This window comes from Polaromonas sp. P1_F8 (genome assembly GCF_056405635.1).
In genome coordinates this window covers 57,171-112,589 of record NZ_JBFUBS010000007.1, presented here as the reverse complement: position 1 = coordinate 112,589, position 55,419 = coordinate 57,171, and the positions used below count along the sequence as shown (strand labels likewise).

Here is a 55,419-nt window from a genome sequence, read left to right as displayed (position 1 = left end):
CGGGAGCTTTTCAGGGGCTTTGTACCGGGGCCGCCTGTACCGGGGGCGCGCCACTAAACTTGAGGCCATGCAAACACCCAGCTCAGCACGCGCAGCAAAGCCTTCGAAGGGTTCCGGAAAGCCCGCCCCCGCGGCGCAAGTCATTGAAGAGCTTCGCCCCGGCCAGTCCATCGAGCTGCTCAAGGAACTGCACATCCTCACGCGTGAAGGCAAGCTCAACCAGGACACGCGGCGCAAGCTCAAGCAGGTCTACCACCTGTACCAGTTCATTGAGCCCCTGCTCAATGAGGTGGCGGCGGAGAAGGCGAACTTCACCCTGGCCGACCACGGCGCCGGAAAGTCCTACCTGGGCTTCATCCTGTATGACCTGTTTTTTAATGTCGCGCACCGCAGTGAAAAAACGGCGGGCCATGTGTACGGCATCGAAACGCGTGCCGAACTTGTTGAAAAGTCACGCGTGCTGGCCCAGCGGCTGGATTTTGCGCGCATGTCGTTCCTGAATCTGTCGGTGCAGGAGGCCACTACTTCGGCCGAACTCCCCCTAACCGTGGATATCGTCACGGCCCTGCATGCCTGCGACACAGCCACCGATGACGCCATTGCGTTCGGGCTGGCAAAAAACGCGCGCCACATGGTGCTGGTGCCGTGCTGCCAGGCCGAGGTGGCCGGCGTGTTGAAGAAAAGCCGGGCCTTGTCACTCTCCCGCACGCCGCTGGCTGAACTCTGGCGGCACCCGTTGCACACGCGCGAATTCGGCAGCCAGATCACCAATGTGCTGCGCTGCCTGCAGCTCGAAGCCAACGGCTACCAGGTCACGGTGACCGAGCTGGTGGGCTGGGAGCATTCGATGAAGAACGAGCTCATTCTTGCCAGCCGGCCCGCGCAGCCGCAGGCTGGCAAAACCCGTGCCGCCCAGACGCGTTTGCGCGAGGTGCTTGAAGAGCTGGGTCTGGGTGAACTGACGGCCCGCTTTGCGGTGCAGGCCGAGCCGGCCTAGAAGCCTAAAGCAGGGCCGGGGCTTCGCTGCGGCGTTCTGCCGCCAGCACCCGGATGGTGGCGATCAGCTGGTGCTGTGCCTCGGTGGGCGCCATGTCGGCGCGCAGCGTCAGCCCCACCAGCTCTTCGGTGCCCGCCATGCTGACGGGCAAGCGCACCAGCGTGCCGCTGTCCAGGTCCGGCCGCACAGCCCCCAATGGCGAAAGCCACACCGCATCGCTTTGCCGCGTGTAGCCGCGCGCGATGGACACCGACAGCGTTTCGACCAGCCGCAACGGAGGCGGCAAGCCGCGTGTGAGGAAAAAGCTGTCGGCGGTGTGGCGTATGGCCGTGCCCTGCGTGGGCAGGATCGTGGTGAAGGCCTGCAAGCCGGCCAGCGGATCGGCCTTGTGCGTCGCCTGCAGCAAGGGGTGGGCAGGGCGCACTGCCAGCACAAGGGGGTCTGCATACAGGTGTTCAAACGTCAGGCCCAGCATGTGCGCTGGTTCGGCAAAACGCCCGATCACCAGATCCAGTTCGCGTTGCCGCAAGCTGGCCAGCAGGGCGGGGTTGGCGCCCGTCTGGATACGCAGGCTGGTTTGCGCCCCTGGCCCCGCTTGGGCCTCCTGCCGCGCCAGCAGCAAGGGCATCAGCCACGGTGCAACGGTGGGCAGGACGCCGATGGCGATCACCGCGCTACCTTGCCGCCGCGTCTGCGCGACGCTCGCAACGGCTTCGCGCAGCGCGCTCACGCTGGCGCCGGCATGCCGCATAAAGGCCTCGCCCTCGCGCGTGGGCACGGCGCCCTTGCGCCCGCGCTCAAACAGCCGCACCGCCAGCAGGCCCTCAAGTTCTTTCAGGGTTTTGGACACCGCCGGCTGCGTGATGGCCAGCACGTCGGCCGCCTTTTGCAGGCTGCCGTGCTGCGCCACCGCCAGAAAGCACTGCAGGTGCCGGTATTTGATGCGTTCATCGACCATGCTCCAATTTGACCATTTGGTTATGGATAAGTCGAGAAAATGTCAATATACATAACCATTTGCGCCGATTAAAGTCAGCTCAGCACGAAAAACCCGAAAAGAGCCTGCTAAAAAGGCGCCAACCCCTTTCGACCCCTGGAGACATCGATGAAACCTGACCTGAACAACAGCTTTCTGGCCCCGCGCGACTGGACCAGCCACTCGCCCCACATCTACCCCGGCTACAAGTCCACCCTGCTGCGCGGCCCCAAGCAGCCGCTGGTGCCCATCAAGCAGGCCCTGGCGCAACTCAATGCGCCCGTCTATGGCGCCGGGCAGTTCGGCCCGCTGGACAGCGACCTGACCAAAAACGCCGTGATGAATGGCGACCCGCTGGGTGAACGCATCATCGTCACCGGCCGTGTGCTGGACGAAGATGGCCGCCCCGTGCGCAATACGCTGGTGGAAGTCTGGCAGGCCAACGCGGCCGGCCGCTACGTACACAAGGTCGACCAGCACGACGCGCCGCTGGACCCGAACTTCCTGGGTGCCGGTCGCTGCATGACGGACAACGAAGGCCGCTACAGCTTCAAGACCATCAAGCCCGGTGCCTACCCTTGGGGCAACCACCCCAACGCGTGGCGGCCGCAGCATATTCACTTCTCGTTGTTCGGCGACTACTTCGCCAGCCGCCTGGTCACGCAGATGTATTTCCCCGGCGACCCGCTGCTGGGCTACGACCCCATGTACATGGGCGCGCCCGAAAGCGTGCGGGAACTGATGGTTTCGAAATTCAGCCTCGACGTGACCCAGCCCGACTATGCGCTGGGTTATGTGTTCGACATCGTGCTGCGCGGCCCCAAAGCCACGCGTTTTGAATAAGCGCAGGAAGACAACACCATGAGCCAGCTCAAACAAACCCCTTCCCAGACCGTCGGCCCCTTCTTTGCCTACGGCCTCACACCCACGCAATACGGCTACGACCTTAAAAGCCTGTTCACGCCTGTGCTCGCCCAACCTGCTGCGAAAGGCGAACACATTCGCATCACCGGCCAGGTGTTTGATGGCGCCGGCAATGCCGTGATGGACGCCATGGTCGAGATCGCCCAGCCCGACGGCAGCGGCCTGCCCATCTCGTCGGTGGCAGATGCCGAAGCGCGCGGCTTCACCGGTTTTGGCCGCTGCGGAACCGGCACCCTGCCGCAGAGCCGTTACGAGTTCTTCACCGTCAAACCCGGTGCTGTGGCGGGGCAAGCACCATTCATCAACGTCTGCGTCACCATGCGCGGCCTGCTGGTGCATACCTTCACGCGCATCTACTTTGATGATGAAGCGGAGGCGAACGGCAAAGACGCGGTGCTGGCCAGCGTGCCGGCCGAGCGGCGCAACACGCTGATTGCCCGGCGCGACATGACGGGCGCCGGGGCGGTCTACCGATTCGACATCCGCATGCAGGACAGCGCGGCCGGCAAGGAGACGGTGTTCTTCGACCTGTGAAGCGTGGACCGGGGTTGTGCGGGCGGCCTTGGTTGCTATTAATTAGATAGCTGGTTGCGCCCGTCCTTATTGGCCTAAAGTCTTTTTTCTTGTAAGAATTGCCCGGCAGGCTACAGCCGTGCGGCCATGGCGGCAATGCCGCCATGAAGGTTGTTACGCACGCCGGTGTACAGGCGCGGCCCGCCCGCGCTATAAAACAGGCCATCACCATCAAGAGGCCTGCCATGACCATTCATCTGGACCACTTCATCGTATCGGCGCGAGACAAGGTGGCTTCGGCCAGATTTTTGGCGGAGCTGCTTGGCGTGCCGTGGGCTGAAACCACGATAGGGCCTTTTTCAGCCGTCTATATCAATGACGGCCTGACGCTGGACTTTATCGACACCGAAGAAGACTTTCCCGTCGAGCATTTCTGCTTTCGCGTGAGCGAGCAGGAGTTCGATGCGATCCTGGGGCGCATCCAGGCGGCCGGAATCCAATACCGCAGCTCGGTTCGCGGCCCCATGGATATGCAGGTCAGCACGTACCTTGGCGGCAAGGGCATCTACTGGAACGAGCCCGAAGGGCACCAGTGGGAGATGCTCACGGTAAGTTATGCGCGGCAATGAGGTCCACCCCCGTCCAGGCTCACTTCGTGTAGCCTGTTCCCCCCTCAAGGGGGCGGCGCCTGGGGCCGGCGAAGCCGGACCCTCGGCCCCCGCTGGTAGTGCCCAAAGAATTCTTTAACCCAGCATGAGCCGTGGGACTGGCTTCGCCAGACCGCAGGCGGGTGGCCCCCTCGGGGGGCAGCGACCCACACGAAGTGGGGGAGCGTGGGGGCTCAATCCTCGCCGTAGTCGTGGTCCGGGTGATTGACGGTGCCTAGCTTCCAGTAGCCGCGGCCCACGATGAGGCTGCGGTCCACACCCAGCTCTTCAATCAACAGTTGCCGGATGCGGCGCATGGCTGCGGCTTCGCAGGCCAGGTAAATGCGCGTGCCGGGTGTGGGTGCGCCGGCTTTGCGCAATGCGGCTTCCAGTGCCTGGCCGGCCTTTGTGTTGTCGGTGCCGCGTGCGGTCCAGTGCGCGTCCACTTTGGCGGCGCTGTGCAGCGCGCGTTCTTCCGCCGCGTCCACCACTTCGACCAGCACGCGCGCCTGCGCCGTGGCGGGTAGGGCGGCCAGAATGGTTTCAAACGCGGGCAAGGCACTGTCGTCACCGATCAGGAAATGCGCAGGCGCATCCAGCTGAACTTTGTAGCCAGGGCCGGGGCCCATCAAATACAGCACCTGGCCCGGCTGCGCCTGCGCGGCCCAGGTAGATGCAGGGCCGTCGCCGTGCAGCACAAAATCCACATCGACCTCGTGCACATCGTTGCGCACTGCCAGCGGCGTGTAAGTGCGCATGGACTTCGGCCGTGGCCCATCGGGCAGTGGGCGCTCAGGCTCGGTCTGGCCCGGCTCCGGGAAAATCAGCTTCATGTAGCAGGCAGGGTCGTTGATTTCAAAGCCTTCAAGCTCCATACCCTGCAAGGTGATGCGGCGCATCAGCGGGCTGAGCGTTTCAACACGCGTGACTTGCACGCGGCGCGGCGGCCGGCGTTTGCGCGGTGCGGCATCGGGAGTGGAGGCTGGCGAAGATGGCGTTGTGGACATGGTGTCTTTCAGGGTGGCACATCGCGTGCCGCCAGGTTGAATCGTTCTAATTGAGAATAATTATCATCTGATTGCAATGGGCTGGTGGTTTGCAGGGGCAAGGGGCGCAACGCCGGCATGAGGGGCGATGTCCTACCCGTCAGCGCCGACCCTCTGCAGTAAAGTAAGTCCTAGCGGCGCCTGTTCTACGGCTTTCGTTCTCCCGTTCTCACTCTCCCATCCTTTATCTTCAGCGCTTATGACCACCTTCGGAACCCCCCTTTCCCCGCACGCCACCAAAGTCATGCTGCTCGGCTCCGGCGAGCTGGGTAAGGAAGTACTGATTGCCCTGCAGCGCCTGGGCGTTGAAACCATCGCCACCGACCGCTATGACAACGCGCCGGGCCAGCAGGTGGCCCACCATGCGCGCACCATCACCATGAGCGACCCGGCGCAGCTCAAGGCGCTGATTGAAAAAGAAAAGCCCGACCTGGTGGTGCCGGAGATCGAAGCGATTGCCACACCCATGCTCGAAGAGCTCGAAGCGGCCGGTGTGGTGCGCGTGATCCCGACGGCGCGCGCCGCGCGCCTGACCATGGACCGCGAAGGCATACGCCGCCTGGCCGCCGAAACCCTGAGCCTGCCGACCAGCCCCTACAAGTTTTGTGATTCGCTGGAAGAGCTGCAGTCCGCCATCGACGGAACCACGGGCTACCCCTGTGTCGTCAAGCCGGTGATGAGCTCGTCGGGCAAGGGCCAAAGCAAGATATCCGGCCCCGAAGACGTCAAAAAAGCCTGGGACTACGCGATGGCCGGCGGCCGTGTGAGCCACGGCCGGGTGATCGTCGAAGGGTTTATTGATTTTGATTACGAGATCACGCAGCTCACCGTGCGTGCCATGGGCGCCGACGGAACCATTGAAACGCATTTCTGCGAGCCCATCGGCCACATCCAGGTCAGCGGCGACTACGTGGAAAGCTGGCAGCCGCATCCCATGCGCCCCAACGCGCTGAAAAAATGCCGCGACATCTGCAAGGCCGTCACGGATAACCTGGGGCTGGGCTTTGACGGCAACCCTTCGGGGCTGGGCCTTTTTGGGGTTGAACTGTTTGTGAAGGGCGAGGACGTCTGGTTCAGCGAAGTCAGCCCGCGCCCGCACGACACCGGCATGGTGACGATGTGCACCCAGTGGCAAAACGAATTTGAGCTGCATGCACGCGCCATCCTGGGCCTGCCCGTCAACACCGCGCTCAAGAGCCCGGGCGCCAGTGCCGTGATTTATGGCGGTGTCGATGCGAAGGGCATTGTGTTCGACGGCGTGGCCGACGCGCTGCGTGTGCCCAACAGCGACATCCGGCTGTTCGGCAAGCCCGAGAGTTTTGTCAAACGCCGCATGGGCGTGGCGCTGGCTTTTGATGCCGACGTGGAGGTGGCGCGCCGCAACGCCAAGCTGGCTGCGTCCCGGGTCAAACCCCGGGTGCCGAAAGCTTGATGCATGTTGAAAGCAAAGGAGCGGCAGCATGAACTTCGCTGAACTCATCTCCTGGGCGGACGACTCTTCGCTGCACGTCTTGCTGGCAGCCGGCATCAGCATCGTTCTGGCGCTGGTGGCGCACACCATAGGCGCTGTCGTTGTCCTGCGGCTGACGCGTTCCATGCCTGTGATGGCCCGGGTCGCCGAGCAATGCCGCTCTCCGGTGCAGGTGCTGCTGCCCCTGATCGCCCTGCAGATCGTCTGGCACAGCGCGCCGGATACCTTTCCACTGATCAACGGAGTGCGCCATGCCAATGGCCTGCTGCTGCTCGCCGCCCTGACGTGGGCGGGCATGCGCGCGGCGCGCGGGGCCGCGCTGGGTGTGATCGGCTTGCACCCGGTCGATGTGGAGGACAATCTCAATGCACGCCGCATCCATACGCAGACCCGCATGCTGGCGCGCACCGCCATGTTCATCGTGTTGCTGACGGGGCTGGCCTTGATGCTGATGACCTTTCCCGGCGCCCGCCAGTTCGGGGCCAGCCTGCTGGCTTCGGCGGGTGTGGCGGGGCTGGTGATCGGTATCGCGGCGCGGCCTGTGTTCAGCAACCTGATTGCCGGGCTGCAGCTGGCGCTGGCGCAGCCCATCCGCCTGGACGACGTGCTGATCGTGCAGGGCGAATGGGGCCGGGTGGAGGAGATCACCGGCACGTATGTGGTGCTGAAAATCTGGGACGAGCGGCGCCTGATCGTTCCGTTGCAGTGGTTCATTGAAAACCCTTTCCAGAACTGGACGCGCACCGGCGCCCAGATCATCGGCACCGTGTTTCTCTGGGTTGACTATCGCATGCCCCTGGCCCCGCTGCGCGACGCGGCGCGGCGCGCTTGCGAGGAGGCGCCCGAGTGGGACAAGCGGCTGTGCCTGCTGCAGGTGGTGGAATCAGGCGAGCGCAGCATGCAGCTGCGGGTGCTGGTGACCTCCGCCAACTCCAGCCTGAACTGGGACTTGCGCTGCAAGGTGCGCGAGGCGCTGGTGGACGTCATGCAGCGCGAATACCCGCAGCATTTGCCGCTGGTGCGCACGGAGTCAGCCGAGCCGCGGGAGCAGGCGGAGCTGCCGGCTGCCGGCCCTCCTGCCGATCAGGCCGGCGAGCTCAGGCGGCCTTGAGCCGGGTGGGCTGCCCGCCCTCGCCCACGCAGCGCATGAAAGCATGGCTGTCGATCAGCGGAAAGCTTTTGGCGTCCGGCAACTGGTAGTGCCACCATTCGTTGGGGTGGTGCACAAAGCCTGCTTCCAGCATGACCGTGAGCAGCCGCATGCGGTTGACCTGGACGGCCACAGGGTGTGCCGTGTGAAAGTGATGGGACCCGTGCGTCATGGTGTCGACCGGTGTGCCCATGTCCAGCTCCTGCCCGTCGGGCGCCAGCAGCGTGACATCAAGCGCTACGCCCCGCGTGTGGTTGGAGCCTTTGGCCGGATCGGCGATGTAGGCGGGGTTGGGCGCCACGGCCCAAAGTGCCTCCTGCGCTTCCTGCGGCCTGAAGGCATCAAAAATCTTGAGCTGAAAGCCCATGTCTTTCGCGGCCGCGATGGCTTTGCGCAAGCCGGCGTCTGCCTGCGGATGCAGGAAGCACAGCGGGCTGTCATAAATCACCTGGCCGGTGAAGTTGTTGGTGCCTGCGTAGATCAGGTCGATCGCAACGCCATGGCTGGCTTCTGTGACAGGGACAAGCGGTGAAAGATTTTCCATGGGCAGGTATGTTTACAAAAAATAAGGCTGCAAGCCAATAGGGACGAGCGCAAGCAGCTACCAAAAGTATAGCAATCGGCGGACCTACTGGAACGCGACTTCCGAAAAGCTGCGCAGCTTGCGGCTGTGCAGCTGCGTGATGCCTTCGGCGCGCAGCAGCTCGATGGCGCGTATGCCGATGCGCAGGTGCTGGTCGACGCGCTCGCGGTAGAAATGGTTGGCCATGCCGGGCAGCTTGATCTCGCCGTGCAGCGGCTTGTCGCTCACGCACAGCAGGGTGCCGTAGGGCACGCGAAAGCGAAAGCCGTTGGCGGCAATCGTCGCGCTTTCCATGTCCAGCGCCACGGCGCGGCTCTGGCTGAAGCGGCGCTGCGGTTGGTTGCCGGGCAGCAGCTCCCAGTTGCGGTTGTCGGTGGAAGCCACGGTGCCGGTGCGCATGATGCGCTTGAGGTCGGGGCCGACGGCGTGGGTCACATCGGCCACGGCTTTTTCCAGTGCGACCTGGATTTCAGCCAGCGCCGGGATCGGCACCCACAGCGGCAGCTCTTCGTCCAGCACATGGTCTTCGCGCACATAGCCGTGGGCCAGCACATAGTCGCCCAGCTGCTGGCTGTTGCGCAGGCCGGCGCAGTGGCCCAGCATGATCCAGGCGTGCGGACGCAGCACGGCGATGTGGTCGGTGATGTTCTTGGCGTTGGCCGGGCCCACGCCGATGTTGACCATGGTGATGCCGGTGCGATCGGCGCGCAGCAGGTGGTAGCCCGGCATTTGCGGCAGGCGGGGCGGCTGCACGCCAAGCTCGTCGCCGGCCTCGGCGGGCAGGCCGGCGCGCCGGGTCACCACGTTGCCGGGCTCGATGAAGGCGGTGTACTCGCTGTCCGGGTCGGCCATGGCTTCATGGCCCAGGCGCACGAACTCGTCGATGTAGAACTGGTAGTTGGTGAACAGCACGAAGTTCTGGAACCAGTGCGGCGAGGTGCCGGTGTAGTGGCGCAGGCGCTGCAGAGAATAGTCGACACGCGCCGCGGTGAACAGCGACAGCGGCTGCGGCTCGCCGGGCAGGGGTTCGTAGGTGCCGTTGGCGATGCCGTCGTCCATGGCGGCCAGGTCGGGCAGGTCGAACACGTCGCGCATCAGCATGCGGCGGGCTGCATCCATATTGCCTTCAATATGGTCGTTTTCCGCAAACGAGAAATGGATGGGGATGGGCTGCGTGCTGGTGCCTATTTCCAGCTCCACATCATGGTTCTGCATCAGCAGCCGGAACTGTTCGAGGTAATAGTTGCCGTAGAGGTCGGGCCGGGTCAGCGTGGTTTCAAAGCGGCCGGGCCCGGCCACAAAACCAAAGCTCAGCTGCGAGATGTCGGGCGTCTCCAGGATGGCGCGGGCCACGGTGTCGGTATGGATGCGCACGAAAGGGTAGCAGGCGCGCACATGGCCGGGCAGGGTTTCGCCGGCCACGTAGCGCTGCATTGCATCGCGCAGGTGGGAAATCTGCTGGCCATAAATGGCGCGAACCTGCGCCAGTGCGGCGGCCGGGTCGCTGTAGCGGGTCGGGGCTATGAAAGGCGGCAGATAGGGCATGAAAAAAGCCTTGTTTTTATGGTGAAGTTACAGCAGGTGGTTTTCGGCAAAGCGTAGCACCGCAGCGCATGCACATCATTGTGCGGCAAGTGCCGCGGCACACCCTAGAATGCCCTGATGAAACACCACAACCCTTCGGGGCACCTGCGCGAACTGGCGGCAGTCTTGCTCGGTGCCCTGTGCCTGCAGGTGGCCCAGGCGCAGGCCCCGGCACCAGGCCGCGCTCCACAGGCGCCGGCCACCGCACCAGCCCAGATATCGCGCGACGCCCAGCGTGCCTATGAAACCACGCGCGACAAACTGGTGCAGATCCGCACCCTGCTGCGTAACTCCAACACCCAGGCCAGTGTGGGCTCGGGTTTTTTTGTCTCGGCCAACGGGCTCATCATCACCAACTTCCATGTGGCCAGCCAGCTGGCGCTGGAGCCCGAGCGCTATCGCGGCGTCTACGTGCCGGTGGACGGCAAGGAGGCCGAGGTTGAATTGCTCGCCTTTGACGTGCGCAACGACCTGGCGCTGCTGCGCGTGAAAACGCCGGCTACAGGAATGCCGCAGCTGGCTTTTCGCGGCGCGGACAGGCCGCTGGCACGCGGCGAACGCATTTATTCATTGGGCAATCCACTGGATATCGGGTTTGCCGTAACCGAGGGCACCTACAACGGCCTCGTGCAGCGCAGCTTTTACCCACGCATCTTTTTCGGCGGCGCGCTCAACCCCGGCATGAGCGGCGGCCCGGCTTTGGACGATGCCGGCCAGGTGGTCGGTATCAACGTATCCAAGCGGCTGGACGGCGACCTGCTGAGTTTTCTGATCCCCGCCGAATTCGCCCAGGCCTTGTTGGCCAAGGCCGCTTCGGCCAAGCCCATCACCAAACCGGCACATGCCGAGGTGGCGCGCCAGCTGGGCGAGCACCAGGCCCTGCTGACGCAAAAGTTCACCGCGGTGCCGCTCACCGCGCAAAAACATGGCGGCTACAGCGTGCCCGTGCCCGAAGATTCCCTGGCCCGCTGCTGGGGCCGCGGACGCGAGCCCGACTTCAAGGCCTTTGACCTGGAGCGCACCGACTGCCAGATTGACAGCCACGTGTTCGCGGGCGATTTCAACACCGGCTACATCCGCCTGCGCTACGAAGCCTACAACGCGCCCAAGCTGGGCCCCTTGCGTTTTGCCGTCATGTACTCGCAAAGTTTCGGCAATGAGTACTTCTCTACCCGGGGTTCACGCAAGGCCACGGCGGCCGAGTGCTCCGAACGCTTCGTCGAAACGGGCGGCATGCCCATGCGCGCCGTGGTGTGCATGAGTGCTTACCGCAAGCTGCCGGGCCTCTACGATGTGTCGGTGCTGACCATGTCCGTCAACCAGTCCACACGCGGTGTGCAAGGGCGCATGGATGCGCAGGGCGTAAGTTTTGACAACGGCCTCAAGCTGGTGGCGCATTACCTGGGCGGTTTTAAATGGGAGGCCGCACCATGAGCGCCGGCAATCTTGCCCTGCTGCAGGCCACCGACCGCAACGGTGCACTGGTGGGCCGCCTTGACGTGCGGCACTGGCCCGTTACCGTGGGCCGCGCACTCACCGCCGACCTGGTATTGGATGACGGCCATGTGGCCGCTGAACACCTGCGCATAGACCGCACGCCGGAAGGCGAAGTGATGGTGCAGGTGCTGGACACGGTCAATGGTGTCGCGCTGAACCGGACGCTGCATGGCCAGGGCACGCAGTTCAGCTGGCCTGCCGGCGAGGCCCTGACCCTGGGCCGGCTGAAGCTGGGGCTGCGCCTGGCGGAAGCGCCGGTAGCCGCTGAAGAGCGGCTACCGCACTTTCCGTGGCGCACGACCGGCTGGACCCTGCTGGCATTGGCCGCCATGCTGGCCCTGGTGGTGGGGCAGTCGTGGCTGACCCTGACCGAGCCTTCCCAGCTGGCGCGGCAGTTGCCCGGCCTGATGGCGGCGGTGGCCATGGCGATCACCGTGTGGGCGGGGCTGTGGGCCCTGGCCACCAAGCTGTTTACCGGCCACCTCCAGTTTTGGCGCCATGTCCGTATTGCCTGCACCAGTTCGGTGGCGATACAGCTGGTTGCCACGCTGGCCGGCCTGCTGGCTTTCATGTTCTCGCTGGAAAGCCTGGCGCGCTTTGAAGTGCCGCTGCTGTTGCTGGGGGCGGCTGCGGCCGTCTATGTGCACCTGACGGTCATCGTCCCGCAGCGCCGCCGTGGACTGGCGGGGCTGGTGGCCGGCGTGACCGTGCTGGGCATCGTTGCCATGCTGGGCACCAACTGGCTGCAGAACAAGCGGCTGTCCAACAAGCTCTACATGTCCACCCTCTACCCGCCGTCCCTGCGCATGGCGCCGGCTGTGCCCCTGACGCAGTTCCTCGGAGAGGCCGGCACCATCCGTCAGCGCCTCGACGAACGCCTGAAAGACCGTGAGCCGGATTCAGACACGCCCGAAGACCCGGACGCGGATTAATATTTCCTGAAATCAGTCCTTGACCGGTTCGCGCATCGTCACGAATTCCTCGGCGACGGTTGGGTGGATGCCGATGGTGCCGTCAAAAATTGCCTTGGTCGCACCGGCTTTCATGGCCACGGCAAAGCCCTGCACGATTTCGCCGGCGTCCGGCCCCACCATGTGCAGGCCGACCACGCGGTCGGTGGCGTCTTCGACCAGCAGCTTCATGAGCGTGCGTTCGGTGCTGCCGCTCAGCGTGTGCTTGAGCGCCTTGAAGTCCGCGCGGAACACCGTGACCTTGCCGAACTTCGTGCGCGCATCGGCCTCTGAATAGCCAACCGTGCCGATGTTGGGATGGGTGAAGACGGCCGTCGGCACAAACTCATAACTCATGTTGCGCGGCTTTTTGCCGGCGGCAGGGCCAAAGAGCTGGTCCACCACCACCATGGCTTCGCCCAGCGCTACCGGTGTCAGCTGCATGCGCGCCGTCACGTCGCCCAGCGCATAGATGGACGGCACCGAGGTCTGGTAGTGCGCATTGACCTGGATCGCACCTGCAGCGTTGACGGCCACGCCGGCAGCTTCAAGGCCGATGCCATTCGCATTGGGAATCCGGCCCGTGGCGTAGAGCACGGTGTCCACCTCCAGGCCGCCGCCGTCCTTGAGCGTTACCTGCAGGCCTGTGGCGGTTTTGGCGATAGCCGCGATCTCTGCGCCCAGCTGCAGGGTGATGCCGGTCTTGCTCATCTCGGCGGCAATGAAGCGCCGCACATCATCGTCAAAACCGGTCAGCAGCATGTCGCGACGATGCACCTGGGTGACTTGTGAGCCAAGCCCATTGAAGATCGAGGCAAATTCGCAGGCAATATAGCCGCCGCCCACCACCAGCAGGCGCTTCGGGAAGGGGTTGAGGTCAAACATGTGGTCCGAGGTCACCACATGTTCGCGTCCCGGCACGGCAGGCACTGTGGCGGTACCGCCTGTGGAGACCAGGATGCTTTTGGCCGTGAACTTTTTGTCGTCGACCTCGACGGTGTGCTCGTCAAGCAGCCGTGCCCAGCCGGTGATGATCTGCACGCCAGCGCTTTCAAGCAGCTGCACATAAATGCCGTTGAGCCGCGAAATCTCGCGGGCACGGTTGGCCTTGAGCGTGTCCCAGTCAAACACCGGCGCCTCGCCGGTCCAGCCGAAGCCGCGCGACTCTTCAAAGCTGTCGCCGTAGTGGGCCGCATAGCTGTAGAGCTTTTTGGGAATGCAGCCCACGTTCACGCAGGTGCCGCCCATCGCAGCGAATTCGGCCAGTCCCACACGGGCGCCGCGCTGGGCCGACATGCGCGCGGCGCGCACACCGCCGCTGCCGCCGCCGATCACAAAAAGGTCAAAATCAAAAGTCTGCATGCGCTGTGTTCCTTCTTCCTTGTATCCGTTGTATCCGGCGTTTTCAGGACTGGAATTCCCGGAGTTCGTTTTTCATCCATTCAATGAACACCCGGGTGCGCATGGGCAGCAACCGGGCGTGCGGATAGACCACATTGATGGGCCGGGGTGGCGGCTCAAAATCCTCCAGCACGATACGCAATTGTTTTGCCTGCAAAAACGGCGCCACCTGGTAAGAGAAGAAAGACCCAAAGCCCGCCCCCGCTGCACAGGCCGCCACGGCCGGTGCGATCTGGTTGAACTCCAGATTACCACTGACCGCCAGTCGCAGCTGCCGGCCCTGGACATTGAACGGCCCCCACGTGGGGGCATGGCCGGTCACACGCACGCAGTTGGCGCTGAGCAGTTCTCGCGGGTGTTTCGGCACACCGTGGCGCCGCAGCCAGGCCGGGCTGGCCACCACCAGGCGCCGGATGTGCCCAATGTTTTGCGCCACCAGGCTGGAGTCTTCGGGCTCGCCGATGCGAATGCCGACGTCGATGCCTTCTTCGAGCAAATTCACCACGCGGTCCAGCAGCACCATGGAGCAGCGCATCTTGTCATGGTGCTGCACAAAGCGCGTGACGGCAGGCGCCACGTGCATCTGCCCGAACAGCATGGGCGCGGTAATGGTCAGGTGGCCGGCAGGTTCCGCCGCATCGGCCGTCAGCGCCGCTTCTGCGTCCGCGAGCGTGGCCAGCACCTGCCGGCAGCTTTCCAGGTGGCGCCGGCCTTCCTCGGTGAGCGAGATGCGGCGTGTCGTACGGTTGAAAAGGCGCACACCCAGTTGCGCCTCGAAGCCGGCCAGCGTACGCACCATCGCCGGCAACGAGGATTCCATGACCTGGGCCGCGGCCGTAAGGCTGCCTTGTTCGGCAATGTGAATAAAGGCCTGCATGGCCCGGAGTTTGTCCATGGCGACATGCTACGCCGGTTGCGGGGATTAATCCACTAAGTGGATTAGTTAAATACCTTGAGAGCCATTTATTCTAAATAACGGCTCAAACAGAATCCACTCCCGAGAGCAAGATTTTTTAACCTGCCGAAAGCCCCGCCATGAGCACACCCGCCGCCAAAGCCCAGCCCGCACAACCCATACGCCTGTACCGCGTCGCCATCTCCGGCCATTCGCACCGGGTGGAACTGTTTCTCTCGCTGCTGGGCCTGCCCTTCGAGCGCATCGAGATCGACCTGGCCACCAAAGGGCACAAGACGCCGGCCTTCCTGGCCATGAACGCCTTCGGCCAGGTGCCTGTGATCCAGGACGGCGACGTCACGCTGGCCGATTCCAACGCCATCCTGGTCTACCTCAACGCACGCTACGCGCCGGATGCCGAGCAATGGCTGCCGCGCGGCCCGCTGGCCGCTGCGGCGGTGCAGCGCTGGTTGTCGGTCGCTGCGGGGCAGCTCGCCTCCGGCCCGGCTGCCGCGCGCGTCATCCAGCTGTTCAAGCGGCCGGAAAGCCCGGAAGCCATTGAGCGTGCGCATGCCCTGTTCGCGGTGATGGAGCAGCAACTGGGCCAGTCGGCTTTTCTCGCGGGCAGCACCCCCACACTGGCCGACATCGCCAACTACAGTTATTCGGCCCATGCGCCCGAGGGCAAGGTCTCGCTGGATGCCTACCCGCGCATACGCGCCTGGCTGGCCCGCATCGAGGCCTTGCCGCGCTTTGTGCCCATGGTCAGGACGCCGATAGGGCTGGCCGCATGAGCACCGCCACTTTCCACGAAGGCGAGCGCGCCGCGCAAGCGCGCGTGGGCACGGCCGTGCGCGCGCGCATGGCGGAAATCGGCCCGCGCGTGATCCGCGACTTCATGCCCGACCAGCACCGCGAGTTTTTTGAGCAGTTGCCTTTTGTGGTCGCCGGCACGGTGGACGCGAGCGGCCAGCCCTGGGCCTCGGTGCTGGCCCAGCCGCCGGGGTTTATCCACTCGCCCGATGCGCATCACCTGGTGCTGCGCGCCCAGCCGCTCGCAGGTGATCCCCTGCAAGGCACGCTGGCAGATGGCGCCGCGATAGGCCTGCTGGGCATAGAGCCGCACACGCGCAGGCGCAACCGCATGAACGGCATCGTTCGCGGCGTGAGTGCCTCGGGCTTCGCGGTGGAGCTGAGCCAGAGTTTCGGCAACTGCCCCAAATACATCCAGGCACGCGAGCCGGTGTACGCGGAGCGCTCCACGTCTTCAGCCGGGCCGGTGGTGCACGCGTCGGCGCAACTGAACGAAGCGGCCCGCCGCATGATCGAGCAGGCCGACACCCTGTTCATCGCTACCGCCTATGCGGGCAACGGTGAGCAAGCCGGCCGCGCCGGCGGCGTGGACGTGTCGCACCGCGGTGGCAAGCCCGGCTTTGTGCGCGTGGACGCCGACGGCACCCTGACCGTGCCGGACTTCGTCGGCAACTACTTCTTCAACACCCTGGGTAACCTGGTGGTCAACTCGCGCGCCGGCCTGCTGTTCATCGACTTCGACACCGGCGATCTGCTGTACCTGGCCGTCACGGCCGACATCATCTGGGACGGGCCCGAGGTGCAGTCCTTCGCCGGTGCGCAGCGCCTGATGCGTTTCAAGGTGCAGTCCATGCGGTTGGTGGAATCTTCCTTGCCCTTGCGCTGGGGCGAGGCGGAACTCTCCCCGGTGCTGGAAGCTACCGGCGCCTGGGCTTAGCCTATCGCTTCCAGCGCGAGTTCGCGCTCCAGCCAGGCGCGAAACTTCTGCACGGCGGGCCGCTCTGCGCCGTGGGCTGAAGTCACGATGCGGTAGCCCAAACCCGCGACCGTCTCGCCGGGCAAGACGACCGTGAGCTGGCCGCTGCGCAGTAGCGGCAGCACCAGCGGCGTGCGCCCTATTGCAATGCCGGCGCCTTGCACGGCGGCGGTCAGCACATGTTCGTACTGCGAAAAATACAGGCACGGCTGTTGCGCCGATTGTTTCAAGCCCAGGCGCCCGTACCAGTCCGGCCACGACATCCAGGGGAAACGTGTGGCCGGGTCGTAATAAACCAGTAGCGGCGTAGTCAGGATATCGGCGGCGGCATGGATGCGCGCCGCGACGACAGGCGCCGCCACCAGCAGGGCCTGCTCCTGCAGCAGGGGCGGCGGGCCCTCGTCGCCCTGCAGCACTGGGTAAAGCCGCACGGCCAGGTCCATGCCTTCGCGCTCCAGGTTGACACGCGTTTCTGTGGCGTCGACGCGTACATCGATGGCAGGCTCCAGTAACTGGAATTTGGCAAGCTTGGGAGCCAGCCACAGTGCGGAGAAGGAGGGCGTGGTGGTGACTGACACCGACACCCTGTCCACCGCCAGCAGACGGTCCACGGCCGAGGCCAGCTGCGCCAGTGCGGCGCGGGCCGCCTCATAAAGTTCGCGGCCTTGCGGCGTCAGGCTCAGGCCCTTGCCGCCACGCAGGAACAGCGCTGTGCCCAGCGCATCTTCCAGGCTTTTGACCTGTTTGCTCACGGCCGACTGCGTGATGCACAGCTCTTCGGCGGCAGCGGTGAAGCTCAGGTGCCGCGCGGCGGATTCGAAGCCGCGGATGGCATCCAGCGACATGGCGCGCATTGCGCTGGTGGAAGGGCTGTTCAGCATGGCATGAATGATTGGAATACCCCGTATGACAAACCATCCGGCCGCGCGGACCGGTTCCAAAGAAGAATCAAACCACACTTTCCAAGGAGTCCGCCATGCATGCCCTGCAAATCCTACAAACTCCACAGACCCCGCTGAAGCTCGGGTCCATCCCCAAACCCTTGCGCTTGCCGCGCGGCCAGGTTTTGGCCTGCACTGGGGGTTGCCTCTGGATCACCAGCGATGCGCTGGCTGGACGCCGGGACAGCGACGTGGTGCTGGAGAACGGCCAGTCCTTTGTCACGCCGCAAGCCGCGACTTATTTTGTGGGCGCCCCGCGCGGTTGCGGTGTGTTGTCATTCGTATCCCCCGACGCTATTGCCCGAAAACCTGAGGAGACCCCATGCTGATAGAAACTGAGCGCCGCGGGCAACACGTGATACTGACCCTGAACCGGCCCGAGAAACTGAACGCACTGAACTACGCCCTGATCGATGAGCTCATGGACAGGTTGAACGCCCTGGAGCGCGACGACAGCGTGCGCTGCCTGGTGTTGACGGGGCAGGGCGATAAAGCCTTCAGTGCGGGCGCCGACATTGCGGGCTTCGCAGCCGACATCGCCGCCTCGCCCGAGGCAGCGTGGCGCAACTTCGTGATGCGTGGTCAGGCCATGACCAGGCGCATCGAAAACTACCCCAAGCCCATCATCGCGGCCGTCAACGGCATAGCCTTCGGCGGAGGCTGCGAAACCATGGAAGCCTGCAGTCTGGCCATCGCGGCGGAACACGCCAGCTTTGCCAAGCCCGAAATCCGGCTGGGCTTTCCGCCGCCCTTTGGCGGCACGCAGCGCCTGCCCCGCCACATAGGCCGCAAGCACGCCAACGAAATGATCCTGACCGGCGACGCCATCAGTGCCGAGGAAGCCCTGCTGATAGGCCTCATCAATCATGTGGTGCCGGCCCATGACCTGCTTCCGGCGTGCCTGCGAATGGCCGACCTCATCGCCGAAAACTCCGCCGTGGCGGTGACGGCCTCCTTGCGTGCGGTGACGCGGGGCCTGAATGTTTCCATCGACGAAGGCCTGGCGATCGAGGCCGCGCAGTTCATGATCGCGGCGGCCTCGCAGGATGCACGGGAGGGAACGGCAGCGTTTGTGGAGAAGCGGCAGCCTGTATTCCTTCATCGATGAGACTGCATTTTTTTGCGGGCTGCACAGGACAACGCATCACATCAGGTGCGCCCGGGTGACATTTCGCGTCGTTTGCGACGCGGATCACGGATGCCAGGTTGCCCGCAGCGCCGTGGAAGGCATGGCGCCGAGCGCTTGCCCGAGCTGCTTCGCCGCCAGAACCGTGTCGGGTGCATAACGCGCGAGTACCGCATCCGTTAGTCGTTCTACCGGACCCGCCGTGCTGACAGAGCCCAGCACGGCGCCATGGCGTCCGCGCACGGCCGCGGAGACGCTCGCGATTTTCGAGTTCCGCTCGCCGCGGGTGATGTGGAAACCGCATCGGCGGATGCGCTCATTGAGATCACCCGGTTCGCCCAGGGCGGCCAGAATCACCCGGCCGGCGGATCCGCGGTCCAGGGGGAAAACCTCGCCGGAGCGAATTTGGCTCTGAACACCTGCCGTTCCCTCGCAACGCATCAGGCAGCTGCGCAGGTTGCCTTCGAAGACGAAGAACGAGGCGCTTTCTCCCGTGGCCGTACCAAGCTGGCGCAGGATGGGTTCGATGGCGGAGTCGAGGTCGAACTGCGCCTGGTAGCGGGAGCCCATCCAGCCTACTGCGGGGCCGAGCCGCCACGCACCGTCTTCGCGCCTGACGAGGAATCGGGCTGCAGCGAGCGTGCGCGCAAGCCGCAGCACAGTGGGTTTGTGCATGCTGGTACGGCGTGCGAGCTCCGCCAGCGGGAGAAAGAGCTCGTCACCTTCGAAGGCAGTGAGGATAGCCAGCGCACGCGCCACGGCCGTGACGTTCTCGTCGCCTGGACGCGTCGAGGTTCCCTCCGGCCCGTCCGCGAGAAGCCGCTTCGGCGTGGCATGCGTCGGCTTGGACCTGGACTCTTGCGGCATGGCCGGATTGTATTCAAGCCCGCGCACCGTTACGTCAGGCGTAACGCATTGCCCATCCTGTATCTTTGTTCGGATCATGCGCTCCTTGATCCAGGAGACACGTTCCATGACAAACATGCACGCCAGGCGTCGCAGCTTCCTTGCTTCGGCGGCTGTAATCGCCGCGTTCGGCGCCCGGGCGCAGGGCGCCTCTTCGGTTTCGACCCGGATGGTGATTCCATTCGCCGCCGGTGGCGCGACGGACGTCCTTGGCCGCGATCTGGCCCAGGCCATGAGCGCCGCCCTGGGACAGCCTTTCATCATCGAGAACGCCGGCGGCGGCGCCGGCGTGCCTGCCATGCAGAAGGTGACAGGCTCGAAGGCCGATGGCCATACGCTGCTCTTCGCCGCCTCCGGCAACATCACGGCACAACCCCTGCTGCAGAAGCCGCGCGTGGACATTCTGGCCCAGCTCACGCCGGTGGGGATGATCGCCACGGCACCACACGTGCTGGTGGTGACGGCGAAGATGCCGTTCAAGACGATCGCGGAGCTGGTTGCGTATGCCAGGGCACATCCGGGCCAACTGAACTTCGGCTCTGCGGGCATCGGGGGATTGGCTCACCTCGGCACGGAACTGTTCGCGCGCGCCGCGCAGATCGACATCAAGCACGTGCCGTACCGCGGGGCTTCGGCTGCGACCACGGACCTTGTCTCCGGCCAGATCCATGCGATGTTCGGAACCATGCCTTCGTTCACCGGCATGGCCCAGAACGGCTCGCTGCGCGTCGTCGGCCTCACCGCTCCCAGCGCCGCAGCACCTCTGAAGGGGATCCCCTTGATTTCGAACACCGTTCGCGGCTTTGGTTACAAGAGCTGGAATGCCATCTTCGCGCCCAATGGAACGCCGGAACCCGTCGTCGCGCGCCTCTACGCGGCGATGAAGAAAGCGTCGCTCGACCCTGGGGTGGCCAGGCGTTTCGAAGAACAGGGGGTCGACATCGAGCTTGCGGATGCGGCCGAGCTCACCGACATGATCCGCAAGGAAACCGGGCTTTGGGACAAGGTGATCCGCGAAGCAAACATCCAGGTGAACTGATCTCCGTATGTCGCAACTCGCCTCTTCCGGGGCCGTGCCGAGGGTGACGCGCCTGTCGCCGGGAGCACGTCCCGCCACGCCGCCGGGCTTGCGGAAATTCCTGTCGTTGCAGGATTTCGAGACAGGCGCCCGGCGCCACCTGCCGCGCCCGCTCTTTGAATACATCGCCGGCGGAGCGGAAGACTCGGCCTCGCTGCACGATAACCGCGCAGCGTTCTCGGAGTTCGGTTTCGTCACGCGAGTACTGCGCAACGTGTCCGGCCGCAGCCAGGCGGTCGACCTTCTGGGGAGGCGCTACGCATCACCGTTCGGTATCGCGCCTATGGGCATCAGTGCGCTCAGCGCGTATCGCGGCGACCTCGTGCAGGCCCGCGCAGCGGCGGCCGAGGGCGTGCCGATGATCATGAGCGGCTCCTCACTCATCCCGCTGGAAGAGGTGATGGCCGCGGCCCCGGAGACCTGGTTCCAGGCTTACCTGCCGGGCGAGACCGCCAAGATCGAGGCGTTGATCGACCGCGTCGACCGTGCGGGCGTCGAGACGCTCGTGCTGACGGTGGACACTGCCGTGCTCGCCAACCGCGAGAACAACATCCGTGCAGGCTTTTCCACGCCCCTGCGACCGGGCTTTCGCCTGGCGTGGGAGGGGCTCACTCATCCCCGCTGGACGATCGGGACCTTCCTGCGGACGATGATGGCGCACGGCATGCCGCACTTCGAGAACTCGTATGCGACCCGTGGCGCTCCGATCCTCTCGTCGCAGGTGGCACGTGACTTCGGCGCCAAGGACCACCTGGACTGGGAGCACCTGGCCCTCATCCGCCGCAAGTGGAAGCGCACCCTGGTGGTAAAGGGCATCATGAACCACGAGGACGCACGCAAGGTGCGGGACATGGGCGCCGACGGCCTGATCGTGTCGAACCACGGCGGCCGCCAGCTCGATGGCACGGTCTCGCCGCTGCGCGTGCTGCCCGAGGTCGTCCGGGCGGTTGGCGCCGACTTCCCGGTCATGATGGACAGCGGCATACGGCGCGGGACGGACGTCCTGAAGGCGCTCGCACTCGGCGCCAGGTTCGTGTTTGTGGGCCGCCCGTTCAACTATGCGGCCGCCGTCGCCGGCGAAGAGGGCGTGCGCCATGCAATCCGCATCCTGGCCGACGAAGTCCAGCGTGATCTGGGCCTGCTCGGTCTGACCTCCATTTCGGAAGTGCACGGCGCACAGTTGCGCGACCTGGCACTCGCGAGGGGTGGTGGCCATGGGCTGCAAATGTAGCCAGGTTCAGGCCGCTGAAGGCCCGGCACCGATAATGGGGGATGAGCTCCTCTCCTTCCCCTTCTTCCCCTTCTTCCGCCGGCAATACCGACTTCGCCAGCCTGCCCCTGAATGCCGCCGTGCTGGCCAACCTGCAGCAGCTCGGCTACCTCAGCATGACGCCCATCCAGGCCGCCAGCCTGCCGGTGGCGCTGCTGGGCAAAGACCTGATCGCCCAGGCCAAAACCGGCAGCGGCAAGACCGCCGCCTTTGCAATACCTCTGCTGGCCAATCTCAATGCACGGCGCTTTGCCATACAGGCCATGGTGTTGTGCCCCACGCGAGAGTTGGCCGACCAGGTCGCCACGGAAATCCGCCGCCTGGCGCGGGCCGAGGAAAACACCAAGGTGGTGGTGCTGTGCGGCGGCGTGCCGCTGCGCAATCAGACCGCCAGCCTGGAAAATGGCGCGCACATTGTGGTGGGCACGCCCGGCCGCATCATGGACCACCTGGCGCGCGGCAATTTGACCCTGGAGGCGCTGAACACCCTGGTGCTCGATGAAGCCGACCGCATGCTGGACATGGGATTCTTCGAAGACATCGTCACCGTCGCCAAACAGTGCCCCAAAGAGCGGCAGACCCTGCTGTTCTCGGCGACCTATCCCGAAGGCATTGCGAAGCTGAGCCAGCAGTTCATGAAGACGCCGCAAACCATCACGGTCCAGGCGCAGCATGAAAAAACCAAGATCCAGCAGCGCTGGTACCAGGTGCCCGACAGCGACCATGACGAAGCCCGCCTGGGCGCCGTTGCGCAGGTACTGCGGCATTTCCGCCCGGCCAGCACGCTGGCGTTCTGCAACACCAAGTCGCAGTGCCGTGCACTGGTGGCCTATTTGAAAGAGCAGGGTTTTAGCGCGCTGGCGCTGTTTGGCGAGCTGGAGCAGCGCGAGCGCGACCAGGTGCTGGTGCAATTTGCCAACCGCAGTTGCTCGGTGCTGGTGGCCACCGATGTGGCCGCCCGCGGCCTGGACATTGCGCAACTCGCGATGGTCATCAACGTCGACGTGACGCCGGATGCCGAGGTGCACATCCACCGCATCGGCCGGACCGGCCGCGCTGATGAAGAGGGTTGGGCCATCAGCCTGGCCAGCATGGACGAGATGGGTTATGTCGGGAAAATCGAGGTGCTGCAAAAGGCGGAGTCCGAGTGGCACAAACTGACCGAGCTGACACCCGCCAGCAATGAGCCCTTGCTGCCGCCCATGGTGACGCTGCAGATCGTCGGCGGTCGCAAGGAAAAAATCCGCGCCGGCGACGTGCTGGGCGCGCTGACCGGCGAGGCCGGCTTCACGCGCGAGCAGGTCGGCAAGATCAACGTGAATGAGTTCTCCACCTATGTGGCGGTGAACCGCGAGATTGCCGCCGAAGCCCTGCACAAGCTGTCCACCGGGCGGGTCAAGGGCAAAAGCGTGAAAGTGCGGCTGCTGGATGACGAGTCTGAGGGCCGCTGACCCGGATTTGCAAGAAAAATCGGCCTCCAGGCCATATCTGACGGGCGCAAGCAGCTATTGAATTAATAGCAAAGGAAGGGTTGGGCCCTGCCGGCAGTCCTGACGTGTAGGCGCCCATGCCACCCGCAAGCCGGACGCCGCGTGTTCATCGCGGACGCCAAAGCCGCAAACCGCCGCAAATCGCCGGTATCCGCCTCGAAGAGGTCCACAATGACTGGTACACCAGATCAGCGCGCTTTTGCGCAGGTGCCCGCCTGCGGCGAGCGCTACGCTGAGAGGCTCCCTTCATTGATTGACGATTGCGCGGCGGCAGGCTTGCTCCAGGCCTGCCCCTTGCGCAACGGCAAGGAAAGAATCCATGGTCAGGCTCCAGTTTTCCGTCGAACTCAACTACGACGTCGCGCCTCCGGGCGGCGACTTCATCTTCAACGTCCACGCGGCGCACACGCAGCAGCAGATCGTGCAGGCCGAAAACCTGCAGGTCAGCCAGCCGGTGCCCTTCACCATCGACACCGACCCGGCGAGCCGGAACCGCTACCTGCGCCTGCAGGCCCAGCCCGGCCCACTGAGCGTGCGCTATGAAGCCACCGTAGACATTTACCACTACACAGCGGCGCCCGGTGAGCTGGGCGAGGTGCCGGTCTGCCAGCTTCCCGGTGCCGTGCTGCCCTACATCTACCCGAGCCGCTACTGCCAGTCAGACCGGCTGCAGAAGCTGGCCTCCAACGAGTTCGGTCATTTGCAGCAAGGCTACAGTCGGGCAGAAGCCATCTGCCAGTGGGTGCAGCAGCGCGTGAGTTTCGAGTCCAACAGCTCGCATGGCAGCACCTCGGCGATCGACACGGTGGTGGAGCGCGTCGGTGTGTGCCGCGACTTCGCGCATTTGATGATCGCGCTGTGCCGCGCCCTCAACCTGCCGGCGCGCTTTGCCACCGGAATTGACTACGGCGCCGACCCCGCGCTCGGCCCCACCGACTTCCATGCCTATGTCGAGGTCTACCTGGGCCATCGGTGGTACCTGTTTGATCCGTCAGGCACCGCCATTCCCATGGGTTTTGTGCGGTTTGCCACCGGCCGCGATGCGGCTGATGCCGCTTTTGCCATGCTGTTCGGCAGCGTCACGTCCAGCGCGCCCATCATCCACATCCAGGCTGTGCCCGATGGCTATGGGCAACTGGTCGTGCCGCAGCGCGTAAACCATGCGCTCTCGACTGACGGCCTCTGAGGGCCGACGCAAAGTTGCCTGTTACCGGCCGGCAATGGCCGCGCGGTTCGACGCGAGGACGTTGTTCTTCTCCAGCCGTCCGCCGGCCTGGACCGCGGCGATCCAGGCGTCGGTGGAGCCAGTAGCGGCAAAGCGCGAGTGAAACACCACGCTGAACACGCGGTGGATTTCTTCGGCGCTGGCATGGCCGGCCTCGTTGGCATACGGCAGTGCGCCACTCGCATCCTGCAAAAACTCCACATGCAAGCCGCGGTGCGTGGCCTCAAAAATCGTGGAAGCGTCGCAGTTGTGTGTCATGTAGCCGATTACCGTGAGGGTGTCGATGCCGTTTTTATCCAGCCATCCGCCGAAGTCGGTGCCGGTGTAGACGCTGGGCCAGGCTTTCTCGATGTAGTGGTCGCGCGGGCGGCTGGCCACGGTCTCATGCAGTTCCCACAAGGGCGAGCCTTTGGCGAACAGCGGCGACGCGGCCGATTCGCTGTGCTGCACCACCACCACCGGAATGCCCGCAGCGCGGGCTGCGTCCATGGCGCGGCCGATGTTGGGCAGCGTTTTTTCCACCGGCGGGTATTCGATGAGCAGGCCGCCGCCGCTGAAGTATTCCTTTTGCACGTCGATGACGACGAGGGCGCGGCGTGGTACTGCGGGCTTTGAGTTCTGGATGGCCATGTGTTTGCTCCTGCGGGTTGTTGCTGAATCAAGTGATCAACGGATGCTGATGGTGTGATTGTTGGGCGCAACACGTTTTCCGGAAAGTGGCCCAATTGACAATATTCGATAGAATCGGGCCATGTCGAAAAAAGCACTTCCACAGATGCCGGCCGCCGGCAAGTCACGCATCAAGTCACGCACCGCAAGCCAGCTCAGCACGGTCGCCGTGGTGGCGTTTGACGGCATCAGCCCATTTCATCTTTCCGTGCCGTGCATGGTGTTTGGCAATGATTTTTCAGGGCCCGATCTGCCGCGCTTCAGGCTGCTGGTGTGCGCCGAAACGCCGGGCAGCCTGCGCACGACTGCCGGCTTCACCATTGCGGTAGAGCACAGCTTGAGCGCGCTGGCCAAGGCGCAAACCGTGGTGGTGCCGTCGTGGCGGGACCCGATGGAGCGGCCGTCCGAAGCCCTGCTCAAGGCTTTGCGGGCGGCGCACAAGCGCGGCGCGCGCATTGTCGGGCTGTGCCTGGGGGCTTTTGTGTTGGCCGAGGCCGGCCTGCTGGACGGCCGGCCCGCCGCCACGCACTGGGCGCTGGCGCCGGCTTTTGCCGCGCGTTATCCGCAGGTCAGGCTGCAGCCCGATGTGCTGTATGTTGATGATGGTGACGTGCTGACCTCAGCGGGTACAGCCGCCGGCATTGACTGCTGCCTGCATTTGCTGCGCCGGGACTTCGGCGCCGAAGCTGCCAACCGGGTGGCGCGCCGCATGGTGGTGGCGCCGCAGCGGCAGGGCGGGCAAGCGCAATACGTGGAGCAACCCCTGCCGGCCACCGGCTCCGACCACCGGCTGTCGGCCATTCTGGCGTGGGTGCAGGAAAACCTGCGACAGCCCCACAGCCTCGATACGCTGGCAGCACGTGCCCTGATGAGCCGGCGCACCTTCACCCGGCATTTCCGGCACATCACCGGCACCACCGTGGGCCAATGGCTGGCCAGCCAGCGCCTGGCGCTGGCGCAGCGGCAACTCGAATCAACCGGCCGCTCGATGGAGCAGATTGCCCAGGACGCAGGATTCGGCTCGGCGGTCTCCCTGCGGCAGCACTTTGCGGCGACGCTTGGAACCTCGCCGTCGATGTACCGGCGCGAGTTCCGTGGCAACTGATTTTGGGGAAATGGGGCTGTTAGCCAATGGTGACGAGCGCAGGCAGCTATTAAAACAATAGCGGCTGAAGGGCTTTAAAAGCAGTCGGACGGGACGGCCGCCCGGCCCTGCCGGTCAGGGTTTTGCCGCGGCAGCCTTGGCCGCGGCGCGGCGGCGTTCGAGGAAGGCCTGCAATTCACCGATCACACCCTTGCGGAAGGCCAGCACGCACAGCACAAAGATCGCGCCGATGATGACGGTGACCCAGGAGCCGACCTTGTCGGCCAGCAGGTTCTGCAGCGCGATCACGATGCCCGAGCCCATGACCGGGCCGAAGAAAGTGCCCACGCCGCCCAGCAGGGTCATCAGGATGACTTCGCCGGACATGGACCAGTGCACGTCCGACAGCGTGGCAAAACCCATGACCAGTGTTTTCATCGACCCGGCCAGGCCCGCCAGCGCGGCCGACAGCACAAAGGCCAGCAGCTTGTAGCGGTCGACGTTGTAGCCCAGCGAGATGGCGCGGGGTTCGTTCTCGCGGATCATCTTGAGCACCTGGCCGAAGGGCGAGTGCACGATGCGCGAGATGAACAGGAAGCAGGCCACAAAAATCGCCACCACCACGTAATACAGCGAGATGTCGGATTCGAGCGGCAGCAGGCCGAACAGCTTGCCGCGCGGCACGCCTTGCAGGCCGTCTTCACCGCCGGTAAAGCTCGCCTGCAGGCAGACGAAATAAACCATCTGCGCAATCGCCAGCGTGATCATCGCAAAGTAAATGCCCTGGCGGCGGATGGCCACCAGCCCGACCAGCAGGCCGATCAGCCCGGCCGCGACCGCGCCGGCCAGCAGAGCCAGTTCGGGAGTCCAGTTCTGCGACTTGATGAACCAGCCGGTGACATAAGCGGCAGAGCCGAAGAATGCGGCATGGCCGAACGAGAGCAGGCCGGTAAAACCCAGCAACAGGTTGAAGGCGCAGGCGAAGAGCGCAAAGCACAGCAGCTTCATCACAAACACCGGGTAGAGACCCAGGAAGGGTGCGGCCAGCGCAAAAGCCAGCAGGACGAGGTAAGTGATGCGCAGCATGTTGGCGGCTTTGGTGGAGAGGGCGCTCATGGTCAGGCTTCCTTTCCGAAGAGGCCGGCGGGCCGGAACATCAACACGATGACCATGATGACGAATACCACGATGTTGGACGCTTCAGGATAAAACACCCGGGTCAGGCCTTCGACAATGCCCAGGCCCAGGCCGGTGATGACCGAGCCGAGGATGGAGCCCATGCCGCCGATCACGACGACGGCAAAGACCACGATGATCAGGTTGGAGCCCATCAGCGGGTTGACCTGGATGATGGGGGCGGCCAGCACGCCGGCCAGGGCCGCCAGGGCGGCGCCCGCGCCGTAGGTGAGCATCACCATCATGGGGACGTTGATGCCAAAGGCCTGCACCAGCGGCGCGTTTTCGGTGCCGGCGCGCAGGTAGGCGCCCAGCCGGGTGCGTTCGATCAGGTACCAGGTGCCCAGGCACACCACCAGCGACACCACCACCACCCAGGCGCGGTAAATCGGCAGGCGCATAAAGCCAAGGTCCATGGAGCCGGCCAGCAGGTCTGGCACGTTGTAGTTCTGGCCCGAGACGCCGTAAATTTCACGGAAGACGCCTTCGAGAACCAGCGCCAGGCCAAAGGTCAGCAGCAGGCCGTAGAGCGGATCGAGCTTGTACAGATGCTTGAGGAAAAGCCGTTCGATGATCACACCGAGAATGCCGACCGTCAGCGGCGCCAACACCAGCGCGAACCAGTAATTCATGCCGAACTGGTCCAGCATGATCCAGGCGGCGAAGGCGCCCAGCATGTAGAGCGCGCCGTGCGCAAAGTTGACGATGCCCAGCAGGCCGAAAATCACCGCGAGCCCCAGGCTGAGCATGGCGTAGAAAGCGCCATTGACCAGGCCCAGCATCAGCTGGCCCATAAACGCTTGCAGGGGAATACCGAAAATTTCCATGGGAACCTGTCAGGACACCGATACCGTGAGTTGTGGCGGGAGCACGAAGGTCTTTGAAGGAAGCAGCCGGTCATTCTGCATTTCTGCGAAATGACCGGCTGGATCGAACCCTCGTTCTACCCCGTTTTTTGTTTTTTCGTCAGTTCAACGTTTGCGCAGTTGCAGTGATGCTTTACTTCTTGAGAGCCGAGCACTTGGATTCGGCCACCGTGGTGAAAGCCTGCTCGCCCGGCACCTTGGCGATGGTCTTGTAGTAGTCCCATGGCGTGCCGGAATCCTTGGAGCTCTTGACTTCGTACAGGTACATGTCGTGGATCATGCGGCCGTCGGCGCGGATCTGGCCCTTGTTGTAGAAGTCTTCGATCTTCATGCCCTTGAGCGTGCTCATGACCTTGTCGGAATCGGTCGTGCCGGCGGTCTGCACGGCCTTCAGGTAGCTCAGGGTGGCGGAGTAGTCGGCCGCCTGCAGGCTGGAAGGCATGCGCTTGTATTTATCGAAGAAACGCTTGGCGAACTTGCGCGAGGCGTCGTCCTGGTTCCAGTACCAGCTGTCCGCCAGTTGCAGGCCTTCGGTGTTGGCCAGGCCCAGGGAGTGCACGTCGTTGATGAACACCAGCAGGCCGGCAACCTTCATGGTCTTGCCGATGCCGAATTCCTTGGCGGCCTTCATGGCGTTGGTGAAGTCGCCGCCGGCATTGGCCAGGGCCAGGATTTGCGCCTTGGAAGACTGCGCCTGCAGCAGGAAAGACGAAAAGTCCGAGGCGTTCAGCGGATGGCGGACGGTGCCGGCGACGGTGCCGCCGTTGGCCTTGACCACGGTGGAGGCATCGCCTTCGAGCGAGTAGCCGAACGCATAGTCGGCGGTCAGGAAGTACCAGCTCTTGTTGCCGGCCTTGACCAGCGCGGAACCGGCGACCTTGGCCAGCGAGACCGTGTCGTACGCGTAGTGGACGGTGTAGGGCGAGCAGTCTTCATTGGTCAGGCGGGCCGAGCCGGCGCCGATGACGAGGAACGGCTTTTTCTTTTCGGTGGTGACCTTGGACATGGCCAGTGCCGTGCCTGAGTTGGTACCGCCAATCAGCATCTGCAGGCCGTCCTTGTCGATCCATTCACGTGCCTTGGACGACGCGACGTCGGCCTTGTTCTGGTGGTCGGCACTCAGCACTTCGATCGGGCGGTTCAGGACCTTGCCGCCGAAATCCTGCACGGCCCACCTCAGCATTTCCGCACCGGCGGGGCCGTCGATGTCGGCGTAAAGGCTGGACATGTCGGTGATGATGCCGATCTTGATCGGGCCGGTGTTCTGCGCATAAGCGGCGCCTGTAAGGCCAAGGGCGAGTGCGGCGGCAAGTGCTTTGAGTTTCATGATGTCTCCTGTTATGGAAGGGGTGAACTTGGGGGGGGATGGAGGGGACTAAAAAAGGGTTCGGCATGCCTGGCGTCAGACGCCCAGGTATTCCTGCAGCATGCCCATGTTGTCGGTCAGCTCGCTTTGCGCAAACTGCTTGACGATGCGGCCGTGTTCCATGACGTAGAAGCGATCAGCCAGCGGCGCGGCGAAGCGGAAGTTCTGTTCCACCAGCACAATGGTGTAACCCTTGGCCTTGAGCGTGAGGATCATCTCTGCCAGCTTCTGCACGATGACCGGCGCCAGGCCTTCGGAAATTTCATCGAGCAGCAAGAGGCGCGCGCCGGTACGCAAAATGCGCGCCACGGCCAGCATCTGCTGCTCGCCGCCCGACAGGCGCGTGCCGGGGCTGCCGGCGCGTTCCTTGAGGTTGGGGAACATCGCGTAGATTTCGTCCAGGCTCATGCCGCCGGGGCCGATGGTGGGCGGCAGCATCAGGTTTTCTTCGGCCGAGAGGCTGGCGAAAATGCCGCGCTCTTCGGGGCAGTAGCCCACGCCCAGCCGGGCCACCTTGTGCGGTGCCAGCTTGATGGCTTCTTCACCGTTGATGCGGATGGAGCCCTTGCGTGCACCCGTCATGCCGACGATGGCGCGCATGGTGGTGGTGCGGCCGGCGCCATTGCGGCCCAGCAGCGTCACCACTTCGCCTTCGTTGACGCTGAGGTTCACACCATGCAGGATGTGCGACTCGCCGTACCAGGCGTGCAGGTCTTCTATCTTGAGGAGCTCTTTGGTCATCTAGTGCGCCCCTTGAAGCTCGGTGTTCGCTGTGCCCATATAAGCTTCGATCACCAACGGATTCGCTGACACTTCGGCATAAGGCCCGTCGGCAATGATGGCGCCGCGCTGCAGCACCGTGATGCGGTCGGCGATCGACGACACCACGTTCATGTTGTGCTCGACCATCAGGATGGTCCGGCCGGCCGAGACTTTCTTGATCAGCTGCGTCACGCGGTCCACGTCTTCGTGGCCCATGCCCTGCGTGGGCTCGTCGAGCAGCATCAGTTCGGGTTCCAGCGCCAGCGTGGTGGCGAGTTCGAGCGCGCGCTTGCGGCCATAGGGCAGGTTCACGGTGAGCTCGTCGGCGAAGTCGCTGAGGTCGACTTCGGCCAGCAGTTCGCGGGCACGGCCGTGCAGGTGAAACAGCGTGTCTTCCGCTTTCCAGAAATGGAACGAGGTGCCGAGGTTGCGCTGCAAGGCGGCGCGCACGTTCTCCAGGACTGTCATGTGCGGGAAGACCGCAGAGATCTGGAATGACCGCACGATGCCGCGCCGCGCGGTCTGCGCGGGTTGCTCAAACGTGATGTCATTACCGTTGTAGACAATGCTTCCGCGCGTGGGGATGAGGAACTTCGTCAGCAGGTTGAAGAAAGTCGTCTTGCCGGCGCCGTTGGGCCCGATCAGCGCATGGATATGCCCTCGCTGGACTTTCAGGTCCACGTTGTTGACCGCCACGAATCCCTTGAATTCCTTGGTCAGTCCTCGTGTTTCGAGAATGAACTCCACTGACAAATTGGTTCTCCGGAAGATGGGTGGGATATCACGGGCGCAAGGTGCCGCGGCGGCTGATGCGGCAGCAGGCGCGAACCCGTGAAACACAGGTGGTCATCCTAGCCACCCACCCTCCGAGGCGGTACCGGGTCAGACCCTTAAGTAGTTTTGCGTGATCCCCTAAGGCCCCCACGCTCCCCATTGCGTGTGGTTCGCGAGGCCTTGCAGGCCGCAGCTTGCGAGACGCTTCGCCTCTGTCGCCCGTCCAAGCCTGCGCAGGCAGGCTTGGAGCCGCGGGCTCCAGCCCCTCGGGGGCGCTGCGCCTGCGGCCCGGCAAAGCCGGTTCCGCGGCCCCTGCTGGTTTAAGAGTTCAACGGGCCCAACCAAACGGGGGCCGAGGGTACGGCTTTGCCGGCGCTAGGCGCCGCCCCCTTGAGGGGGAGCAGGCTACACGAAGTGAGCCTGGACAGGGGTGGGCTTGTTCTGCCCGGCAAAGCCGGTTCCGCGGCCCCTGCTTGATGAGGAGTGCCCCCTCCGGTAGGAAACCGGCGCCCGTATTGGCTTTTTTATTGCTCGCGGTTGCGGCCTGGGCCGCCTTCGCCGCGCTGGCCGCGCGGATTGGTTGCGTCGGCCTGGCGGGACGGTTTGTCTGGGATGGCGTCGCGTTGTGACTGCTGTTGCTGCTGTTGCTGCAATTGGTGTTGCCGCCGCTGTTGTTGTTCCTGGGCCTGGGCCTGGCGCTGCTGCTCCTGCTGCGCACGTTGTTGCTGTTGCTGCAAATGCTGCTGCTGTTGTTGCAAACGTTGTTGTTGCTGCAGTTGCTGTTGCTGCTGCTGCTGCTGCTGTCTTTGCGCGGCCTGTTGCTGGCGGGTGTTTTCCTGGTCGCGCTGGGCCTGTTCGCGCAGGGCGCGCTGGCCTATGGATTCTTCACCGGAACGGCGCTGCTGTTCCAGCTGGGGGCCTTGCAGCCTTTCCCGCTGTTCCTGCTGCTGGCGCTGCTGTTCGCGCTGCGCTTGTTGCTGGCTGCGCCGGGCCTGTTCGGCGGCTTGGCGGTCGGCGTTGGCGCGTGCATTGGCATTGGCATTGGCATCGGCATTGGCATTGGCATTCGCGGCCTGGGCGCGTTCCTGCGCTTCCTGGCGGACCCGCGCATCGCGCTGGGCTTGCTCGCGGAGGGCGCGCTGGCCTATGGCCTCTTCGCCCTGGCGGCGTTGCTGTTCCAGCTGGGGGCCTTGCAGGCGTTCTTTTTGCTCCTGCTGCTGGCGCTGCTGCTCGCGTTGCGCGCGCTGGCTGGCCTCGAGGGCGCTGCGGTCCGGTGCGGGCGAGGGCCGTGCGGCTGGCGCTGCGCCGACAGGCGCGGCGGGGGAAGCGGGAGCGGCGGCTTGTGACCGGGCGTCGTGGTCCCTGCCGGCAGGGGGACCGGCGCGGTGCTCGTCCCGGCTGTTGTCATCGCGCCGGCCGTCCCGGCGATCATCCCTGCGGTCGCTGCGGCTGCTGACCACCGGCCGCGTGGCCACGGCGGGCGGCGGCAATGCGGCGGCGGCCATAGGGCGCTGCTGCGCGTGCAGCTCCGACGGATTCGGGCGCTGCGGCAGGGCGCCGCGGTCGGCCACGAGTTGTGCGCGGCCCAGGTCGGCGCTGCTCAGCCGGTGGGGATTGCCGTGCACCGGCCGGCCGCGCTCGAAGTCCTCGCGGCTGACAGCCGTCACCGCTGCAGGCTGGCGCTGGTAGCGGTAAATGTTGGTCACGTTGACGGTGTTGTTGACCACGATGTTGTGGTTCACCTGCGTGACGTAGCGCGGGCTCACGCGGTAAGCCGGGCGAAAGGCTTCGCCGGGCGCCAGCGGGAACCAGCCCACACCGGGCCGCGCTGCACCGCCGATGGAAATGTTCCAGTTCACACCGCCGCTGCTGCCGCCCACAAAGGCGACGAGGGCGGGCGCATAGACCGGGCGCGGTGCCAGCCGGCCCGGCACCCAGGCCCAGCGCGGGCCGATCTGTGCCCAGCGGCCATAGTGAAACGGTGCAAACCCCCAGGGCGCGTCATCCACCCAGGTCCAGCCCCAGGGTGAAACCCAGGCCCAGTGGCCGACGCGGTAGGGTGCCCAGTTGACGGGTACGGCGCGCGGTATCCAGACGGCGCCGTAGGACGGGTCCTGGCTCCAGTTGCCGTAGCTGTCGAGCTGCTGGTAGCCCACGGTTTCGCGCGGTATGTAACGCGCCGAAACCGACTGGTCTTCACGCCGGTCGCGGGCGGCGGCCCACAGGTCAAAACTGTCCTGCTGTGCTGCGCCCGGTCCCGCCGGGGTGAGCTGTGTGCCGCTGAAGTTGGCCTGCTGCCGGCTTTGCAGCGTGACAGGGGCGACGCCGTCGCCATAAATCACGCCGCTGCCCGACTGGGCCACCACGCGCGTCGTGTTGCCGGCAGGGTCTACGTCCAGCCGGTAGTCACCGGGCTGCGACACCACAAACGCGAGGTTGGGCGTATCCACTTCCAGCCGCTGGCCTTCATAGAGGGCCCGCACGCGCAGCTTGAGCGTGCCCTGGGCGAGGCGCAGCTGGGTGGTGTTGTCGTCCAGTGCCTGGAAATCCAGGCTGGTTTGGCTGTTCATGCGCAGCGCGGTCGAGCCCACGTACAACTCCGAGCGGGCGCCGGGGCCCGTCCACAGCCTGTCGCCGGCTGTCAGCGGCCGGTTCAGCACGGCGGGTGTCCAGGCCGGGCCTTGCGCCGGGTTGCCATTGTCGCCCGGTGCGAAACTCACGGCGCCTTCGGCCAGGTTAAGCCGGGCGACCCGGCCGGGTGGGTCCAGCTGGGCGCCCTGAGGCGCGGACTCTTGCGCCCAGGCCACTGGCTGCAGCAGTGCCAGCAGGACTGCAAAGGCCAGCAGCGTGAGGTACCCGTAAAGGTGCGAAGGCCGGAAGGCCGTGTGGTCGGTAGGGGACAAACTTGTGTCGCCGGTGTCGATTGCTGTCATGTTGAACGCTCTCTTCCTGTCTTGCGGGACATGGATGGACTGGAAGGCGGGCTGACACTAAACCGTCGTGATCGCCAGCCTGATGAGGAGACCTTACCCAGTACAACGTGCGTGACGATGGATGGAGTGCTAACAGGCAGTAAAGATTGCGAAACAGAAGGCAGGAATGAAACGGGATGTAATGTCCGCAGCGGCCGGTCTTTCTGCTGATGACATTTTTATTTGAGAAAAATGCCTGAAAGTCAATACAGACGAGCGCGAGCAGCTATCAAAATAGGAGCGACCTGGTTGCGGCGAAAAAATGGCGCGTGCAATATGAGACGATTGTCCCATGCAAGATTTCTGGCCTTCCAGCGGCTTTTCCCGGCTCCAGCGCAATGCACGCGGCTGGCTCGCCCTCTCCGACGACTATCTGCGGCTCTTCCTCGCGCGGCCCGAACTCGCGCTGGTGGAGGAGTCATGCGATGCCGAACGTGCCTTGCACGCCGCACTGGTGGCTGCACCCTCCCGACCGGTAGAGCCCGCCGAATTGGCGGCCCTGCAAGATGCGGATGCGCGTGACAACTACACGCTGTTTTTGCGCTTTCGCGATGGCCTGCTCGCCGCCGGCACGCTGGAGGCGTATTACCTGGGCCTGTTCCCGCGGGACGGAACGGGCCGCATCGACATACCGCCGTTGTTCATCGACCTGGTTGCCCAGGCCGTTGTCCACAATGTGCTGCAGGGTTCCACCGACGCATATGAAGTGCGAGCCGCCGAAATGCTGTTTCGCCCCCAGCGCATCAGCACGCAGGACGGCCAGGTGCTGAGCGGCGATCAGGAGGTGATCGACATGTTCAATGAGACCGGCGGTGTGGGCGACTTTGGCCGCTTCCTGGCGGAGGCCAAGGCGCCGGTGCCCGTGGTTGAACTGCAGGTGCTCAATGACGACAACGCTTTCACGTATTGGCAGCAGCCGGGCCGCCACCGTTTTCTGCTGGACCTGACGCATGAAGTCAGCAACGACCTGAGCCACGGCCTGGTCTTCACCATGGTGCGCGCCCGCTCAGGCCTCAAGGCGCTGGCAAGTGTGTTGCAGAAGTGGGTGAAGCATTTTCTGGGCGTTGAAGTCACCATCCGGCCGGTGCAGAAAGTGGACGATGAAGCCTGGCGCTGGCATGTGGGGCTGGACGTGGAGTCCACAGCCTTGCTCAATGCCCTGTATGAGGGAAGGGACGTTGCGCCCGACCGGCTGCAGCGCCTGGTCAGCCTGTTCCGGCTGGAATTTGTGGACACGCGGGAAATGCGCAGCGATGTGGCGGGCAAGCCGGTGTACCTGGGGTTGATGATGAACGCCGACGGGGTGGTGAGGCTCAAGCCGCAAAACCTGCTGGTGAACCTGCCGCTGCTGCCTGCGGCGTCCTAAAAGCGTGGGCGCATCAAGCCGGATCGTTTCAGTCGTTGCCCTCCACTTCCACCACCAGCACGCGGGCCTCGCCCACCGGCGAAGCCACATGTTCGGTGCCCACGCTCGCGAAAAAGATGTCACCGGTTTCCAGCATCACGGAGCATTGCCCGCAGTTGTCGCGGTAGCGCATTTCCACGCGGCCATCGAGCACCGCAAACACTTCTTCGCCCTCGTTGATATGCCACTTGTAGGGTTTGTCGGTCCAGTGCAGCCGGGTGGTGATGCCCTGCATATTGGCTACCGTCAGCGCGCCCCAGGCGCGTGCTGCGGTGAAATCCTTGCTTCGGATGATCTTCATGTCGGTCTCCATCAGGTGCAGTGAAAGCTTCGCCATGCTACGTCGCGGGGCCGGCGGAACCATGAATTCTTCGGGGGCCATTGATTCCGTATCCGCATCACTGAAATGCACCGTTCAGGACTGCGCGGCGCTAAGATGGTTTGCATGAAAAGCGTATTGCTGCCCTGCGGCGAAGCCGTTTCCTCCCTGGGCATGGGCACCTGGAACATGGGTGACGTGCCGGCGCGGCGCGCCGACGAACTCGCGACTCTGCAGCTGGGCCTGGACCTGGGCTGTACGCTGGTTGATACCGCGGAAATGTACGGTGAGGGGCTGGCCGAAGAACTCGTTGGCGAGGCGCTGCAGGGAAGGCGTGACGAAGCCTTTATCGTCACCAAGGTGTATCCGCACAATGCCTCAAAGGCGGGCACGGTGGCCGCGTGCGAACGCAGCCTGCGGCGGCTGCGCACCGACCGCATTGACCTTTACTTGCTGCACTGGCGGGGTTCGGTGCCGCTGGCCGAAACCATGCAGGCTTTGATGGCACTGCAAAAAGCCGGCAAGATCCGTCATTACGGCGTGAGCAACCTTGACCTCTCCGACATGCAGGAGTTGTGGAAAGTACCCGGTGGTCAGGGCGTGCAAACCAACCAGCTGCTTTACAACCTCACACGCCGCGGCATTGAGTGGGATCTGCTGCCCTGGCTACGCGAACGCAAGGTGCCTGTGATGGCCTATTCGCCGATTGAGCAGGCGCGGCTGTTGCGTCAGGCGGGCCTGACCCGCTTCGCCGCACACCACGGCATGCAACCGGCTCAGGCGGCGCTGGCCTGGGTGCTGGCGCAGGACGGCGTCATCGCGATTCCCAAAACCAGCCATCCGGAACGGCTGCGCGAGAACGCCGCGGCGGCGCAAATCCGGCTCAGCGATGGACAACTGGCTGCACTGGACGTGTTGTTCAAGCCGCCTTCCCGCGCCACCTCGCTGGAGATGATCTAGACCTTTCCAGGGGTCAACGCGTCAGCCACATCCCCACTGCCAGCAAGGCCGCCTGGACGGCCATGGCGATGTAGAGCGGCTTGCGGGAAGGCGTAGCGGCATCCTGAAGCGTCTGGCCAATACGCTGCGCGAGCAGAGTGCGCAACACCGGGTCAGGCGAACCTGGTGCTGGCGCAGGTGCGGCCTCGGCGGCGCGGGCCCGCTGCCATTGCGCCAGTACATCAGCCAGCGGCAGGCGGTTCACCACAAAATTGATCATGCCGCGCACGGCGCGTCCCTGACCCAACACCGGCGCCAATTGCTGACCGATGGCATCGGCCGACAGCATCTCTGACACCCGTTCGAGTGCACCCTTGGTTCGCGGCATGGCCTCGATACGTCCGGCAATCGCATCCGTCAAGCGCTGGGACATGGCTTCTCCATGACCCGTCACGACTTGCTGTATGGCCCGGCTGCGGCCACGCGCCACGCCCAGCATCAGGTAAATCGGAACAAAGGCCAGTAGCAGCATGCTGACCAGCAAGGGCGGTGAAAACAGCAAGGCGAGGATGGCGCCGGCGCCGCCGGCGTGCGCTGCGGCAGGCATGCCAGGGCCGGACAGCCGGCTCAGGTAGAAGAAGAACACGCCACCGCCCAGCAGGAAAGCCAGCAAACCACCCATGGCGACGGAGCTGGCAAACGCCATGCCGGCTTTGGCGCCGGTGCGCACCATGGACGGCGCGGCAGAAGAGTTTGATGACATGCAAGGCCTCCCTTATTTTTTAAAGGGCTGATCATAAGCGGCGCTTGCGGGGGCGCTGGTGGTGCATGGCAGACGCTGCAGCCCGTCCGCGCCATCGCCGATCGAGACGCCGGACCCCTCGGATCACGGCCGGGCCGCGCGGCACCGCCATGTTGTATAGACAGGCCGGCGAATAAAATTGAAGGTCAAACCGGCTGCAAGCGGGTGCTTCTTTTCATTCGCCTTATGCTTGCAAGCCCCATAAGGAGACCTTCCCCATGCTTCGCAAGTTTTTGTCGTTCATCGCTCTCGCGCTCGTACTCTCTGCCGTGCAGGCCCAAACATACCCGGCCAAGCCGATACGCCTGATCGTTCCGTTTCCGCCCGGCGGCGGCACCGACATCCTGTCGCGCCTGGTGGCCAACAAGCTGACCGAGACCAGCAAGTGGACCGTGGTGCCCGATAACCGCGCCGGCGCTGGCGGCACCATCGGCATTGCCGAAGCCGTACGCGCAGCGCCCATGGGCTATGACATGGTCATGGGCCAGAAGGACAACCTGGTTGTTGCCCCCTGGCTCTACAAGAACCTCAGCTATGACCCGACCAAAGACCTGGTGGCAGTGGCCCACGTCGCCTACACGCCGGTCGTGATCGTCACGGGCGTGCAGTCGCGCTTCAAGACCCTGGCCGACGTGGTGGCGGCGGCCAAAGCCGCGCCTGACTCCATCACCTACGGTTCGCCCGGCAACGGCACGACCATCCACCTGGCCGGCGAGATCTTCAACAGCGCCGCCAACATCAAGCTGCGCCACGTGCCCTACAAGGGCTCCAACCCGGCCATGATGGACGTGCTGGCCGGCAACGTGGACCTCATGGTGTCCTCGCTGCCCTCGGCCATCGCCCAGATCAAATCGGGCAAGCTGCGCCCGCTGGCCGTCACCTCGGCCCGCCGCAGCACCTCGCTGCCGGATGTGCCCACGGTGGCCGAACTGGGCTACAAGGATTTTGACGTCAGCACCTGGTATGGCCTCTTCATGCCGGCCGGCACGTCCAAAGACATCGTTGCCACGGTCAATGCCGAGGTCAACAAGCTGCTGGCCACACCCGAAATGAAGGCGGCCATTCACGCGCAAGGCGCTGAGGTACAAAACATGACGCCCGAGCAGTTCTCCGCGTTGCTCAAGAGCGACTACCTCAAATGGAAGGGCATTGTGCAGGCTTCCGGCGCGACCATCGAGTAAGTGGTTCGCTGCTTCTCCGCAAAGAGGCGGCGCCCTGATGGGCGCCGCTTTTTTTTTCGGAGAAGGCCGCTTCTGGTCCCGAAAACTACGTGAAAACCCTGAGAACAGATGCGGGGACGCATGACATGATCTAGTCATCTATAGGACTAGATCAATTATGCATAAGCCTACTCTCACTGTGGTCCCCGCCGAACCGGGCCAAAGCCGTTATGCCGCGCTGGCCGCAGCCTTGCGCGCACGTGTGGTGGCGGGCGAATGGCCGCCGGGCAGCGCCTTGCCTGCCGAGCAGACCCTGGCCGCCGAGCACGGCGTGGCATTGGGCACGCTACGCCGCGCGCTGGAACTGCTGGCTGACCAGGGGTTGATAGAGCGCATCCATGGCCGCGGCACCTTTGTGCGCGCAGGCATGACGGGCGGCACCATGATGCGGTTTTTCCGCTTCGGCGAGGGCACGGGTGAAGTGCCGGCCTCGCACATCGTCTCGCGCCGGCTGCTGGTCGCGCCCGCCGAGGTTGCGCGGCGCCTGGGCTTGGCGCGCGGTGATATGGCGCTGCGGCTGCAACGCGTGCGCTCGCTCTCGGGCCAGCCCTGTGTTTATGAAGAAATCTGGCTGCCACCGGCCCTGTTCGCCGGGCTCGCCGAGGGCGACGCCGGCAGCTGGGGCGACCTGCTCTACCCGATGTTTGCCGAGCGCTGCGGCGTGCATGTGGCCCGCGCGGTCGATGAAATCAGTTTCGGCGCGCTCACGGCGGCGCAGGCCGGCCACCTGGCCTTGTTGGCCGGCCATCCGTGCGCGCTGGTCACGCGCTGCGCCTACGACCTGGCCGGCCATTGCGTCGAAGTGCGCTACACGCGGGGCGATGCCCATGCCTTTCACTACACCGTCACCATCACCTGAACGCCCAGACCCATCACCGAAACCGGAGAAAACCATGTCACACCCAAGCAACCGCCCTGCAAACAAAGCGCAACCCCTGAACCGCTCGCGCCGACTCGTGCTGCAGGCCGCGGGCGCGGCCGTCGCCGCACCCTGGGCCTTTGCCGCCCATGCCGCGGGCCAGATCGCCGGCGGCAAGCCGATCACGCTGGTTGTGTCCTATGCCGCGGGCGGCGGCGCCGACCTAATGGCGCGGCTGATCGCGCCACGCATGGCGGAGTTCCTGGGCCAGACCGTGCTGGTCGACAACAAGCCCGGCGCCGGCGGCCAGATCGCCGCGACGCAGGTGGCGCGCGCCGTGCCCGACGGCACACAGTTGCTGGTCGATGCCTCGTCCTTCGCCGTCAATCCCGCGCTTTATCCCAAGCTGCCTTACGACACTGACACGGCTTTCGCGCCACTGGCCGTGCTGGCGCAGTTCCCCAACGTGCTGGTGTGCACGCCCGGTTTTGAGGCTAAAAGCGTCAAGGACCTGATACGCTTGGCCAAGGCCAAACCCGGGCAGATTGCCTATGCCTCTTCGGGCAACGGCTCGGCCCAGCACCTGGCTGGCGCGCTGTTTGAAGACCTGGCCGGCGTGAAGCTGGTGCACGTGCCTTACCGCGGCGGCGGCCCGGCCATGAACGACGTGATGGCCGGCCAGGTGCCGCTGTTTTTCGCCAATGTGGCTTCCTCGCTGGGGCAGATCCAGTCAGGCCGCTTGCGCCCGCTGGCGGTGACCAGCCGGCGCCGCACACGCGCGCTGCCGGACATGCCGACCATGGAAGAAGCCGGTGTGCCGGCTTACGAAGTGCTCGAATGGAATCCGGTTCTGGCGCCCGCGGGCATCGATGCCAAAAGCAAAGCCGCGCTGATCGCCGCCATCCGCAAGACCATGGCCGACCCTGAGGTGCTGGGACGCATCCGCAGCCTGAGCGGTGAGGTGTTTCCGGATGGTCCCGAAGCGCTGACCCAGGCCTTTCTCAAGGCGCAGCAGCTCAAATGGGGCCGCATCGTGAGGGACCGCAAGATCACTGCGGGATAAGCCGGTGCAAAAATCCGCGCTTGACCCGGTGGCGCCTGGCTGGGACAGTCATGTCCACGTATTTGACGCCGCTGCGGCTGTAGCGCCGGGCCACTACCAGCCCGCGCACCGGCCGCTGGGAGACATTGAGCAATTGGCCCAACACCACGGTTTCGGTCATCTGGTGCTGGTGCAACCCAGCGTCTACGGCACCGACAACACGGTGCTGCTCGACGCCTTGCGCGCCGGTGGCGGGCGCCATCGCGGTGTGGTGGTGCTGCCGCCGTCCATCGACGATGCGGCGCTGCAAGCCATGCATGCGCTCGGCGTGCGCGGTGTGCGCTTTAACCTGGTGTCCCCCGTCGGAGACAGCCTCAAGGCCGGGGAGGGCGACGGCGCCCGGGACAGCTTCCAGGCCCTGGCGCCGCGCCTGCGCGCGCTCGGCTGGCATGTGCAGTGGTATGCGGCACCGCAAGACCTGCCCGTGATCGCGGCCATGCATGCGGCCAGCCCGGTACCGGCGGTACTAGACCACCTCGCCGGCATGCACGCCGGCATTCCCCCAGATCACCCGGCTTGGCGGGCACTGGAGCAACTCGCCGCCCAGGGCGCCTGGGTCAAGCTTTCCGGCTGGTACCGCCTGGGCGCGCAAGCGCCGTACGAGGCGCTGGACGAGGTCATCCGCAAGGTTGCGGGGCTGTTCGGCCGGCGCCTGGTCTGGGGTTCCGACTGGCCGCACACCGCCTTTGCGCCCGACGCGCTGCCCGTCTATGCCAGCACCTGGGAGCCCGTGGCGCGCGCGCTGGTGGCGGCCCAAACACAGTGCGCGCGGGAGCAAGCGCCGGCTGCCTTGTATGCCTGAGAATCCCTGGGCACGGCCCCAGGCCCGGAGTGGCTTAAAATCACGGGCTACGCCATTTTTAACCCGGAGTCTTCCATGCCCAAGAAAATCAGAGTCGAAGCCGACATCTGCGCCCCCAAGCCAGTCCCTCCCAAGGGCTACACCATCACAACCGGCCGCGGCCAGAAGATCAGCCTGGAGCGCGGTTCGCACACCCGCAGCAAAAAGAACCCAGGCAAGCGCCCTCACCAGGGTTGAGCCGGTCTGCTGATGCGGCCCCAGGTCGCATCCATGAAAAAAGCGCCTCTTCGGGCGCTTTTTTCATGGCCAAAATGGCTGGCGTTCGGTGCATTGGGTTCGATGCGGTATCCAATCCAGATAAAAACTCCTCTTGATGGAAGACGGCCATGATGTTTAATCCATGGATAACGTCAACGGGGGGTACCGAAAAATGTTGTCCAGAATTGCAGTTTTCCTGGCATTGATCCTGGGGTTGGGATGTTTTTCCATTTCAAGCGCCCAGCAGCTTGCAAATCCGATTGCAACAAGGCAGATAGGAACGCCGAACGCTTTCCCGATGGCGATCTACAAAAACATCAAAGTGCAGGATTTGAATCAAATCCTGACTGATTCGTTTGTGGAATCCGGCTTCACCCTGCTTGCCGCCAAAAAAGACGCAGACAGCGCCACGGTCTTTCGATTTTCTTATCCCGTGGACAAGAATGGCAAATACGGCGTTGTGATTTTTGGATTCAAGGTAGACGGCACCGTTGTCAATGGCCGGTGCATGAACTGTTTTTTGCGATGGGGAAAAATACAGGACGAAACGGACATCGGGAAATTTCCATGGATGGTCCAGTACGATCTGAGCAGCAGGCTCTACCCGGACATCGACCAAGCGTATTCGTCCATTAAAAACAAATCCCTGAACTACCTGGATCCCCAGCGCGGGTTTGATTACAAAAACGCATGGGACGGAGAGCGTAATCGCTGGGCTTACAACAACTCCTACGTCAAGGTCAAACTGCCGGATCTGAAGCGGGAGTGGGTCCATGCCCTCACTGATGCCGGATTCATCCTGTTGCGCGACAGCAACCCTGCCGCCGATGCCTCCGATTCCGTTGTGGCATTTTCATTTCCCATCGACGGCGATAAACCCGGTGGGGTGGTCTATTCCATTCACTTTGGGAGCCAGTTTGATGCCGATGGGCTTTGCTACCCTTGCGAAGCCAGGCCGTTGTATGACCCCTACCAGACATTGCCGCCCGCTGGTTTGTCTGCCATGCCCGGCAGGCTGACGCTGGCTTCGCGGTTTGAGGCCGGCCTCAACAGCGCATACGACCAGATCAAGGTGTCGACGGAACGCAATCTTCGGCCAGGAACCCAGTTCACCCGGCCGCCAAAATACGTTCCCCCCGGCTCAGCGCGGCCACCTCCCGTTATTCTGCCGGTGACATGAACCTGCGCTGGCCGGTCGGTACCGCCAATCATGGCCCGCTCCTCTACGGTCCGTGGTTTGACAGGCTGTTCCTCTTTGGCACTGCCGGCATCGCACTGGTCCTGGGTGCTTTGGCAACGATCTCGCCCGCGATGTTTGTGGCGGTGGTACTGGTCGATATCTGGTTGTTTGCCAGCCCCCACGTCATTGCGACCTACACCCGCATCGGTTTTGACAAAGCCCATGTCAAAAGGCACTGGTTCCTGATTTTTGGTTTGCCGCCCATCGTGCTTGTCGGGGTCACGATGGTCGCGCTGGCCTATGAGCTGGGTGGCCTGTTCACCCTGTACTTCATTGCCCAGACCTACCATGTCACCCGGCAGTCGTTCGGCATTGCAAGGGCGTACAGAAGGGCCGACCCGCGGGCAGCAGGCCCAGATCGTTTGTCGGAAAGCCTGATCTACCTCTTTCCGCTTTGGGGCTTGATGCACCGGTGTACCGCGACCCCCGAATTCTTCTTTGGCTACCCCATCTACCTTCCGCCTGTGGACGCCGCGCTGACAGGCGCAACAGGCATCGTCGCCGTGTTTGTGTGCGCATGGTGGGGGTATCGGCAGGTGCGCCTTGCGCTGGCAGGGCGACTCAACGTGGGGCATTGCCTGTTTGTGGCATCGCACCTGCTTGTCATGGCAGTCGCTTACCTGTGGGTCACGGACATCACGTCGGGATGGCTGGTGGTGAATATCTGGCACAACCTGCAATACCTGCAGTTTGTATGGCTGCAGAATGTGCGCCGTGATGCGCAGTTGTCGGGCGCGGACGGCCAACGATCCATCGGCAGTCAGGATATTCAGCGCCTGGTCAAGCCATTCAAAAATGCGGCCAAATACCTGACCGTATGCTTGGTGTTGGGCGCGGTGATGTACGAAGCACTGTCGGTGGCCGGCCAGCAACTGATCTGGCTAGGCTTGCCCGCCGTTTTCATTTTGCATTTCACCGTGAACTTCCATCACTACCTGGTGGACGGCGTGATCTGGAAAAGGCCTAAGCCCGGCGCGTGACGCATCCGGCGCAGGCCTGGCCGGTTTCAGGTCTCGAGCGCAGCCGCCATGCGGTGCGGCATGAGGCGTTCGCGTGGCGCTTCGCCGCCCCACAGGCTCAGCATCAGGTCCACAATGACCGGTCCGAAGTCCTGATGCGGAATTTCGACCGAGGTGAGCCACGGGGCGAGCCAGGCATTGATCGGGTTGCCGTCGATGCCGACCAGCTCGCAGTCGCCGGGCACCCGGATCCCGCTCTCGCGGGCCACGCGGTGCAGCCCATAGGCGACTTGGTCGCTGATGCACATCGCGCCACGCGGCCAGCCACCGGGCGCCGCGAACTGGGCCCCGGCGGCGTAGCCGATTTCCAGGTGCGAGATGCCCGGGGCCTCTACCCGACGGATCCGGTCGGCTGACAAGCCTCTGGCGCCGGCCCGCTCGCAGAAGCCCTGCACGCGTTCCCTGGTCGTGGACGATCCGCGCGACGGAAATACCACGGCCGGCGCGTCGATGCCGCGGTCGAGCAGGTAGTCTGCAGCGGCGGCGCCGGCCGCCAGGTTGTCGGGCCCCACGAAGGAACATGTGCCGAACGGGCTGCGCCGGCTCACGAAGACCATAGGCGCACCGCGCTCCACGAAGTCGCGCAGGCCGGCACTGGGCTGGGCCGCGACCATCACGTAGCCCTGCACGACCTGCGAACGCATGGCGTTGAGATAGTCGTCCTGCAGCTCCGGCCGGTCGTGCGTGTCGCACAGGATCATCGTGTAGCCGGCCTCGCGTAGCGCGGCCTCGGTGGAGGCGGCCAGCGTGGCCATCACCGGGTTGTCGAGGTTGGCGGCCAGCATCGCGACCAGGCGGCTCTCACGGCTGCGCAGCGCGCGCCCCAGCTGGTTCGGGTGGTAGCCCACGGTCTTGATCGCCTCGCGCACGCGTGCCAGGGTTTCCGGCGAAGCCCGCCGGGTCTCGCCGTTCACGATGCGCGAGACGGTGGAGATTGAGACGCCGGCCTGCACGGCGACTTCGCTCAGCGAAACCGGGCCGACGCCCTTGCGCCTGCGCGGGGTGTCGTCGGTCATCGGTGCGGGCGGCAGGCCTGCCGGGTCTGGACGCCGCAGCGAATGTCGGGTTGGCGCGAAGGCCGGTCATGCGGATGGCCAGGCGGTAGGCCGGCGAGTGGAAAGCGAAGCATCAATGGGTCGTATTTTGGGAAAACAAGGGGCCAAGGGGCGAGGGCAGGTGGCCGACCGGTGGCCCGTTCAGTGCGGGCCAAAGACAAAACATATAACCAACATATAACCGAGAAAGCCGCCACTGACAAGTATGGCAAACGATTGCCAAGCGTTGGCAAACGTTTGCCATAATAGCCAAAACCGCCAACGATCGCAACACAACGGCACAGGACGACATGGTTTTCACCTCCAGCAGTACGCACAGCGACGGCGAGCCTCTGCCGATACTCCTGCTGGTGATCGCGGCGATCTACAGCGCCGCGGCCACCCATCCCGGCCATGCGGGCTGGGCGTCGCTTGCGTCGGCCGACGACGCGCATTCCTGAAGCCGACGACCGATCGGCCCCACCTTCGTTTTTTTCCAGAAAGAGACAACCATGAACTTCCAGCTTCGTTTTCTCGCCAGGCGCGCCACGCGGGCCGGCCTCCTGGGTGCCGCCGTCGCCACGCTGGCCACCAGCGCCTTCGCCGACATCCGTGTCATGTGCTACCAGGACGGCAATGAATGCGATGTCACGGCCGACCTCATCAAGCGTTATGAGGCCCAGAACGCCGGCGCCAAGGTGATCCTGGACGTGGTGCCCTACAAGACGGTGGTCGAGCAGTTGCCTGTCCAGCTCGCGGCGGGGCAGGGGCCCGACATCGCGCGTGTCGCCGAAATCGGCGGCCTGTCGAAGAACTACATCGACATCAGCGCCCATGTGAAGGACCGCAAGTACTGGGAAGACAACTTCGGCAGCACCTTGCCCTGGATGCGCAACAAGGCGGGCGACAAGGGCATCTACGGTTTCCTGTCGCAAATGACCATGACCGGCCCCTTCGTCAACAAAACCTTGTTCGAGCAGGCCAAGGTGCCCATGCCCGGCCCCAAGGCCACCTGGGAAGAGTGGGCCGACGCGGCGCGCAAGGTGGCCAAGGCCACGCAGACCCCGGCCGCCATGGCCTGGGACCGTTCCGGCCACCGCTTCGCCGGCCCTGCCGTGAGCTACGGCGCGAAGATTTTCGACGCCAAAGGAAACCTCACAGTGGACGCCGGCTACAAGACCGCCGTGGGCAAATTCGTTGCCTGGCACAAGGACGGCACCATGCTGAAAGACGTCTGGGGCGGCTCGGGCGGCTCCAGCTATGCCGATGCGGTGGGCGAGTTCAAGAACGGCCGCGTGGTGATGATCCTGTCGGGTTCCTGGCAGATCAACCGCATGCAAAAGGAAATCGGCAACGCCTTCGACTGGGTCGCCGTGCCCAACCCCTGCGGACCTGCTGCCTGCTCGGGCATGCCCGGCGGCGCGGCCTGGGTGGCCCTCAAAACCACCAAATCTCCGAAGGAAGTGGGCCGCTTCCTGGACTTCATGGCGCAGGAGGCCAACGTCGCCGAATTCGCTTCGCGCACCAACAACATCCCAGCGCATGCCGGCGTGGCCAAAAAAGGCGTGGACTACCCGAGCGCCGGCCCGGCGGCGCGCGCCGCACTGGGCGTGTTCACCAGCGGCACCGCCACCATCGCGCCGCCGGCCTACGCGTTGCAAGGCTACAAGTACAACCGCGCCTTGATGCTGCCGACCGTGACCCGCGTCACCCAGGCCATCGTGGGAGAAATCAGCGTGGACGAGGCCGTGATGAAGATCGGGACCGACATGGCCGAGGCGGTCAAACAAGCCGAGAAGTAGTTGTACACCCCCGTGGCGCGCACTGCGTGCGTGCCTCCCCCCTTGCAGGGGGCGATACCTGCGGCCTGGCGGAGCCAGTTCCGCGGTATCCCCTGGCGTAAGACTGGGGCGCAGGTGGTGCTTTGACAGTAGATCGGAGTCGGTATGTCGGTTTTTTCGACCTTCCTGGGTTTTTTGTTCAACCTGTTCGAGCCGATCTTCCGGCTGGGCCAGAAATGGCTGGGCGCCTCGCGCATAGGCTGGCTCTTTGTCGGCCCCAATCTGGTGGTGATCAGCATCTTCACCTTTTTACCTATCGTGGTGAACCTGGTGTATGCGGTCACGGGCGGGGTGAACCTGCTGCCCACGCAGCGGCCTTTCACGGGGCTGGAGAATTTCGCCATCCTGCTTGAATGCCGCGACTACACCGACCTGCAGACCTGCCGCACCGACATCTTCTGGCGCTCCATTGCCAACACGGTGAAGTTCAGCCTGATCCAGGTGGCGTTGATGGTGTTCTTCTCGCTGGTGACGGCCTTGGTGCTGAACCGAAAAATCATAGGCCGTGGTTTCTGGCGCGGCGTGTTCTTCTACCCTGTGTTGTTGTCGCCGGTGGTGGTGGCGCTGATCTGGAAGTGGTTGCTGCAAAGCCAGGGCGTGTTCAATGCCGGCCTGGTGGCCATGGGTGCCTCACCGATGGACTGGTTGCTGGACCGGCACTGGGCTTTTTTCTGGGTGGTGGTGGTATCCATCTGGGCCCACATGGGCTTTTACACGCTCATCCTGCTGGCCGGCCTGCAGGCCATTCCGAAAGACGTTTACGAAGCCGCTGAGATGGACGCCGCGCCGCCATTTCGTGTGCTGAGGCGCATCACCTTACCGCTGCTCATGCCCAACCTGATCGTGGTGCTGGTGCTGGTGATGATCCGCGCGGTGCAGAGCTTTGACGAAGTGTTTGTGCTCACCGGCGGCGGCCCGGGCTCGGCCACCACCTTCATCGTGCAGTACATCTACCAGACCGGTTTTGCCGAGCAGATCCACCTGTATGGCCTGGCAGCCGCGGCCTCGCTGATTCTGGCCGTGGGTCTGATGGGCCTGACGCTTGCGCAGTTGCGGCTGTCCAAAGCCGGCGAGGCCGGAAAAATCAAAAAGTAAGGAAAAAGCGATGGCCAATTTCCTCACCCGCACGTACTCTGACAAACAGGGCCACAAATACGGCGGCACCCGCCTGCACTGGACCGACTGGGTCTCCTACGCCTACCTGCTGGCCGGCCTCATCGTGATGTTCGGCCCGGTGCTCTGGCTCGTGATGTCGTCGTTCAAAACCGAAAGCGCGCTCAGCCAGTTCCCACCGACCTTTCTGCCCTACAGCCAGAAGGAGGCGGTGGTGGCCGGTTACGACAAGCCCCTGCCGCTGTTCCGTGCCAAGGACGAGCAGGGCAACATCCGCGAACTGGCCCAGGTGCGCCGCATCGGCCTGGTCGCCACCATGGTCGACCCCGCGGCGCCGCAGACTGAACTGCGCGTGAACATCAACGACCGCAAGCCGGTCAATGAGCTTAAATTCGCCGGCGGCAATTACACCGAGCTGTTCGGCAAATTCGCCTTCGGCACTTATCTGTGGAACAGCGTGTTCATCACCGTGGTGGCCACCATCCTCACGTTGCTGTTCAATTCAATGGCGGCCTTCGCGCTGTCCAAGTACCAGTTCACCGGGCAGAAGACGGTGTTCGTGCTGATCATCGCCACGCTGATGATTCCGCCCACCATCATTTTGGTGCCCGCCTTTTTGGTGATCTCCGAACTGAATCTGCTGAACAACCTCTGGGGTGTGATCCTGCCTGCGGTGGCCACGCCCACCGGCGTGTTCCTGCTGCGCCAATACATGCTGACCATCCCCGACGAGCTGCTGGAGGCCGCTCGCATGGACAACGCCAGCGAGTGGCGCATCTACTGGAAGATCATCCTGCCGCTGGCCGCTCCGGCGATGGCGGTTCTGGCCATCTTCTCGTTCATGTGGCGCTGGAACGATTTCCTGTGGCCGCTGATCGTGCTGTCCAAGTCGGAGCACTTCACCTTGCAGCTCGCGCTCAATGCCTTCCAGGGTGAACTCAACACGCAGTGGCACTACCTGCTGGCGATGACTGTGATCACCTTGATTCCGATCACCCTGGTCTTTGCCTTCCTGCAGAAATACATCGCCACAGGCATCGCCAGTGCCGGCGTCAAATAACCAAGGACTCTCCCGTGGCCACTCTTGAACTCACCAGCGTCGTCAAAACCTTCGACAAAGCCACCATCATCCATGGCGTGGACTTGACCGTTTCCGACGGTGAATTTGTGGTCTTCGTCGGCCCCTCGGGTTGCGGAAAATCCACGCTGCTGCGCATCATCTCGGGGCTGGAGCCCGCCAGCGCCGGCGACATCCGCATCGACGGCCAGCGTGTCAATGACGTGAGCGCCGCGCACCGCGGCTGCTCGATGGTGTTCCAGTCATACGCGCTCTACCCGCACATGAGCGTCTACGACAACATGGCTTTCGGCCTGGAAAACCTGGGCGTGGCCAAAGCCGTGATCGAGAGCAAGGTCAATGCCGCCGCCACCATGCTGCAGCTCGCGCCGCTGCTGCAGCGCAGGCCCACCCAGCTCTCCGGCGGCCAGCGTCAGCGCGTAGCCATAGGCCGCTCCATCGTGCGCGAACCCAAGCTCTTCCTGTTCGACGAACCGCTGTCTAACCTCGATGCCGAGCTGCGCGTTTCGATGCGCGCAGAGATCCGCGACCTGCATGCCCGGCTTGGCGCGACCATGATTTACGTGACACACGACCAGGTCGAGGCCATGACCATGGCCGACAAGATCGTGGTGCTGCGCGCCGGCCGCATCGAGCAGGTCGGCTCGCCGCTGGAACTGTACAACCGGCCCTGCAACCAGTTTGTGGCCGGCTTCATCGGCAGCCCGCGGATGAACTTCGTGCCGGTGGCTCAGATGCCTGGCGCCAGGCCCGGAGCCCACACCGTGGGCATCCGGCCCGAGCATGCGCAGCTCACCAACGACGGTCCGCTGGAGATGAAGGTGTCGCAGGTCGAGCAACTCGGCAGCACCAGCATCTTGCATGGCAACGTGGTGCCCGATGCGCCTTTTGAAATCATCCTGAGCGGGCAGACCAACATCCAGCGCGGCGACACCGTCAAGGTGACCGCACCCGCAGAGCACCTGCATTTCTTCGACCAGAACGGCTTGCGTCTTTGAACCTGCGCCACCCGAAACATTGACCAGCCGACCATGCGCCTTGACCAAGCTCCCACTTTCGCCCTGCAATCGCGCAGCGGCAACCACCTCGTCCTGAACAGCACCAGTGGCGCCACGGCCCACATCTGGGTGCTCGAAGAAGACATCGTTCGTGTGCTGGTGCTGCCGCAAGGACGGCTGCAGATGCCGCGCAGCTGGACCGTGGCGCCTGGACTTGAAAACTTGCCCGTTGAAGGCCGCGACCGCTTCGACGTGAGCGGCTTTTCGCTGCCCGCATTCGAACTCAAGGAAGAGGGTTCGCAACTACAGATCACCACCGGCGCCGTGCGCCTGACCGTCGCGCTCAAAGGTTTTTTCTGCCGCTGGGAAAGCCGGCAACAGGGCCGCTGGCAGGCTACAGCCTCCGACCGCACCACGCAGAGCTACAACTTTGGATGGTGGGACGAAAAGGTCTACCACTACCTGCAGCGCGAACGCGGCGAGGCCTACTTCGGCCTGGGCGAGCGCGCCGGCGATGCCAACCGCGCCGGCCAGCGCTACCGCATGTGCAACCTGGATCCCATGGGCTACAGCGCACGCAGCACCGACCCGCTGTACAAACACATCCCGTTCTACATCACGCGCAAAGGTGGTGAAAAAGACGCCGGCCTGTGTTTCGGTTTGTTCTACGACACCTTGTCCGATTGCAGCTTCGACATGGGCCGGGAGATGGACAACTACCACGGCCACTACCGTTACTTTGTGGCCGACCACGGCGACCTCGACCTGTATTACATCGCCGGCGCCGACCCGGCCGCCATCACGCGCCGCTACACCTGGCTCACCGGCCGGCCCATCTTCCCGCCGCGCTACGCGCTGGGCTATTCGGGTTCGACCATGAGCTACACAGACGCACCGAATGCGCAGGAGCGCATGGGCGAGTTCCTCGAACGTTGCGAAGAGCACGATATTCCCTGCGACTCCTTTCATCTATCGTCGGGCTACACCTCGATCGGCCCAGGCCGCTACGTCTTCAACTGGAACCGCGAAAAATTCCCCGACCCGGCGGCCTTCGTGCAGAGCTACCTCGACCGCGGTGTGCGCCTGGTGCCGAACATCAAGCCCGCGCTGTTGCGCGACCATCCGCGTTTCGAGGAAGCCCGCCAGGCTGGCCTTCTTGTCAACGATCCGGATGGCCAGCCCACCGCCATACAGTTCTGGGACGGCACCGGCGCCTACCTCGACTTCACCAACCCCGCCACCATCGCCTGGTGGAAGAAGCAGGTGACCGAGCAGCTGCTCGAATACGGCATCCCCGCCACCTGGAATGACAACAACGAGTACGAAATCTGGAGCGACAACGCGCTGGCCCACGGCTTCGGCATGCCGCGTCCCGCGCGCGAGGTGCGCCCGCTGCAGACCTTGCTGATGATGCAGGCGTCGCATGCCGCGCAGACCGAGTTCGCGCCCGCGGAGCGGCCCTACCTGGTGTCGCGCTCAGGCGCCGCCGGCATGCAGCGCTATGTGCAGACCTGGTCGGGCGACAACTACACGGCCTGGGAAACGCTGCGCTACAACATCCGCATGGGCCTCGGCCTGGCGATGTCGGGCGTGTCCAACACCGGGCACGACATAGGCGGTTTTTCCGGTCCTGCGCCGGGGCCCGAGTTGCTGCTGCGCTGGGTGCAGCACGGCATCTTCCTCCCGCGCTTCAGCATCCATTCGTGGAACGACGACAAAACCGTCAATGAACCCTGGATGTACCCCGAGGTGACGCCCCAGGTGCGCGAGCTGATCCGCCTGCGCTACCGGCTCATGCCTTACCTGTACGACCTGGTATGGCGTTACCACAGCGCCTACGAACCCATCATCCGGCCGACGTACCACGACTTCCCGGAAGACACGCACTGCCTGGAAGAAAACGACGACATGCTGCTGGGCGCCCATTTGCTGGTGGCCTCGGTGGTCGAGCCCGGCCAGACCGAGCGCCGCGTGTGGCTGCCCGGCACCAGCGGTTGGTACGAGGCGCACACCGCTCGGTACGTGAAAGCCGGCCAGTGGATCACGCTGGATGCGCCGCTGGACGGCCCGCCCCCGTTGCTGGCACGCGAAGGCTGCGCCGTACCGCTGAATCTGGGAGAGATCCATTTCGCAGCGGTCGAAGATCTGCGCGGCTTCCAGGTCTTTCCCCATCAGGGTGCGGGAAGTTTCGAAGCAAACTGTTTTGAAGACGACGGCCATAGCCAAGCCTGGCGCAGCGGTGCTTATGGGCAGTGGCGCCTGCGTGTTGAGTCCACCGCGCAAGGCCTGCACATCGCAGTGCTCCGTGAGGGCGCACGGCCGCCCGTGCAAGCCAACCTGGTCTTGCTGCTGCCGGCGACAGAGCAACGCCCGCTTAGCTTTGACGGCGGGGCGCTGGTGCAGGATCAGCTCGAAGGCGCCTGGAGGCGGCTGACGCTGAAGCTTTGACTCTATATGGGGGTTGTGGCAAGGGCCGCTGCGACCCCGGGACAGCGGACCACTAGGCCTGGGGTAAAACCGTGACGGTGAAACACGATGGCCGGAGTTCTGGCACGTCCTTTGCATGCTGCTCTGCAGTGACGATGATTCACTACGGGAGGCTTCAAATGTTGGTCCTGATCTTGCGACCCCTTGCATCTGTTGGCCTGGCAGCCGCTTTGACAACAACCGGCCTACACGCCTCAGACGTTGCCGCCGCCCGCCCGGTCAGTCCAGCCAGCCAAACGCAAACCCTGCGTGTGCCGGACCACAATGTCAAACCGGTCAACGCGGCCAAAACCAGGGCCGAGGCAAAACGCACGCTGGGTACGAATCCGGCGATGCCGCTTTGGGAAGGCCCCTGGGGTCCTCACCATTGAGGTGGACTTCGACGGAATTTTTGACTTGGCCCATCGCACTCTCCGGCGTCTCTGGTGTGATTGGCCTGGAGCGGCAACTTTGCGCGTTGATCAGTCTCCTGGACCACGCCGCCTCGGCCTCATTCAGCTGGCCACCGCCGGAGCCTCAAGGGGCTGGCGGCGACTGGCTCGTCAACCACTGGCGCAGCGATTGGATCACGGGCGCCTTGGCGCGCTCGTTCGTCGTCACCAGAAAGTAACTGCGCGGCGAAATAAAGGGCTTGTCATTCAGCTTGACCAGGCGCCCGGTCTGCAGTGCCGATGCGCTCACATAGTCCGGCGCCAGTGCGACGCCCAGACCGGCCTCCGCTGCCGTTAATGCAAGCGACAGCAGACCGTAGTGGGCACCCGGCATCGGGACTTCTACAGACGCGCCCAGCTGCCGCAGGTAGGCCGGCCATGAGTTGGGCACCATGCTCTGGTGCAGCAAGGGCAGCGCTGCCATTTGCGTGCCCGTCAGCGGCGCCGCCAGCCGGCTTAGCGTGGGCGCCGCAAGAGGAAAGGAGTGCAGGGGGTGTAGCAGGTCGGCCACGCAGCCGGGCTCCGGCCCTTCGCAGTAGACGATGGCCGCGTCCAGCCCCGAGTCGCGCATGCTGATGGGCCCGGTATGCGTGGCCACGTCCAGCTGGATTTGCCGGTGCGCGATGGCGAAGGCGCACAGCCGAGGCATGGCCCACAGCGTGCCAAAGGTGGTGGGCACAGACAGCCGCAATATCTTGCCTGGCATGGAGCCCATGGACGCGGCGATGGTCGCTGACTCCAGCTCGTCCAGCAGGGTTCGCACCCGCCGCAGGTAGCTGGCACCGTCAACCGTCAGCTCCATCCCGCTAGTTGTGCGCCGGCACAGCGCTACGCCGACAAAGCTCTCCAGGTCCGACAGCTGGCGGCTCACCGCGCTTTGCGTCAGGCCCAGTTCATCGGCTGCTGCAGTGATGCTCAGGCGCCGTGCAATCACCTCGAAGGTGTTGAGGTTGACGATGGAGGGCAGGTGGCGCTGCGTCGGATATTTCATGGTGGGTGCGGCCATTATTGGCATGGCATCCGTTCGCCCGCAATGAAAAAGGCTATGCGGGCATGAAATAAATGCAGGGGGGCATGCGTTTATTCCGTTGGACAGGCCGGCGCGCATGTCAGATATTCAGGGCGCCGCAGTGGGCGGCCCCTCAAGAACAGAAGTTGGAGTCATAGATGTCGAAATTTCAAGCGCGCCTTGTACTGCTGCTGGCGGCGGCCACGCTGGCTGGCACCGCCCTGGCGGCGGATTGGCCCGCCACCCAGCCTATCAAACTGATCGTGCCCTCGGCCGCCGGCGGCACGCCCGACCAGACCAGCCGCAAGCTGGCCTACTACCTTCAGGACAAACTCAAACAAGCGGTGATCGTCGAGAACCGCCCCGGCGCGGCAGGCACCATTGCCATGCAGGCGGTGGCCACCGCCAAGCCCGACGGCTACACGCTGGGCTTCGGCAATATTGTGACCATGGCCATCAACCGCAGCCTGATTTCCAAGATGCCCTACAACCCCGATAAAGACCTGGCGCCGGTGGCCGTGCTCTCGCAGGTGCCCAATGTGCTGGTGGTCCGCCATGGCCTGCCCATCGCCTCGGTGCGTGACTTGGTCGTCTATGCCAAGAGCCACCCGGGCAATCTGACCATGGGTTCCGGCGGCAACGGCACCACCAGTCACCTCAGCGGCGAAATCCTCAAGGAAAAAGCCGGCATCAGCTTCAGCCACATTCCCTACCGCGGGGCCCCGCAGGCGCAGACCGACCTGATCGGCGGGCAGATCGACTTCATGTTTGACAACCTGCCGTCCATGGTGGGCGCGATCCAGTCGGGCAAGGTGCGTCCGCTCGCGGTTACCAGTAAACGTCGCTCGGCGCTGCTGCCCGACGTGCCGACCATGGAAGAGGCGGGCATTGCAGGCTTCGAGGTGGTGGCCTGGGGCGGCATTGTGGCACCGACGGGCACGCCTCGGCCCGTGATCCTGCGCCTGAACCGTGAGATCAACAACTGGCTGCAGGCACCTGCGACCAAAGCCGAATTCGCGCAAGTGGGGCAGGTCGCGCTTGGAGGAACCCCCGAGTTTTTCAAGACGCATATTGACAGCGAGGCGAAAAAGTGGGGTGACGTGATCCGCAAAGCCGGAGTAAAGCTTGACTGAATGTGCCTGGCCTTTCGCGTAGGCCTGCTGTTGCGTTTCGGCTATTCACTTCACACAAGGATGCGCTGACAGGCGCAACCACATACCAAAACAGACCCCAAGGACAAGCATGTTCAGTTCCCCCGTCCCCGCTACCCAGGTTCTCGCGCACTGGGCTGCCACGGTTCCCAATCAATGGGGTGAATCCACCTTACGCACGGCA

53 protein-coding genes (1 of these 53 cut by a window edge) are annotated in these 55,419 nt (G+C 64.1%); 34 read left to right on the top strand and 19 right to left on the bottom strand.

Translation table 11 applies throughout. The features are described 5' to 3' along the window. Positions 1-67: 67 nt before the first annotated feature. Positions 68-997 (top strand): class I SAM-dependent methyltransferase, encoded by a 930-nt coding sequence (locus tag AC1D1J_RS20310; RefSeq protein WP_477688313.1) that lies wholly within the window; start codon positions 68-70, stop codon positions 995-997. A gap of 4 nt (positions 998-1,001) precedes the next feature. Here AC1D1J_RS20310 and pcaQ read toward each other — a convergent pair whose 3' ends face one another. Beyond that, positions 1,002-1,955, bottom strand: coding sequence for a pca operon transcription factor PcaQ (gene pcaQ, locus AC1D1J_RS20305; RefSeq protein ID WP_477695696.1), 954 nt, complete (start codon positions 1,953-1,955; stop codon positions 1,002-1,004). A gap of 147 nt (positions 1,956-2,102) precedes the next feature. Between pcaQ and pcaH the strand changes: the two genes are divergently transcribed. The 3 genes from pcaH (at position 2,103) to AC1D1J_RS20290 (ending at position 4,039) form a co-directional block, all read left to right on the top strand. Beyond that, a complete protein-coding gene (pcaH, locus tag AC1D1J_RS20300; RefSeq protein ID WP_477688311.1) occupies positions 2,103-2,816 on the top strand; it encodes a protocatechuate 3,4-dioxygenase subunit beta in 714 nt (237 codons plus the stop codon). A gap of 18 nt (positions 2,817-2,834) precedes the next feature. After that, positions 2,835-3,431, top strand: a complete 597-nt coding sequence (gene pcaG, locus AC1D1J_RS20295; RefSeq protein ID WP_477695695.1) for a protocatechuate 3,4-dioxygenase subunit alpha — start codon at positions 2,835-2,837, stop codon at positions 3,429-3,431. Between the two features lie 143 nt (positions 3,432-3,574). After that, positions 3,575-4,039, top strand: coding sequence for a VOC family protein (locus AC1D1J_RS20290; protein ID WP_477695694.1), 465 nt, complete (start codon positions 3,575-3,577; stop codon positions 4,037-4,039). Between the two features lie 212 nt (positions 4,040-4,251). Here the strand turns inward: AC1D1J_RS20290 and AC1D1J_RS20285 are convergent, their stop codons facing one another. Further along, positions 4,252-5,064 (bottom strand): siderophore-interacting protein, encoded by an 813-nt coding sequence (locus tag AC1D1J_RS20285; protein ID WP_477695693.1) that lies wholly within the window; start codon positions 5,062-5,064, stop codon positions 4,252-4,254. 238 nt (positions 5,065-5,302) lie between these two features. On the opposite strand from AC1D1J_RS20285, the gene purT reads away from it, so the two are divergent. Continuing rightward, positions 5,303-6,535, top strand: a complete 1,233-nt coding sequence (gene purT / locus AC1D1J_RS20280) for a formate-dependent phosphoribosylglycinamide formyltransferase (protein WP_477695692.1) — start codon at positions 5,303-5,305, stop codon at positions 6,533-6,535. A gap of 28 nt (positions 6,536-6,563) precedes the next feature. Beyond that, complete coding sequence (locus AC1D1J_RS20275) at positions 6,564-7,685, top strand: mechanosensitive ion channel family protein (protein ID WP_477695691.1); 1,122 nt, start codon at positions 6,564-6,566, stop codon at positions 7,683-7,685. On the opposite strand, the gene ddpX is transcribed toward AC1D1J_RS20275, so the two are convergent. Further along, on the bottom strand, positions 7,672-8,268 hold the full coding sequence (gene ddpX / locus AC1D1J_RS20270) for a D-alanyl-D-alanine dipeptidase (protein ID WP_477695690.1): 597 nt from the start codon (positions 8,266-8,268) through the stop codon (positions 7,672-7,674). The two genes, AC1D1J_RS20275 and ddpX, sit on opposite strands and share 14 nt — an antisense overlap. Before the next feature lie 84 nt (positions 8,269-8,352). Then, a complete protein-coding gene (locus AC1D1J_RS20265; RefSeq protein WP_477695689.1) occupies positions 8,353-9,852 on the bottom strand; it encodes an AMP nucleosidase in 1,500 nt (499 codons plus the stop codon). 117 nt (positions 9,853-9,969) lie between these two features. Between AC1D1J_RS20265 and AC1D1J_RS20260 the strand changes: the two genes are divergently transcribed. Together AC1D1J_RS20260 and AC1D1J_RS20255 are read left to right on the top strand one after the other, a co-directional pair. Beyond that, entirely contained in the window at positions 9,970-11,325 is a 1,356-nt protein-coding gene (locus AC1D1J_RS20260; RefSeq protein WP_477688303.1) for a S1 family peptidase, read from the top strand. Then, entirely contained in the window at positions 11,322-12,320 is a 999-nt protein-coding gene (locus AC1D1J_RS20255) for an FHA domain-containing protein (RefSeq protein ID WP_477688302.1), read from the top strand. Before AC1D1J_RS20260 ends, AC1D1J_RS20255 begins: the two co-directional genes overlap by 4 nt. Positions 12,321-12,332: 12 nt before the next feature. Here the strand turns inward: AC1D1J_RS20255 and gorA are convergent, their stop codons facing one another. Both gorA and AC1D1J_RS20245 read right to left on the bottom strand, forming a co-directional pair. After that, entirely contained in the window at positions 12,333-13,700 is a 1,368-nt protein-coding gene (gene gorA / locus AC1D1J_RS20250; protein ID WP_477695688.1) for a glutathione-disulfide reductase, read from the bottom strand. A gap of 43 nt (positions 13,701-13,743) precedes the next feature. Beyond that, positions 13,744-14,634, bottom strand: coding sequence for a LysR family transcriptional regulator (locus AC1D1J_RS20245; RefSeq protein ID WP_477695687.1), 891 nt, complete (start codon positions 14,632-14,634; stop codon positions 13,744-13,746). Positions 14,635-14,774: 140 nt separating this feature from the next. Between AC1D1J_RS20245 and AC1D1J_RS20240 the strand changes: the two genes are divergently transcribed. Both AC1D1J_RS20240 and AC1D1J_RS20235 read left to right on the top strand, forming a co-directional pair. Continuing rightward, entirely contained in the window at positions 14,775-15,428 is a 654-nt protein-coding gene (locus tag AC1D1J_RS20240; RefSeq protein WP_477695686.1) for a glutathione S-transferase family protein, read from the top strand. Then, a complete protein-coding gene (locus tag AC1D1J_RS20235; RefSeq protein ID WP_477695685.1) occupies positions 15,425-16,384 on the top strand; it encodes a pyridoxamine 5'-phosphate oxidase family protein in 960 nt (319 codons plus the stop codon). Before AC1D1J_RS20240 ends, AC1D1J_RS20235 begins: the two co-directional genes overlap by 4 nt. Here the strand turns inward: AC1D1J_RS20235 and AC1D1J_RS20230 are convergent. Then, positions 16,381-17,304 carry a LysR substrate-binding domain-containing protein gene (locus AC1D1J_RS20230; protein ID WP_477695684.1) on the bottom strand — a complete coding sequence of 308 codons (924 nt, stop codon included), beginning with the start codon at positions 17,302-17,304 and terminating at the stop codon, positions 16,381-16,383. The two genes, AC1D1J_RS20235 and AC1D1J_RS20230, sit on opposite strands and share 4 nt — an antisense overlap. Before the next feature lie 95 nt (positions 17,305-17,399). Here AC1D1J_RS20230 and AC1D1J_RS20225 point away from each other — a divergent pair, with 95 nt between their 5' ends. Together AC1D1J_RS20225 and AC1D1J_RS20220 are read left to right on the top strand one after the other, a co-directional pair. Next, positions 17,400-17,693, top strand: coding sequence for a DUF2917 domain-containing protein (locus AC1D1J_RS20225; RefSeq protein WP_477688296.1), 294 nt, complete (start codon positions 17,400-17,402; stop codon positions 17,691-17,693). Continuing rightward, positions 17,687-18,472 (top strand): crotonase/enoyl-CoA hydratase family protein, encoded by a 786-nt coding sequence (locus AC1D1J_RS20220; protein ID WP_477695683.1) that lies wholly within the window; start codon positions 17,687-17,689, stop codon positions 18,470-18,472. Before AC1D1J_RS20225 ends, AC1D1J_RS20220 begins: the two co-directional genes overlap by 7 nt. Positions 18,473-18,556: 84 nt before the next feature. Here the strand turns inward: AC1D1J_RS20220 and AC1D1J_RS20215 are convergent, their stop codons facing one another. After that, the gene (locus tag AC1D1J_RS20215) at positions 18,557-19,357 is read right to left on the bottom strand and encodes an IclR family transcriptional regulator (protein ID WP_477695705.1); all 801 of its coding nucleotides are present in this window, start codon (positions 19,355-19,357) and stop codon (positions 18,557-18,559) included. Between the two features lie 106 nt (positions 19,358-19,463). On the opposite strand from AC1D1J_RS20215, the gene AC1D1J_RS20210 reads away from it, so the two are divergent. The 4 genes from AC1D1J_RS20210 to AC1D1J_RS20195 all read left to right on the top strand — a co-directional run bounded on the left by AC1D1J_RS20210 (position 19,464) and on the right by AC1D1J_RS20195 (position 24,420). Next, the gene (locus tag AC1D1J_RS20210; protein WP_477695682.1) at positions 19,464-20,435 is read left to right on the top strand and encodes a Bug family tripartite tricarboxylate transporter substrate binding protein; all 972 of its coding nucleotides are present in this window, start codon (positions 19,464-19,466) and stop codon (positions 20,433-20,435) included. Positions 20,436-20,442: 7 nt separating this feature from the next. Next, a complete protein-coding gene (locus AC1D1J_RS20205; protein ID WP_477695681.1) occupies positions 20,443-21,705 on the top strand; it encodes an alpha-hydroxy acid oxidase in 1,263 nt (420 codons plus the stop codon). A 41-nt stretch (positions 21,706-21,746) separates the two neighbouring features. After that, a complete protein-coding gene (gene dbpA / locus AC1D1J_RS20200; RefSeq protein ID WP_477695680.1) occupies positions 21,747-23,195 on the top strand; it encodes an ATP-dependent RNA helicase DbpA in 1,449 nt (482 codons plus the stop codon). Between the two features lie 358 nt (positions 23,196-23,553). Continuing rightward, entirely contained in the window at positions 23,554-24,420 is an 867-nt protein-coding gene (locus tag AC1D1J_RS20195) for a transglutaminase-like domain-containing protein (protein WP_457281319.1), read from the top strand. Between the two features lie 21 nt (positions 24,421-24,441). Here the strand turns inward: AC1D1J_RS20195 and AC1D1J_RS20190 are convergent, their stop codons facing one another. Further along, positions 24,442-25,089: a cysteine hydrolase family protein gene (locus AC1D1J_RS20190; RefSeq protein WP_477695679.1), complete on the bottom strand. Its 648-nt coding sequence runs from the start codon at positions 25,087-25,089 to the stop codon at positions 24,442-24,444. A gap of 145 nt (positions 25,090-25,234) precedes the next feature. Between AC1D1J_RS20190 and AC1D1J_RS20185 the strand changes: the two genes are divergently transcribed. Then, positions 25,235-26,233: a GlxA family transcriptional regulator gene (locus AC1D1J_RS20185; RefSeq protein WP_477695704.1), complete on the top strand. Its 999-nt coding sequence runs from the start codon at positions 25,235-25,237 to the stop codon at positions 26,231-26,233. 114 nt (positions 26,234-26,347) lie between these two features. Here AC1D1J_RS20185 and AC1D1J_RS20180 read toward each other — a convergent pair whose 3' ends face one another. From AC1D1J_RS20180 to AC1D1J_RS20155, 6 genes are all read right to left on the bottom strand, one after another. Further along, on the bottom strand, positions 26,348-27,328 hold the full coding sequence (locus AC1D1J_RS20180) for a branched-chain amino acid ABC transporter permease (protein ID WP_477688290.1): 981 nt from the start codon (positions 27,326-27,328) through the stop codon (positions 26,348-26,350). A 2-nt stretch (positions 27,329-27,330) separates the two neighbouring features. Then, complete coding sequence (locus AC1D1J_RS20175) at positions 27,331-28,215, bottom strand: branched-chain amino acid ABC transporter permease (RefSeq protein ID WP_477673034.1); 885 nt, start codon at positions 28,213-28,215, stop codon at positions 27,331-27,333. A gap of 172 nt (positions 28,216-28,387) precedes the next feature. Beyond that, positions 28,388-29,581, bottom strand: coding sequence for an ABC transporter substrate-binding protein (locus tag AC1D1J_RS20170; RefSeq protein ID WP_477695678.1), 1,194 nt, complete (start codon positions 29,579-29,581; stop codon positions 28,388-28,390). A 75-nt stretch (positions 29,582-29,656) separates the two neighbouring features. Further along, complete coding sequence (locus AC1D1J_RS20165) at positions 29,657-30,361, bottom strand: ABC transporter ATP-binding protein (protein ID WP_477695677.1); 705 nt, start codon at positions 30,359-30,361, stop codon at positions 29,657-29,659. After that, positions 30,362-31,135 (bottom strand): ABC transporter ATP-binding protein, encoded by a 774-nt coding sequence (locus AC1D1J_RS20160; protein ID WP_477666507.1) that lies wholly within the window; start codon positions 31,133-31,135, stop codon positions 30,362-30,364. A gap of 545 nt (positions 31,136-31,680) precedes the next feature. Beyond that, a complete protein-coding gene (locus AC1D1J_RS20155) occupies positions 31,681-34,089 on the bottom strand; it encodes a DUF6600 domain-containing protein (protein WP_477695676.1) in 2,409 nt (802 codons plus the stop codon). Between the two features lie 331 nt (positions 34,090-34,420). Between AC1D1J_RS20155 and AC1D1J_RS20150 the strand changes: the two genes are divergently transcribed. Continuing rightward, entirely contained in the window at positions 34,421-35,494 is a 1,074-nt protein-coding gene (locus tag AC1D1J_RS20150) for a DUF6352 family protein (RefSeq protein ID WP_477695675.1), read from the top strand. A 28-nt stretch (positions 35,495-35,522) separates the two neighbouring features. Here AC1D1J_RS20150 and AC1D1J_RS20145 read toward each other — a convergent pair whose 3' ends face one another. After that, the gene (locus tag AC1D1J_RS20145) at positions 35,523-35,834 is read right to left on the bottom strand and encodes a cupin domain-containing protein (protein ID WP_477695674.1); all 312 of its coding nucleotides are present in this window, start codon (positions 35,832-35,834) and stop codon (positions 35,523-35,525) included. A 144-nt stretch (positions 35,835-35,978) separates the two neighbouring features. On the opposite strand from AC1D1J_RS20145, the gene AC1D1J_RS20140 reads away from it, so the two are divergent. Beyond that, on the top strand, positions 35,979-36,812 hold the full coding sequence (locus tag AC1D1J_RS20140) for an aldo/keto reductase (RefSeq protein ID WP_477695673.1): 834 nt from the start codon (positions 35,979-35,981) through the stop codon (positions 36,810-36,812). A gap of 13 nt (positions 36,813-36,825) precedes the next feature. On the opposite strand, the gene AC1D1J_RS20135 is transcribed toward AC1D1J_RS20140, so the two are convergent. Beyond that, positions 36,826-37,554, bottom strand: coding sequence for a hypothetical protein (locus tag AC1D1J_RS20135; RefSeq protein WP_477695672.1), 729 nt, complete (start codon positions 37,552-37,554; stop codon positions 36,826-36,828). Between the two features lie 257 nt (positions 37,555-37,811). Here AC1D1J_RS20135 and AC1D1J_RS20130 point away from each other — a divergent pair, with 257 nt between their 5' ends. From AC1D1J_RS20130 to AC1D1J_RS20100, 7 genes are all read left to right on the top strand, one after another. After that, entirely contained in the window at positions 37,812-38,774 is a 963-nt protein-coding gene (locus AC1D1J_RS20130; RefSeq protein WP_477695671.1) for a Bug family tripartite tricarboxylate transporter substrate binding protein, read from the top strand. Positions 38,775-38,931: 157 nt separating this feature from the next. Continuing rightward, complete coding sequence (locus tag AC1D1J_RS20125; RefSeq protein ID WP_477695670.1) at positions 38,932-39,672, top strand: GntR family transcriptional regulator; 741 nt, start codon at positions 38,932-38,934, stop codon at positions 39,670-39,672. Positions 39,673-39,706: 34 nt separating this feature from the next. Then, complete coding sequence (locus tag AC1D1J_RS20120) at positions 39,707-40,735, top strand: tripartite tricarboxylate transporter substrate binding protein (protein ID WP_477695669.1); 1,029 nt, start codon at positions 39,707-39,709, stop codon at positions 40,733-40,735. Positions 40,736-40,739: 4 nt separating this feature from the next. Then, positions 40,740-41,576 (top strand): amidohydrolase family protein, encoded by an 837-nt coding sequence (locus AC1D1J_RS20115; protein WP_477695668.1) that lies wholly within the window; start codon positions 40,740-40,742, stop codon positions 41,574-41,576. A 75-nt stretch (positions 41,577-41,651) separates the two neighbouring features. Then, entirely contained in the window at positions 41,652-41,813 is a 162-nt protein-coding gene (locus AC1D1J_RS20110) for a hypothetical protein (protein WP_007863796.1), read from the top strand. A 163-nt stretch (positions 41,814-41,976) separates the two neighbouring features. Continuing rightward, positions 41,977-43,014 carry a hypothetical protein gene (locus tag AC1D1J_RS20105; protein ID WP_477695667.1) on the top strand — a complete coding sequence of 346 codons (1,038 nt, stop codon included), beginning with the start codon at positions 41,977-41,979 and terminating at the stop codon, positions 43,012-43,014. Then, positions 43,011-44,054, top strand: coding sequence for a hypothetical protein (locus AC1D1J_RS20100; RefSeq protein ID WP_477695666.1), 1,044 nt, complete (start codon positions 43,011-43,013; stop codon positions 44,052-44,054). The genes AC1D1J_RS20105 and AC1D1J_RS20100 overlap by 4 nt, the downstream gene beginning before the upstream one ends. A 26-nt stretch (positions 44,055-44,080) precedes the next feature. On the opposite strand, the gene AC1D1J_RS20095 is transcribed toward AC1D1J_RS20100, so the two are convergent. Continuing rightward, entirely contained in the window at positions 44,081-45,109 is a 1,029-nt protein-coding gene (locus AC1D1J_RS20095) for a LacI family DNA-binding transcriptional regulator (RefSeq protein ID WP_477695665.1), read from the bottom strand. Between the two features lie 329 nt (positions 45,110-45,438). Between AC1D1J_RS20095 and AC1D1J_RS20090 the strand changes: the two genes are divergently transcribed. The 6 genes from AC1D1J_RS20090 (at position 45,439) to AC1D1J_RS20065 (ending at position 52,605) form a co-directional block, all read left to right on the top strand. Further along, a complete protein-coding gene (locus AC1D1J_RS20090) occupies positions 45,439-45,588 on the top strand; it encodes a hypothetical protein (protein ID WP_477695664.1) in 150 nt (49 codons plus the stop codon). Positions 45,589-45,639: 51 nt separating this feature from the next. Then, a complete protein-coding gene (locus AC1D1J_RS20085) occupies positions 45,640-46,929 on the top strand; it encodes an ABC transporter substrate-binding protein (protein WP_477688275.1) in 1,290 nt (429 codons plus the stop codon). A gap of 144 nt (positions 46,930-47,073) precedes the next feature. Continuing rightward, positions 47,074-48,063 (top strand): carbohydrate ABC transporter permease, encoded by a 990-nt coding sequence (locus tag AC1D1J_RS20080; RefSeq protein ID WP_477688274.1) that lies wholly within the window; start codon positions 47,074-47,076, stop codon positions 48,061-48,063. Positions 48,064-48,073: 10 nt separating this feature from the next. Further along, positions 48,074-49,141 carry a carbohydrate ABC transporter permease gene (locus tag AC1D1J_RS20075; RefSeq protein ID WP_477688273.1) on the top strand — a complete coding sequence of 356 codons (1,068 nt, stop codon included), beginning with the start codon at positions 48,074-48,076 and terminating at the stop codon, positions 49,139-49,141. A gap of 14 nt (positions 49,142-49,155) precedes the next feature. Then, entirely contained in the window at positions 49,156-50,157 is a 1,002-nt protein-coding gene (locus AC1D1J_RS20070) for an ABC transporter ATP-binding protein (protein ID WP_477688272.1), read from the top strand. A 33-nt stretch (positions 50,158-50,190) separates the two neighbouring features. Further along, entirely contained in the window at positions 50,191-52,605 is a 2,415-nt protein-coding gene (locus AC1D1J_RS20065) for a TIM-barrel domain-containing protein (RefSeq protein WP_477695663.1), read from the top strand. Between the two features lie 555 nt (positions 52,606-53,160). Here AC1D1J_RS20065 and AC1D1J_RS20060 read toward each other — a convergent pair. Then, the gene (locus AC1D1J_RS20060; RefSeq protein WP_477688269.1) at positions 53,161-54,066 is read right to left on the bottom strand and encodes a LysR substrate-binding domain-containing protein; all 906 of its coding nucleotides are present in this window, start codon (positions 54,064-54,066) and stop codon (positions 53,161-53,163) included. A 176-nt stretch (positions 54,067-54,242) separates the two neighbouring features. On the opposite strand from AC1D1J_RS20060, the gene AC1D1J_RS20055 reads away from it, so the two are divergent. Continuing rightward, positions 54,243-55,217 (top strand): Bug family tripartite tricarboxylate transporter substrate binding protein, encoded by a 975-nt coding sequence (locus tag AC1D1J_RS20055; protein WP_477688268.1) that lies wholly within the window; start codon positions 54,243-54,245, stop codon positions 55,215-55,217. 109 nt (positions 55,218-55,326) lie between these two features. Further along, positions 55,327-55,419, top strand: the start of a protein-coding gene (locus AC1D1J_RS20050) for an MmgE/PrpD family protein (RefSeq protein WP_477688267.1). It continues 1,335 nt past the right edge of the window; the window shows 93 of its 1,428 coding nt (coding positions 1-93); it begins with the start codon at positions 55,327-55,329; the stop codon falls past the right edge of the window.

Bases quoted from the DNA above. Each gene is read 5' to 3' on its own strand.
- pcaG (WP_477695695.1), top strand. From the start codon at position 2,835: ATGAGCCAGCTCAAACAAACCCCTTCCCAGACCGTCGGCCCCTTCTTT.
- AC1D1J_RS20110 (WP_007863796.1), top strand. From the start codon at position 41,652: ATGCCCAAGAAAATCAGAGTCGAAGCCGACATCTGCGCCCCCAAGCCA.
- AC1D1J_RS20205 (WP_477695681.1), top strand. From the start codon at position 20,443: ATGTCGCAACTCGCCTCTTCCGGGGCCGTGCCGAGGGTGACGCGCCTG.
- AC1D1J_RS20310 (WP_477688313.1), top strand. From the start codon at position 68: ATGCAAACACCCAGCTCAGCACGCGCAGCAAAGCCTTCGAAGGGTTCC.
- AC1D1J_RS20065 (WP_477695663.1), top strand. From the start codon at position 50,191: ATGCGCCTTGACCAAGCTCCCACTTTCGCCCTGCAATCGCGCAGCGGC.
- gorA (WP_477695688.1), bottom strand. From the start codon at position 13,700: ATGCAGACTTTTGATTTTGACCTTTTTGTGATCGGCGGCGGCAGCGGC.
- AC1D1J_RS20150 (WP_477695675.1), top strand. From the start codon at position 34,421: ATGCAAGATTTCTGGCCTTCCAGCGGCTTTTCCCGGCTCCAGCGCAAT.
- AC1D1J_RS20055 (WP_477688268.1), top strand. From the start codon at position 54,243: ATGTCGAAATTTCAAGCGCGCCTTGTACTGCTGCTGGCGGCGGCCACG.
- AC1D1J_RS20155 (WP_477695676.1), bottom strand. From the start codon at position 34,089: ATGACAGCAATCGACACCGGCGACACAAGTTTGTCCCCTACCGACCAC.
- AC1D1J_RS20060 (WP_477688269.1), bottom strand. From the start codon at position 54,066: ATGAAATATCCGACGCAGCGCCACCTGCCCTCCATCGTCAACCTCAAC.
- purT (WP_477695692.1), top strand. From the start codon at position 5,303: ATGACCACCTTCGGAACCCCCCTTTCCCCGCACGCCACCAAAGTCATG.
- AC1D1J_RS20290 (WP_477695694.1), top strand. From the start codon at position 3,575: ATGAAGGTTGTTACGCACGCCGGTGTACAGGCGCGGCCCGCCCGCGCT.
- AC1D1J_RS20100 (WP_477695666.1), top strand. From the start codon at position 43,011: ATGAACCTGCGCTGGCCGGTCGGTACCGCCAATCATGGCCCGCTCCTC.
- AC1D1J_RS20095 (WP_477695665.1), bottom strand. From the start codon at position 45,109: ATGACCGACGACACCCCGCGCAGGCGCAAGGGCGTCGGCCCGGTTTCG.
- AC1D1J_RS20130 (WP_477695671.1), top strand. From the start codon at position 37,812: ATGCTTCGCAAGTTTTTGTCGTTCATCGCTCTCGCGCTCGTACTCTCT.
- AC1D1J_RS20260 (WP_477688303.1), top strand. From the start codon at position 9,970: ATGAAACACCACAACCCTTCGGGGCACCTGCGCGAACTGGCGGCAGTC.
- AC1D1J_RS20090 (WP_477695664.1), top strand. From the start codon at position 45,439: ATGGTTTTCACCTCCAGCAGTACGCACAGCGACGGCGAGCCTCTGCCG.
- AC1D1J_RS20275 (WP_477695691.1), top strand. From the start codon at position 6,564: ATGAACTTCGCTGAACTCATCTCCTGGGCGGACGACTCTTCGCTGCAC.
- pcaQ (WP_477695696.1), bottom strand. From the start codon at position 1,955: ATGGTCGATGAACGCATCAAATACCGGCACCTGCAGTGCTTTCTGGCG.
- AC1D1J_RS20265 (WP_477695689.1), bottom strand. From the start codon at position 9,852: ATGCCCTATCTGCCGCCTTTCATAGCCCCGACCCGCTACAGCGACCCG.
- AC1D1J_RS20185 (WP_477695704.1), top strand. From the start codon at position 25,235: ATGCCGGCCGCCGGCAAGTCACGCATCAAGTCACGCACCGCAAGCCAG.
- AC1D1J_RS20285 (WP_477695693.1), bottom strand. From the start codon at position 5,064: ATGTCCACAACGCCATCTTCGCCAGCCTCCACTCCCGATGCCGCACCG.
- AC1D1J_RS20245 (WP_477695687.1), bottom strand. From the start codon at position 14,634: ATGGACAAACTCCGGGCCATGCAGGCCTTTATTCACATTGCCGAACAA.
- AC1D1J_RS20080 (WP_477688274.1), top strand. From the start codon at position 47,074: ATGTCGGTTTTTTCGACCTTCCTGGGTTTTTTGTTCAACCTGTTCGAG.
- AC1D1J_RS20190 (WP_477695679.1), bottom strand. From the start codon at position 25,089: ATGGCCATCCAGAACTCAAAGCCCGCAGTACCACGCCGCGCCCTCGTC.
- AC1D1J_RS20240 (WP_477695686.1), top strand. From the start codon at position 14,775: ATGAGCACACCCGCCGCCAAAGCCCAGCCCGCACAACCCATACGCCTG.
- AC1D1J_RS20085 (WP_477688275.1), top strand. From the start codon at position 45,640: ATGAACTTCCAGCTTCGTTTTCTCGCCAGGCGCGCCACGCGGGCCGGC.
- AC1D1J_RS20230 (WP_477695684.1), bottom strand. From the start codon at position 17,304: ATGCTGAACAGCCCTTCCACCAGCGCAATGCGCGCCATGTCGCTGGAT.
- AC1D1J_RS20145 (WP_477695674.1), bottom strand. From the start codon at position 35,834: ATGAAGATCATCCGAAGCAAGGATTTCACCGCAGCACGCGCCTGGGGC.
- AC1D1J_RS20175 (WP_477673034.1), bottom strand. From the start codon at position 28,215: ATGGAAATTTTCGGTATTCCCCTGCAAGCGTTTATGGGCCAGCTGATG.
- AC1D1J_RS20235 (WP_477695685.1), top strand. From the start codon at position 15,425: ATGAGCACCGCCACTTTCCACGAAGGCGAGCGCGCCGCGCAAGCGCGC.
- AC1D1J_RS20180 (WP_477688290.1), bottom strand. From the start codon at position 27,328: ATGAGCGCCCTCTCCACCAAAGCCGCCAACATGCTGCGCATCACTTAC.
- AC1D1J_RS20210 (WP_477695682.1), top strand. From the start codon at position 19,464: ATGACAAACATGCACGCCAGGCGTCGCAGCTTCCTTGCTTCGGCGGCT.
- AC1D1J_RS20140 (WP_477695673.1), top strand. From the start codon at position 35,979: ATGAAAAGCGTATTGCTGCCCTGCGGCGAAGCCGTTTCCTCCCTGGGC.
- AC1D1J_RS20165 (WP_477695677.1), bottom strand. From the start codon at position 30,361: ATGACCAAAGAGCTCCTCAAGATAGAAGACCTGCACGCCTGGTACGGC.
- AC1D1J_RS20105 (WP_477695667.1), top strand. From the start codon at position 41,977: ATGGATAACGTCAACGGGGGGTACCGAAAAATGTTGTCCAGAATTGCA.
- AC1D1J_RS20225 (WP_477688296.1), top strand. From the start codon at position 17,400: ATGCATGCCCTGCAAATCCTACAAACTCCACAGACCCCGCTGAAGCTC.
- AC1D1J_RS20215 (WP_477695705.1), bottom strand. From the start codon at position 19,357: ATGCCGCAAGAGTCCAGGTCCAAGCCGACGCATGCCACGCCGAAGCGG.
- AC1D1J_RS20255 (WP_477688302.1), top strand. From the start codon at position 11,322: ATGAGCGCCGGCAATCTTGCCCTGCTGCAGGCCACCGACCGCAACGGT.
- AC1D1J_RS20195 (WP_457281319.1), top strand. From the start codon at position 23,554: ATGGTCAGGCTCCAGTTTTCCGTCGAACTCAACTACGACGTCGCGCCT.
- ddpX (WP_477695690.1), bottom strand. From the start codon at position 8,268: ATGGAAAATCTTTCACCGCTTGTCCCTGTCACAGAAGCCAGCCATGGC.
- AC1D1J_RS20170 (WP_477695678.1), bottom strand. From the start codon at position 29,581: ATGAAACTCAAAGCACTTGCCGCCGCACTCGCCCTTGGCCTTACAGGC.
- pcaH (WP_477688311.1), top strand. From the start codon at position 2,103: ATGAAACCTGACCTGAACAACAGCTTTCTGGCCCCGCGCGACTGGACC.
- dbpA (WP_477695680.1), top strand. From the start codon at position 21,747: ATGAGCTCCTCTCCTTCCCCTTCTTCCCCTTCTTCCGCCGGCAATACC.
- AC1D1J_RS20125 (WP_477695670.1), top strand. From the start codon at position 38,932: ATGCATAAGCCTACTCTCACTGTGGTCCCCGCCGAACCGGGCCAAAGC.
- AC1D1J_RS20075 (WP_477688273.1), top strand. From the start codon at position 48,074: ATGGCCAATTTCCTCACCCGCACGTACTCTGACAAACAGGGCCACAAA.
- AC1D1J_RS20135 (WP_477695672.1), bottom strand. From the start codon at position 37,554: ATGTCATCAAACTCTTCTGCCGCGCCGTCCATGGTGCGCACCGGCGCC.
- AC1D1J_RS20120 (WP_477695669.1), top strand. From the start codon at position 39,707: ATGTCACACCCAAGCAACCGCCCTGCAAACAAAGCGCAACCCCTGAAC.
- AC1D1J_RS20220 (WP_477695683.1), top strand. From the start codon at position 17,687: ATGCTGATAGAAACTGAGCGCCGCGGGCAACACGTGATACTGACCCTG.